Source organism: Parendozoicomonas sp. 209JJ7-1, assembly GCF_058147085.1.
The window spans coordinates 1-57,671 of the sequence record NZ_JBYVJU010000011.1; the positions used below are offsets into that span (position 1 = coordinate 1).

General features: G+C 52.1%; 49 protein-coding genes (1 of these 49 running past the window's edge). 16 read left to right on the plus strand and 33 right to left on the minus strand.

All coding sequences use genetic code 11. The features are described from left to right. The 4 genes from ACY2RQ_RS11985 to ACY2RQ_RS12000 form a co-directional block, all read right to left on the minus strand. On the minus strand, nucleotides 1-245 hold a 245-nt coding region (locus ACY2RQ_RS11985; protein ID WP_490113212.1), incomplete at its 3' end, for a hypothetical protein. A 300-nt stretch (nucleotides 246-545) separates the two neighbouring features. After that, nucleotides 546-1,493 (minus strand): type I-F CRISPR-associated endonuclease Cas1f, encoded by a 948-nt coding sequence (gene cas1f / locus ACY2RQ_RS11990; protein ID WP_490113213.1) that lies wholly within the window; start codon nucleotides 1,491-1,493, stop codon nucleotides 546-548. Between the two features lie 78 nt (nucleotides 1,494-1,571). Beyond that, nucleotides 1,572-2,819 carry a type II toxin-antitoxin system HipA family toxin gene (locus ACY2RQ_RS11995; RefSeq protein ID WP_490113214.1) on the minus strand — a complete coding sequence of 416 codons (1,248 nt, stop codon included), beginning with the start codon at nucleotides 2,817-2,819 and terminating at the stop codon, nucleotides 1,572-1,574. Continuing rightward, entirely contained in the window at nucleotides 2,816-3,091 is a 276-nt protein-coding gene (locus tag ACY2RQ_RS12000) for a helix-turn-helix domain-containing protein (protein WP_490113215.1), read from the minus strand. Before ACY2RQ_RS12000 ends, ACY2RQ_RS11995 begins: the two co-directional genes overlap by 4 nt. Nucleotides 3,092-3,166: 75 nt before the next feature. Between ACY2RQ_RS12000 and ACY2RQ_RS12005 the strand changes: the two genes are divergently transcribed. Together ACY2RQ_RS12005 and ACY2RQ_RS12010 are read left to right on the plus strand one after the other, a co-directional pair. Next, nucleotides 3,167-3,331 (plus strand): hypothetical protein, encoded by a 165-nt coding sequence (locus ACY2RQ_RS12005; RefSeq protein WP_490113216.1) that lies wholly within the window; start codon nucleotides 3,167-3,169, stop codon nucleotides 3,329-3,331. 85 nt (nucleotides 3,332-3,416) lie between these two features. After that, complete coding sequence (locus ACY2RQ_RS12010) at nucleotides 3,417-3,632, plus strand: hypothetical protein (RefSeq protein WP_490113217.1); 216 nt, start codon at nucleotides 3,417-3,419, stop codon at nucleotides 3,630-3,632. A gap of 74 nt (nucleotides 3,633-3,706) precedes the next feature. Here the strand turns inward: ACY2RQ_RS12010 and asd are convergent, their stop codons facing one another. The 4 genes from asd to leuC form a co-directional block, all read right to left on the minus strand. After that, complete coding sequence (gene asd, locus ACY2RQ_RS12015) at nucleotides 3,707-4,852, minus strand: aspartate-semialdehyde dehydrogenase (RefSeq protein WP_490113218.1); 1,146 nt, start codon at nucleotides 4,850-4,852, stop codon at nucleotides 3,707-3,709. A gap of 3 nt (nucleotides 4,853-4,855) precedes the next feature. Beyond that, a complete protein-coding gene (leuB, locus tag ACY2RQ_RS12020; RefSeq protein WP_490113219.1) occupies nucleotides 4,856-5,935 on the minus strand; it encodes a 3-isopropylmalate dehydrogenase in 1,080 nt (359 codons plus the stop codon). Between the two features lie 235 nt (nucleotides 5,936-6,170). Continuing rightward, entirely contained in the window at nucleotides 6,171-6,821 is a 651-nt protein-coding gene (leuD, locus tag ACY2RQ_RS12025) for a 3-isopropylmalate dehydratase small subunit (RefSeq protein WP_490113220.1), read from the minus strand. Continuing rightward, nucleotides 6,818-8,281 carry a 3-isopropylmalate dehydratase large subunit gene (leuC, locus tag ACY2RQ_RS12030; protein ID WP_490113221.1) on the minus strand — a complete coding sequence of 488 codons (1,464 nt, stop codon included), beginning with the start codon at nucleotides 8,279-8,281 and terminating at the stop codon, nucleotides 6,818-6,820. The genes leuD and leuC overlap by 4 nt, the downstream gene beginning before the upstream one ends. Nucleotides 8,282-8,689: 408 nt before the next feature. Between leuC and ACY2RQ_RS12035 the strand changes: the two genes are divergently transcribed. From ACY2RQ_RS12035 to ACY2RQ_RS12045, 3 genes are all read left to right on the plus strand, one after another. Continuing rightward, a complete protein-coding gene (locus ACY2RQ_RS12035; RefSeq protein WP_490113222.1) occupies nucleotides 8,690-9,565 on the plus strand; it encodes a LysR family transcriptional regulator in 876 nt (291 codons plus the stop codon). Between the two features lie 188 nt (nucleotides 9,566-9,753). Continuing rightward, nucleotides 9,754-11,196, plus strand: coding sequence for a TrkH family potassium uptake protein (locus ACY2RQ_RS12040; RefSeq protein WP_490113223.1), 1,443 nt, complete (start codon nucleotides 9,754-9,756; stop codon nucleotides 11,194-11,196). A gap of 49 nt (nucleotides 11,197-11,245) precedes the next feature. After that, on the plus strand, nucleotides 11,246-13,369 hold the full coding sequence (locus ACY2RQ_RS12045; protein ID WP_490113224.1) for a tRNA(Met) cytidine acetyltransferase TmcA: 2,124 nt from the start codon (nucleotides 11,246-11,248) through the stop codon (nucleotides 13,367-13,369). Nucleotides 13,370-13,513: 144 nt separating this feature from the next. Here the strand turns inward: ACY2RQ_RS12045 and ACY2RQ_RS12050 are convergent, their stop codons facing one another. The 4 genes from ACY2RQ_RS12050 to prmB form a co-directional block, all read right to left on the minus strand. Further along, complete coding sequence (locus ACY2RQ_RS12050; protein WP_490113225.1) at nucleotides 13,514-14,644, minus strand: hypothetical protein; 1,131 nt, start codon at nucleotides 14,642-14,644, stop codon at nucleotides 13,514-13,516. A 26-nt stretch (nucleotides 14,645-14,670) separates the two neighbouring features. Beyond that, nucleotides 14,671-16,281, minus strand: coding sequence for an OmpP1/FadL family transporter (locus tag ACY2RQ_RS12055; RefSeq protein ID WP_490113226.1), 1,611 nt, complete (start codon nucleotides 16,279-16,281; stop codon nucleotides 14,671-14,673). Nucleotides 16,282-16,546: 265 nt separating this feature from the next. After that, nucleotides 16,547-17,641: a chorismate synthase gene (gene aroC, locus ACY2RQ_RS12060; RefSeq protein ID WP_490113227.1), complete on the minus strand. Its 1,095-nt coding sequence runs from the start codon at nucleotides 17,639-17,641 to the stop codon at nucleotides 16,547-16,549. A 212-nt stretch (nucleotides 17,642-17,853) separates the two neighbouring features. Continuing rightward, complete coding sequence (gene prmB, locus ACY2RQ_RS12065) at nucleotides 17,854-18,792, minus strand: 50S ribosomal protein L3 N(5)-glutamine methyltransferase (protein WP_490113228.1); 939 nt, start codon at nucleotides 18,790-18,792, stop codon at nucleotides 17,854-17,856. 162 nt (nucleotides 18,793-18,954) lie between these two features. Here prmB and ACY2RQ_RS12070 point away from each other — a divergent pair, with 162 nt between their 5' ends. After that, nucleotides 18,955-19,857 (plus strand): AEC family transporter, encoded by a 903-nt coding sequence (locus ACY2RQ_RS12070; RefSeq protein WP_490113229.1) that lies wholly within the window; start codon nucleotides 18,955-18,957, stop codon nucleotides 19,855-19,857. 619 nt (nucleotides 19,858-20,476) lie between these two features. After that, nucleotides 20,477-21,022, plus strand: a complete 546-nt coding sequence (locus tag ACY2RQ_RS12075) for a Smr/MutS family protein (protein WP_490113230.1) — start codon at nucleotides 20,477-20,479, stop codon at nucleotides 21,020-21,022. A 9-nt stretch (nucleotides 21,023-21,031) separates the two neighbouring features. On the opposite strand, the gene ACY2RQ_RS12080 is transcribed toward ACY2RQ_RS12075, so the two are convergent. From ACY2RQ_RS12080 to ACY2RQ_RS12140, 13 genes are all read right to left on the minus strand, one after another. Then, nucleotides 21,032-22,645, minus strand: coding sequence for a peptide ABC transporter substrate-binding protein (locus ACY2RQ_RS12080; RefSeq protein WP_490113379.1), 1,614 nt, complete (start codon nucleotides 22,643-22,645; stop codon nucleotides 21,032-21,034). Nucleotides 22,646-22,647: 2 nt separating this feature from the next. After that, nucleotides 22,648-23,550 (minus strand): patatin-like phospholipase family protein, encoded by a 903-nt coding sequence (locus ACY2RQ_RS12085; RefSeq protein ID WP_490113231.1) that lies wholly within the window; start codon nucleotides 23,548-23,550, stop codon nucleotides 22,648-22,650. Nucleotides 23,551-23,627: 77 nt separating this feature from the next. Beyond that, on the minus strand, nucleotides 23,628-24,182 hold the full coding sequence (locus ACY2RQ_RS12090; RefSeq protein ID WP_490113232.1) for a DUF4892 domain-containing protein: 555 nt from the start codon (nucleotides 24,180-24,182) through the stop codon (nucleotides 23,628-23,630). A gap of 20 nt (nucleotides 24,183-24,202) precedes the next feature. Continuing rightward, nucleotides 24,203-25,069 carry an alpha/beta hydrolase gene (locus ACY2RQ_RS12095; RefSeq protein WP_490113233.1) on the minus strand — a complete coding sequence of 289 codons (867 nt, stop codon included), beginning with the start codon at nucleotides 25,067-25,069 and terminating at the stop codon, nucleotides 24,203-24,205. Then, complete coding sequence (locus ACY2RQ_RS12100) at nucleotides 25,066-25,488, minus strand: hotdog fold thioesterase (RefSeq protein ID WP_490113234.1); 423 nt, start codon at nucleotides 25,486-25,488, stop codon at nucleotides 25,066-25,068. The genes ACY2RQ_RS12095 and ACY2RQ_RS12100 overlap by 4 nt, the downstream gene beginning before the upstream one ends. 67 nt (nucleotides 25,489-25,555) lie before the next feature. Continuing rightward, nucleotides 25,556-26,809, minus strand: coding sequence for an MFS transporter (locus tag ACY2RQ_RS12105; protein ID WP_490113235.1), 1,254 nt, complete (start codon nucleotides 26,807-26,809; stop codon nucleotides 25,556-25,558). Between the two features lie 2 nt (nucleotides 26,810-26,811). Beyond that, on the minus strand, nucleotides 26,812-28,035 hold the full coding sequence (locus ACY2RQ_RS12110; protein ID WP_490113236.1) for an MFS transporter: 1,224 nt from the start codon (nucleotides 28,033-28,035) through the stop codon (nucleotides 26,812-26,814). A gap of 353 nt (nucleotides 28,036-28,388) precedes the next feature. Next, nucleotides 28,389-28,868 carry a phosphohistidine phosphatase SixA gene (sixA, locus tag ACY2RQ_RS12115; protein WP_490113237.1) on the minus strand — a complete coding sequence of 160 codons (480 nt, stop codon included), beginning with the start codon at nucleotides 28,866-28,868 and terminating at the stop codon, nucleotides 28,389-28,391. Then, nucleotides 28,868-29,182 (minus strand): DUF4389 domain-containing protein, encoded by a 315-nt coding sequence (locus ACY2RQ_RS12120; RefSeq protein WP_490113238.1) that lies wholly within the window; start codon nucleotides 29,180-29,182, stop codon nucleotides 28,868-28,870. Before ACY2RQ_RS12120 ends, sixA begins: the two co-directional genes overlap by 1 nt. Nucleotides 29,183-29,237: 55 nt before the next feature. Beyond that, a complete protein-coding gene (locus ACY2RQ_RS12125) occupies nucleotides 29,238-30,284 on the minus strand; it encodes an NAD(P)H-dependent glycerol-3-phosphate dehydrogenase (protein WP_490113239.1) in 1,047 nt (348 codons plus the stop codon). Between the two features lie 81 nt (nucleotides 30,285-30,365). Further along, the gene (locus ACY2RQ_RS12130) at nucleotides 30,366-31,028 is read right to left on the minus strand and encodes a hypothetical protein (RefSeq protein ID WP_490113240.1); all 663 of its coding nucleotides are present in this window, start codon (nucleotides 31,026-31,028) and stop codon (nucleotides 30,366-30,368) included. A 180-nt stretch (nucleotides 31,029-31,208) separates the two neighbouring features. Further along, nucleotides 31,209-31,886, minus strand: coding sequence for a hypothetical protein (locus ACY2RQ_RS12135; RefSeq protein ID WP_490113241.1), 678 nt, complete (start codon nucleotides 31,884-31,886; stop codon nucleotides 31,209-31,211). A gap of 281 nt (nucleotides 31,887-32,167) precedes the next feature. After that, nucleotides 32,168-32,989 (minus strand): hypothetical protein, encoded by an 822-nt coding sequence (locus ACY2RQ_RS12140; protein WP_490113242.1) that lies wholly within the window; start codon nucleotides 32,987-32,989, stop codon nucleotides 32,168-32,170. A gap of 385 nt (nucleotides 32,990-33,374) precedes the next feature. On the opposite strand from ACY2RQ_RS12140, the gene fabA reads away from it, so the two are divergent. Further along, nucleotides 33,375-33,890, plus strand: coding sequence for a 3-hydroxyacyl-[acyl-carrier-protein] dehydratase FabA (gene fabA / locus ACY2RQ_RS12145; RefSeq protein WP_490113243.1), 516 nt, complete (start codon nucleotides 33,375-33,377; stop codon nucleotides 33,888-33,890). A 14-nt stretch (nucleotides 33,891-33,904) separates the two neighbouring features. After that, nucleotides 33,905-35,122, plus strand: a complete 1,218-nt coding sequence (gene fabB / locus ACY2RQ_RS12150; RefSeq protein ID WP_490113244.1) for a beta-ketoacyl-ACP synthase I — start codon at nucleotides 33,905-33,907, stop codon at nucleotides 35,120-35,122. An 85-nt stretch (nucleotides 35,123-35,207) separates the two neighbouring features. Here fabB and ACY2RQ_RS12155 read toward each other — a convergent pair whose 3' ends face one another. The 7 genes from ACY2RQ_RS12155 to ACY2RQ_RS12185 form a co-directional block, all read right to left on the minus strand. Continuing rightward, nucleotides 35,208-40,031: a hypothetical protein gene (locus ACY2RQ_RS12155; RefSeq protein ID WP_490113245.1), complete on the minus strand. Its 4,824-nt coding sequence runs from the start codon at nucleotides 40,029-40,031 to the stop codon at nucleotides 35,208-35,210. 22 nt (nucleotides 40,032-40,053) lie between these two features. After that, complete coding sequence (locus tag ACY2RQ_RS12160) at nucleotides 40,054-41,733, minus strand: M4 family metallopeptidase (protein ID WP_490113246.1); 1,680 nt, start codon at nucleotides 41,731-41,733, stop codon at nucleotides 40,054-40,056. 155 nt (nucleotides 41,734-41,888) lie between these two features. Continuing rightward, nucleotides 41,889-43,829 carry a molecular chaperone HtpG gene (gene htpG / locus ACY2RQ_RS12165; RefSeq protein WP_490113247.1) on the minus strand — a complete coding sequence of 647 codons (1,941 nt, stop codon included), beginning with the start codon at nucleotides 43,827-43,829 and terminating at the stop codon, nucleotides 41,889-41,891. Between the two features lie 98 nt (nucleotides 43,830-43,927). After that, nucleotides 43,928-44,869: an AEC family transporter gene (locus tag ACY2RQ_RS12170; protein ID WP_490113248.1), complete on the minus strand. Its 942-nt coding sequence runs from the start codon at nucleotides 44,867-44,869 to the stop codon at nucleotides 43,928-43,930. 10 nt (nucleotides 44,870-44,879) lie between these two features. Continuing rightward, nucleotides 44,880-45,308, minus strand: coding sequence for a PaaI family thioesterase (locus ACY2RQ_RS12175; RefSeq protein ID WP_490113249.1), 429 nt, complete (start codon nucleotides 45,306-45,308; stop codon nucleotides 44,880-44,882). After that, entirely contained in the window at nucleotides 45,305-45,829 is a 525-nt protein-coding gene (locus tag ACY2RQ_RS12180; protein WP_490113250.1) for a PaaI family thioesterase, read from the minus strand. The genes ACY2RQ_RS12175 and ACY2RQ_RS12180 overlap by 4 nt, the downstream gene beginning before the upstream one ends. 226 nt (nucleotides 45,830-46,055) lie before the next feature. After that, a complete protein-coding gene (locus tag ACY2RQ_RS12185; protein ID WP_490113251.1) occupies nucleotides 46,056-48,107 on the minus strand; it encodes a S9 family peptidase in 2,052 nt (683 codons plus the stop codon). A 257-nt stretch (nucleotides 48,108-48,364) separates the two neighbouring features. On the opposite strand from ACY2RQ_RS12185, the gene ACY2RQ_RS12190 reads away from it, so the two are divergent. The 4 genes from ACY2RQ_RS12190 (at nucleotide 48,365) to ACY2RQ_RS12205 (ending at nucleotide 52,805) form a co-directional block, all read left to right on the plus strand. Beyond that, complete coding sequence (locus tag ACY2RQ_RS12190; protein WP_490113252.1) at nucleotides 48,365-50,872, plus strand: hypothetical protein; 2,508 nt, start codon at nucleotides 48,365-48,367, stop codon at nucleotides 50,870-50,872. A 154-nt stretch (nucleotides 50,873-51,026) separates the two neighbouring features. Further along, on the plus strand, nucleotides 51,027-51,425 hold the full coding sequence (locus tag ACY2RQ_RS12195; RefSeq protein ID WP_490113253.1) for a hypothetical protein: 399 nt from the start codon (nucleotides 51,027-51,029) through the stop codon (nucleotides 51,423-51,425). Nucleotides 51,426-51,436: 11 nt separating this feature from the next. Further along, a complete protein-coding gene (locus ACY2RQ_RS12200) occupies nucleotides 51,437-52,216 on the plus strand; it encodes a class II glutamine amidotransferase (protein WP_490113254.1) in 780 nt (259 codons plus the stop codon). A gap of 112 nt (nucleotides 52,217-52,328) precedes the next feature. After that, entirely contained in the window at nucleotides 52,329-52,805 is a 477-nt protein-coding gene (locus ACY2RQ_RS12205; RefSeq protein ID WP_490113255.1) for a pseudouridine synthase, read from the plus strand. Nucleotides 52,806-52,836: 31 nt separating this feature from the next. On the opposite strand, the gene cysK is transcribed toward ACY2RQ_RS12205, so the two are convergent. Further along, nucleotides 52,837-53,808, minus strand: a complete 972-nt coding sequence (gene cysK / locus ACY2RQ_RS12210) for a cysteine synthase A (protein WP_490113256.1) — start codon at nucleotides 53,806-53,808, stop codon at nucleotides 52,837-52,839. A gap of 288 nt (nucleotides 53,809-54,096) precedes the next feature. Here cysK and ACY2RQ_RS12215 point away from each other — a divergent pair, with 288 nt between their 5' ends. From ACY2RQ_RS12215 to ACY2RQ_RS12225, 3 genes are all read left to right on the plus strand, one after another. Beyond that, nucleotides 54,097-54,939, plus strand: a complete 843-nt coding sequence (locus ACY2RQ_RS12215; RefSeq protein WP_490113257.1) for an AAA family ATPase — start codon at nucleotides 54,097-54,099, stop codon at nucleotides 54,937-54,939. A gap of 276 nt (nucleotides 54,940-55,215) precedes the next feature. Next, entirely contained in the window at nucleotides 55,216-56,031 is an 816-nt protein-coding gene (locus ACY2RQ_RS12220; protein WP_490113258.1) for a response regulator transcription factor, read from the plus strand. Between the two features lie 231 nt (nucleotides 56,032-56,262). Next, a protein-coding gene (locus tag ACY2RQ_RS12225; RefSeq protein ID WP_490113259.1) for a class I adenylate-forming enzyme family protein crosses the window boundary here: on the plus strand, nucleotides 56,263-57,671 show its 5' portion. Its footprint extends 139 nt past the window's final position; only the first 1,409 of its 1,548 coding nucleotides appear in the window; its start codon is at nucleotides 56,263-56,265; its stop codon lies beyond the right edge, outside the window.

The following is a 57,671-nucleotide window of genomic DNA, read 5'->3' on the forward strand; positions in this document are numbered from 1 at the left end:
AAAACATCTTTTTTCCCTACAACCCATAACAGTTCACTGGAGGCACGGTTACGAAACCGGTGACAACTGACAGCGGTATGCTTGCTGGCGGTTTTACGCAGCAGTTTGCGAACGGCCTGTAATCCTTGCTGGGTTATAACGGTTTGCCAGGTGTTGTCGCCAATGCGGTCAGCGAAGCTGTCCAGCACCCGACGGGTTTTCTTGTGGGCGTTTTTCTGGCATTGACTGACAAAGGTCACCATCATGGTTGAGTGACCTTGCTAAAAAGCACGGAAATACATCCGTGTATTTGGGGTTTGAAGCCACCTATTCGGCGGTCAAAAGGATAGATATTCCATACGTCTATAAACCACCTGAACGGCAGTTCGCACATATTAGCCATAGCTGCTTCACCAATCAAACTGGATAGCTATTGAGAACACAGAATATTGAGAACACAGAATAAAGCCTGAATTCCCCTGTTACTGAATAGCGCTTGTGACTCCATGACGCAGGCGCAGTATTCTCCTCACAAGAAAAATAGTCAATCCCGTATAGAGTAACTATCAATAAATTTTTCTTAAGGACGCCTCCTGAACCTGCTCGAACATAAAATCCAGTGCCTTATGGTCAGTAAAAGCCTGTAAACACTGCTGGCGAAATTCCTGTTCCGATGCACCTTCTCCGGCGCATATAAACGCCCATGGAAGGATAAGCGTATCCTTGATCAAATCAGCCACATCAAAAACCAGTGCCCCGCGTCGGGTTTTACCATGCATTACCGCAAAGCCATGGGGAATACCCAGCACCCAGAGTGTGGTGGCGGCCAGCCCGTAGGTCAGATAATTACCGTGATTAAGAAAGGCATTGGCATTGTCTTCCCCGTCCCGGCTGCGGACAAATTCACCGTATTGGGTACGCCGGGCGGCAATTTTATAAAGCTGCTTTGTCACTCTGGCTTCATTCTGCAGCAGTTGGCCAACATTGGCGGCACTGGCAATCTGGGCAGGATAATGGGTAAGCAGAGTTTCTATTTCCACATCATCCAGATGGAATCCAGCCTGTTGAAGATCGCGGTCTTTGCCCCAGACTTTACTCATAAACTGCAGGCGTGCGGTTTGAAACTGTTTAGCCGTGTGCAGGCGTTTTTCTTCGTCAAACCAGAAACTCATCCAACCCTGCAGGTATTCTGTGGGTCGGTATTCACTTTGTGGACTGAGCCATTCCACTTCGCTGGCGGCCAGCAATGGTGTACCACCGCCACCACAGAAACCAATAAGAACCCCGGCGGAGGCCAGCATACGTACTGCGGCCTGGGTAATGGATGTACCCGTTCCCAGCAGGATGCAGGTGGTATTGGCAATGGGAATATTCCAATAATTGTTCTGGTTCCGGGCTTCTGTCAGGAACAATACCCGGCCGTCTTTCTGCATGACCCGACATTTTTCGAGATAGTAAATATTGGCGCGTTTGGAGTGGAGAATGCTTTTCAAATCTGTAAGTGCATCTGGCATACCGTTCTACCCCTTTAGGAAATAGGGGTCAGGTTCATTTTTAACCTGACCCAACTTTAAGCTGCTATACAGCAACCCTTACAGATAACGATCTGATTTTCGCTTTTTCGGCCGTTTGCTCTCAAAGCGCACACCGCTATCAGAAACCGACATGGCCCGGCTGATAGAGGCTTCCAGTGCCAGTTTCAGGGCAGGAAAAACCTCCCAGCGATCAAAGTGGTGAATAAAGTCCCGGCCGGTATCCGCCATCTGTTCCAGCCTTATTGCTGGATTTTTTACACCGATCTTTCTGCCAAAACGCACCAGTTTATCCTGGTTGGGAAACTCCCGGGTTTTATCCATTTTCAGGGCCAGATCATGGGACTGCAATGGGTAGACGGTGGTATTGACCACATCATAAAGGGGGGACAGACACAGCCCGGAAAGGGGCTGAATAGTGTTATAAAGCAGTGAGAAGTTTTTCAGATGGGCATCGCCATTGCCCAGCAGGCAACTGATAGCGATATAATCAAAAACCTGTTCAACCTGCCCGGCATCCCGGGTGTAGAGCTGCACCACTTTGGCGACATTTTCATAGGAGCCCAGATACTTTTCATCCCCGGGCCGTTTCATCAGTACCGCAAAATCTTCCATGCCCAGAGGCTGGCCGCCGGCCTGATCGAAGCGCTTCATAATAAACAGTTCGTGGTTTTCTGATAGCCAGAACTCTGGTACAGGAATCCCGCAGGCTTTGGCAATGCTCATACAGACGAATTCATTGAGCGCCAGATGCTCATGCTCCTCGCCACCGGTTTTTACAATCAGCTCCGGCTCTATCAATGTGCCTCTTTCGTTATGGCTGGCTGCTGCAGGTTGGGTGTTGACCAGAAGCTTGGGCTGAACACCGGAAATCGCCGCAGTATTGAGCAGGTATTTATCCAGCAGATATTCAAAGGCGCTTTCCCGACTGTCCCAGTGAATCAGGGATTCCAGGGAGTCATGGCCCATGGGCTTTATCTCAAGGTCACTCTCAAAGTACAGGCGACCAATGCCGTTTTTCTGCTGCAGGGCCAGAAACAGCATATCATTGACCCGGGTATAACGACGCAGCCGCTCCGACAGGCGCTCACGCACATAACCTTCCGGGATATTCATCTGGAACACCGGATGCAGGGCACCGCTGTTATAGGAGGCAGTCTGGAACGGCATGGTCAGGGAGACCTCTTCCCCCCCTTCCCGGTAAGAGAAGGCATAGGAACCTTTCTCAAAACTCAGCATGCCCGCCAGCCCCGCCGGGGTATGCACCCGCAGAGAGTTGATCTTCTCGGGCCAGTGTTCGAGCATCATCCGTCATCCTCGTTAAACAGAGAGTCCAGATCATCCCAGGTGGGCCGGGTGGCTTCCCGGACCGTCAGCTCCAGCCCCAGAATACCCAGGTAATTGTTCAGGGCCCAGAGCGCTCCCCGGTAACGATTATTCTCGATAGCAGAAATCACGCTACGGGTGGTTCTGGCCGCCTGCGCCGCTTCTTCCTGATTGAGTTTGAGAGCCTTGCGCCGCTCCCGGCAGTGTTCACCGATGGTTTTCATAAGGGTAATAATGAATTTATATATGGTCATAATAGGGTTAAAAACCAAATATGACCATATATATAGTCATTTAAAATAGAATATCTGTAAACTGGCTCTAACCTTGTGAGCTATTCAGAGCCCCCATTAGGGGATATTGTGCAGATTCGCGGCAAACTGGTGGAAGTAAAAGGTTCTGGAGGCAGGAACTGGAGCAGCAGCCTGAGCCGGACAGATACCGGCAGAGGAGCCTGTGAACTGGTTTGGGTGGAAGATTTGTGGATTCTATAACCGTCATCCCGAGGGTTAAATAAGGGTTGCTTTCTCACTGGAGGATGATTCACCGGAGAGCCGATTGGTTTCATCCCGGATTTTGGTGAATGAGCTGATAAACAGCGAATCCCAGATTATTCTGGTGGACCAGGAGGTTCCTGAAAGTATTTCTGAGTTTTCTTTCACGGCCTACACCCTGGACAGCAAAAGCCATAGTTTTTGGAGTGACCTGGCACTCTATCTGGTTGAGCCAGGAGGCATGCTTTGGCGTGTAATGGAATACCACTTTTACACCACACCAGTACAAGCCAAGTTATAACCTGGCTTGTACTGGTGTGGTGTTGGTAGTGCTCGGTACGTTTAACATAGGTTCTATCCGCCTAACATTAGGGGCTAGTCACCAAGCACAATATTCAACATCCGCCGCAGAGGCTCAGCAGCGCCCCACAACAGCTGGTCACCCACGGTAAAGGCAGACAGATACTCCGGCCCCATATTCATCTTGCGCAGACGACCAACCGGAACGTTCAGGGAACCACTGACCACGGCCGGACTCAACAGACTGGAGGAGTCCTCCTTGTTATTGGCAATCACCTGCACCCAGTCGTTGGCTTCACCAATAATGGATTCCACATCCGCCAGGGGCACATCTTTGGTCAGTTTCACGGTCAGCGCCTGGGAGTGACAGCGCATGGCGCCGACACGGACACAGAGACCATCCACCGGTACCGGTTTGTTCTGGCGGCCGAGAATCTTGTTGGTTTCCACCTGCCCTTTCCACTCTTCCCGGCTCTGGCCATTGTCCAGCTGGGAATCAATGTATGGAATAAGAGAACCCGCCAGAGGCACACCAAAGGCGGTGGTATCCAGCCCCTCACGGATAGTGGCAGCGACCTTGCGATCAATATCCAGAATGGCGGAAGCCGGATCAGCCAGCTCTTCGGCCACGGCATCACGAATCACACCCATACCGCTGACCAGCTCGCGCATATGGCGGGCACCGCCGCCACTGGCTGCCTGGTAGGTCATGGCGCTGGTCCATTCCACCATCCCTTCACGGAACAGGCCACCCAGCCCCATCAGCATAAGGCTGACGGTACAGTTTCCACCGACGTATGTTTTGATGCCGTCATTCATGGCCTGGTCAATCACCGGACGATTGACCGGATCAAGAATAATAACAGCACTGTCGTCCATCCGCAGCTTGGAAGCAGCGTCTATCCAGTAACCGTTCCAGCCGGCTTCACGAAGTTTGGGATAAACCTCTCCGGTAAAATCACCACCTTGACAGGAGATAATAATCTCCATATCAGACAGTTCACTGATATCAAAAGCGCTCTTCAGGGCAGGAATGCTTTTTAAAGAGCCGGTGCCCTCACCCACCAGATGGGCCGGACCGGGCTGACCCGCTTGAGAAGTAGTAAAGAACACCGGTTCAATACGGGAGAAGTCCCCTTCTTCGGCCATACGCTGCATCAGCACGGAGCCCACCATGCCCCGCCAGCCGATCAGACCCACTTTTTTCCTAACGTCACTCACGGCTTAAACCTCACTCAACCCATTGACCACGGCATCACCCATACCGCGGGTTCCCACCTTTTCACAGCCTTCAGACCAGATATCGCCAGTACGGATACCCTTGTCCAGCACCTTGCTGACAGCCTGTTCAATCGCTTCAGCAGCCGCCACCTCACCCAGGGAGTAACGCAGCATCATGGCTACGGAGAGAATGGTGGCCAGGGGGTTGGCCAGATCCTGGCCGGCAATATCCGGCGCGGAGCCGTGCACCGGTTCGTACATGCCTTTGTTGTTGGCATCCAGGGAGGCAGACGGCAGCATACCGATAGAACCGGTCAGCATGGCGGCACAGTCAGAAAGAATATCGCCAAACATATTGCCGGTGACCATGACATCAAACTGCTTGGGTGCACGCACCAGCTGCATGGCGGCGTTGTCTACATACATATGGGACAGTTCAACATCGGGGTATTCCGGTGCCAGTTTGTCCATAATTTCACGCCAGAGTACGGTCACTTCCAGCACGTTATGTTTGTCGATGGAGCAAAGTTTACCGCCACGCTTTTGGGCCGCTTCAAAGGCGACACGACCAATACGTTCAATCTCGGATTCGCTGTAGACGTAGGTATTAAAACCTTCACGCTCGCCGTTTTCCAGAGTACGCACGCCACGGGGCTGACCAAAATAAATACCGCCGGTCAGTTCACGGACAATCAGGATATCCAGCCCGCTGACAACTTCGGGCTTAAGAGTGGACGCTTCTGCCAGCTGGGGATAGAGAATCGCCGGACGAAGGTTAGCAAACAGTTCCAGGTTGGAGCGCAGGCCCAACAGACCTTTTTCCGGACGAACGGCCATTTCCAGGCTGTCCCACTTTGGGCCACCCACAGCACCAAGCAGCAGAGCGTCGGCGGCCTTGGCTTTTTCCAGGGTGTCTGCAGGCAGGGGCACGCCGGTAGCATCAATAGCAGCGCCGCCCACCAGAGCATTGTCAACGCTCAGTTCCAGGCCGAATTTGTCTTTAATTACGTCCAGTACCCGAACGGCCTGTTCCATAATTTCAGGGCCAATACCATCACCGGGCAATACCAGAATATTCTTCATTCTTGGAAAACTCTCTCTGTATTTTTAGTCACGAGGCAAGTCGGGAGTTACCGCCCGGAATTCGGATAACCATTTCCGCTCCATCAATACATCCATCCGACCGCTATGGATAGCGCAAGTGCCAGTTTTGCAGGGGCAGAAACTGGCGATTAAGTCGCTAGCAGGCCATTCCGTGGCCTTTGAAATAGTCATCCGAACCCCGGACTTATCAAGATTGAGGACTCGCCCTGAAAAATCAGTTCTGTAATTCTTTAAACAACCAGGGAAACTTCTGTTCGTGCTTCTGCTCAAATGCACGAATGGTGTCTTCTTCCTGAAGGGTCAGGCCAATTTCATCCAGACCTTTCAGCAGGCACTCCTTGCTGAAAGGGTCAACATCAAACGTCAACTCTTCACCTTCAGGGGTAACAACACACTGACGTTCAAGGTCGATGGTCAGGCTATAGCCTTCCGCAGCTTCACAGGCTTTAAACAGGCCATCCACCTGCTCTTCGGAAAGAACAATGGGCAGCAGACCATTCTTAAAACAGTTGTTATAAAAAATATCCGCAAAGCTGGGGGCGATAACGCAACGGAAGCCGAAATCGTCCAAAGCCCAGGGGGCATGTTCACGGCTGGAACCACAGCCAAAGTTCTGACGAGCCAGTAGCACAGACACGCCCTGGTAACGGGGCTGATTCAGCAAAAAATCCTGGTTCAGAGGGCGGTTACTGCAATCCTGGTCGGCCTCACCTACATCCAGGTAACGCAGCTCATCAAACAGATTCTTGCCAAAGCCGGTACGTTTGATGGACTTCAGGAACTGCTTGGGAATAATCATGTCGGTATCGACATTAGCCCGATCCAGCGGTGCCACTAAACCGGTATGAACGGTAAATGCCTTCATGCCTGTTCCCCCCCTTTCTCCTTAACAGCAGGCTCCTTAACAGCGAGCTTTCTCACATCAACAAAATAACCGGTGACCGCAGCGGCTGCGGCCATGGCCGGGCTGACCAGGTGGGTCCGACCACCAAAGCCTTGACGGCCTTCAAAGTTACGGTTGGAGGTGGAAGCACAGTGCTCCCCCTCATCCAGACGGTCGGCGTTCATGGCCAGACACATAGAGCAACCGGGCTCACGCCATTCCAGACCGGCTTCAATAAAAATCCTGTCCAGACCCTCTTCTTCCGCCTGCTGCTTTACCAGGCCGGAACCGGGTACCACCATAGCCAGCTTAATGGTGTCGGCGACCTTACGGCCTTTTACTACTTCAGCGGCCGCACGCATATCTTCGATTCGGGAGTTGGTGCAGGAACCGATAAACACCTTATCCAATTTGATAGACGTCAATGCCTGACCTGCTTCCAGCCCCATATATTGAAGCGCACGACGAATGCCGTCGGATCTGGTGGTATCCTGTTCCTGTTCCGGGTCTGGCACACAGGCATTGACCGGAGCCACCATTTCCGGAGAAGTTCCCCAGGTCACCTGAGGCTCAATATCTTCTGCTTTCAGGTCCACTTCAAAATCAAAGGCAGCATCCACATCGGAACGCAGAGTCAGCCAGTAGTCGACAGCGGCTTCCCATTCAGCCCCGCTGGGTGCACCAGGACGGTCTTTGACATAATCGATAGTGATGTTGTCCACAGCCACCAGCCCCACACGGGCACCGGCTTCGATCGCCATATTACAGATGGTCATACGACCTTCCATGGACAAGGATTCAATTGCGCTGCCGGCAAATTCGATAGCGCAGCCGGTGCCGCCCGCAGTACCGATCTTGCCGATAATGGCCAGCACAACGTCCTTCGCGGTCACGCCCCGGCCCAGTTCGCCATCAACGGTGACCCGCATATTCTTCATCTTCTTGGCCACCAGGCACTGGGAAGCCAGTACATGTTCCACTTCCGAAGTGCCGATACCGTGGGCCAGGGCACCAAAAGCACCGTGGGTGGCTGTGTGAGAATCACCACACACCACAGTCATGCCTGGCAGAGTTGCTCCCTGCTCCGGACCAACCACGTGAACAATCCCCTGACGCACATCCTGCATGGCGTATTGAACAATGCCGAATTCATTACAGTTGTCGTCCAGGGTTTTTACCTGGATTTTTGACACCGGATCGACAATACCTTCAATACCGGACTCGCGTTCAACAGACGTAGTGGGAACGTTATGATCGGGAGTGGCCAGGTTTGCGCTCAACCGCCAGGGGCTACGGCCAGCCAGACGCAGGCCCTCGAAAGCCTGGGGAGATGTCACTTCATGGAGAAGCTGACGGTCAATATACAGCAGCGCCGAGCCATCATCCCGGCTTTTGACCAGATGGTCATCCCATAACTTGTCGTAGAGCGTTCTATCTGCCACAGCTCTTCTCCTCAGGCCTGATATGTATTATTACGGTTCTTTTTCTCTGTTCGCTTTTATCTTTATCAGCATCCTATGGCAGAGAGAAAGATAAAACAAATTCATATTAATCATACATTTGATAACCATATGGAATCCATTAAGGTCGCTTTACTTACTACGACAAGAACCACTGTGAAAACCTCATTAACTGTATTTGTCTGATAGTCAGCAGGCAAAAACCGACGCTTTGAAACCCGATAAAAACCAGGCGGACAAAGCCGCCTGGGTGATAAGGTCAGATCAGCAGACGTTCTTACTTTTCAGGCGTTGAATTATTCCGATAAGAATGTCAGCCGCCAGTATACAGAGGACAACCCCCTTAAGGGTTGGTTATCATGACCGGCAATAACCCCGAAAACGAACTCTATGGACAGTCAGACCCTTACCGCCTTTCTTGCCGTCGCCGAAACCGGTTCCTTCTCACTGGCCGGCGAAAAACTGCACCTGACCCAGCCAGCCATCAGCAAGCGTATTGCTCTGCTGGAAAGCCAGATGAATGCCCGACTGTTTGACCGGGTTGGCCGTGCCGTCTCCCTGACCGAAGCAGGCCAGCTGCTGCTCGAAAGAGCTCGACGTATTCTCAGAGACATGGAAGACACCCGCCTGGCACTGACCAACCTGTCCGGCTGTGTAAGCGGACGGTTAAGCATCGCCACCAGCCACCATATTGGCCTGCACCGCCTGCCCACGGTTCTGCAGCAATTCAACCGGCTTTATCCCGGTGTATCCCTGGATATTCGCTTTGTGGATTCTGAATGGGCCTATGGTGGCGTACAGCGGGGCGATATTGAGCTGGGCATTATCACCCTTGCCCCGGAACAGAACAGCCGAAAATTTATCAGCCGTGAGATCTGGCCGGACCCGCTGGTATTTATGGTCTCTGCAGATCATCCCCTGGCGCACAGGGAACAACTCTCCTTTGAAGATATCAGCCAGTATCCGGCGGTATTCCCCGGGGGCAATACATTTACCAATAAAATTGTTCGCAAACACTTTGATCAGCGGGAATTGCACATTGATGTCATTATGGAATCCAACTACTTGGAAACCCTGAAAATGATGGTAAATATCGGCCTTGCCTGGAGCGTTTTGCCGCGCACCATGCTGTCCGATGGTATTCTGGATATCACCCCCGGAGATATTTTCATAACCCGTAGCCTGGGGGTTATCTACCATAAGGACAGAACACTTTCCAACGCTGGAAAGGCCCTGCTTAAGCTTCTCCATAACCTGGATAATTAACAGGGCCTTCAATCCGGTTGAGACAGTTCAATATTCAGCCACCCCCTCTCTCTGGTGCTATGCTGCGAGCGACCTGACGACCATGCACTTATATAACCTGATCCATATGTATAAACCCGTAATTACACCGACAGGCTCCTGATTGAAACTACGCAGCTTTTATCTGCAATAGAGCTAATTTACATCTTATGAATCTTAAACCGGTTCTGTACGTTATTGGCCTGTTCCTGATGGTTCTCGGATTACTGATGGTAATTCCTGCCATCACTGATCTGGTCATAGACAGCCCGGGTTCAGCCGCGTTCTTTAAGTCGGCCATATGGAGTTTCCTGTCGGGAGGGCTGTGTACGCTGGCCACCCGTACACGCCAGTTCAGGCTGGATCCACGGCAGATTTTTATTCTTACCAGCCTGTGCTGGCTGACCCTGAGCGCATTCGGTGCCCTGCCGTTTGTGCTGGTTGAGGGCATGAACTTTACCGACGCATTTTTTGAAACCATGTCCGGGGTTACCACCACCGGCTCCACGGTGATGACCCAGCTGCATCTGGCTGACAAAGGTATCCTGCTCTGGCGTTCCCTCCTGCAATGGCTGGGTGGTATCGGCTTTATTGTGATGGCGGTAGCTATCCTGCCTTTTCTCAAGGTCGGGGGCATGCGCCTGTTCCAGAGTGAATCTTCCGACTGGTCAGCCAAATGTATGCCCCGCTCCGGCTCCATCGCCAAGCGTATGGTTCTTACCTACCTGATCCTGAGCATTCTGTGTGCCCTGGGCTATCTGATGGGGGGCATGACCCTCTTTGAAGCTATCAACCACTCAATGACCACACTGTCCACCGGGGGCTATTCCACTTCAGACTCCTCTATGGGGCACTTTACCAACCCCTGGCTGCACTGGAACGGCACTATTTTCATGCTGTTGGGAAGCCTGCCGTTTGTGCTGTTTGTCAAGTTCTTTAAAGGCCATACCGAAGACCTTTTCCGGGACAGCCAGGTGCGGGCCTTTCTGGGTTTTATGCTGCTGACCTGGCTGTTCCTGAGCCTGTGGCTGACCTTTACCAAAGAGCATGACTTCTTCCATAACCTGACTTTGGTCGCCTTTAATACAACCTCCGTGGTCACCACCACCGGCTACGCCCTGACCGACTACAGCGTCTGGAGCGACATGACGACATCTGTCTTTTTTTTCCTGATGTTTGTGGGTGGCTGTTCAGGCTCAACCGCCGGGGGCATAAAAATTTTCCGGTTCCAGATAGGCAGCAAACTGCTAATGATGCAGCTGAAGCAGGTCAGCCACCCACGGGCGTTTCTGGTACATCGCTACAACGGCCAGGAGATTACCAATGAAATTCTTCGATCCCTGGTGGCCTTCTGCTTTTTCTATGGTTTGCTGATCGCCCTGATGACCATAGTGCTGTCCGCCATAGGGCTGGATATCGTCACCAGTCTCACTGGTTCAATTACCGCAGTCAGCAATGTTGGCCCTGGTTTCGGCAATGTTATTGGCCCGGCAGGTAATTTCCTGCCCCTGCCAGATGCTGCCAAATGGTTGCTCAGTTTTGGCATGTTGATGGGGCGGCTGGAAATTATTACAGTTCTGGTTTTACTGACCCCTTCTTTCTGGAGAAACTGATAAAGTAAGGGGCTTTATCCCATGCTGTTATAGTCACATTCTGGAATACATGAAGTCTGCCATGGAATATCAGCTGCCCCTCTGGCTGTCACAGGCCCGTCAGCACCACCACCGTCTGCCTATGGTCTGGTCGGGGGAAAACGCGTGGCTTCAGCAACGATTGCTGACGCTAGCTGATATTCAGGGTAGCGAAGACTGGGAACCATTGCTCTGGAGTAACCGCACTGACTGGCCATTGCCCGCCAACGCCTGGAAAAAAGCCTCCCAACTTCTGGGACAGACTATCGACTACCTGATTCTGGACCTGACCGAAGATATTCCCGCTGCTGCCCTCGGTCTTGTTACCGGAGCACTGGCCGGCGGTGGACTGCTTATCCTTCTCTGTCCATCAGAGCTGCATTGGAATAAATACTCACCATTTTTACAAAGAGCTGGTTCTGTACTTCCTCAATCGGATATAGCGTTCTGGAAGCAGGGGGGGCCATTCCCGGCCTTCCAAAGTAAACGCCCTTCTTCAGAACCGGTACAGGACTTGCCCGAATCCGGCCCCTGGCTCACCCAGGACCAGGCTCTGGCAGTGCAGGCCATCGAAAGGGTTATGCTGGGCCACCGTCGTCGTCCACTGGTGCTGACCGCTGACCGGGGTCGGGGGAAATCCGCGGCTCTGGGCATTGCCGCCGCCCGGCTGATGCGACAGCGCCCGGTACGCATCCTGGTCACAGCCCCTTCCCGGCAGGCGACAGACACCCTGTTTTTCCATGCCGGAGAACTTCTTCCTGAAAGCAAAAAAGCCGAAGGTCATATCACCCTGCCCCATAACAACGGATTGAGTGAACTGGCATTTATCGCCCCCGATGAGCTTGCTCGGACAGCACCGGAAGCTGCTTTTGTTCTGGTAGATGAAGCCGCTGCTATTCCGGCACCCCTGCTGGAAAAGCTGCTGCGCCAGCATTCCCGTATTGTCTTTGCCAGCACCATCCATGGTTATGAAGGTACCGGGCGCGGGTTTGCTATTCGTTTCCAGAAAACCCTGAAACATATCACCCCCAAATGGCGCAGGTGCCGTATGCAACAGCCCATACGCTGGGCCAACAATGATCCTCTGGAAAAGCTGCTGGCGGATCTTCTTCTCCTCAATGCCGAACCTGCCGACGATAAGCACATACAGTCCGCCAACCCGGATAATGTCAGTTTTCAAACTGTGACAGGTGCTGAACTGCTCAGAGAACCTACGCTGCTTACCGAAATCTTTGGCCTGCTGATCCTGGCTCATTACCAGACCAGTCCAGATGATTTGCGGCAGATACTCGACCGAAATGATTTACTTATTGGCTTACTGGAATATAAGAAGTCTGTCGTCTCTGTTGCCCTGATCAGCCGGGAAGGGGGTTTTGATCAAGCCGTGACTGAAGCCATCTGGCTGGGCCAGCGTCGCCCAAAGGGCCACCTGCTGCCACAAACCCTTTCTGCCCATGCCGGTTTTAAACAGGCTGCTGGTATGATGATGGGGCGAATTATGCGTATAGCCGTTCACCCTGCCGTACAGGGGCGGGGACTTGGCCAACTGTTAATCCGTTCCCTTCATTCCCCCTGTCTTGATCGGGGAATGAAATTACTGGGCAGCAATTTTGGCGTAACCGCGGATCTGCTCAGTTTTTGGCACAGCTGTAAAATGCTCCCGGTTCATATTGGCGCTACCCGCAACAACGCCAGCGGTTGTTACAGCGCAGTTGTTATTATGGGACTGACTACAGAAGGCAGGTATTTCGCGCAAAACCTCCAGGAGCGCTTCCGAAAAATGCTGCCCTTGCTAGCCACTGATGGCCTTGAGACTATGGAAGCCCATATTCTGCTTTCCCTGATAACTTGCGCCAACAGCGCCCCACAAAAAACAACCCAACCTTCCCCTAATGAGGAATGGCTGCAGCGCCTCACAGGGTTCAGCAAAGGTTTATTCAGTTACCAGAGTTGTTTGCCGGAGCTGCACTGGCTGGCGCAATACCAGCTTCCTGTTAGCAGAAAACAGCTGTCTTTAGAGCAACAACAGGTGATAACAATGAAAGTGTTGCAGGCTCACAGATGGAGCAGGGTGGCACAGGCCACAGGGCTGACAGGAAAAAAAGCCGTGGAACAGACTCTGGCCAGGGCTGTCGGTATACTGTTGAAGCAGTGATAACAGCTTCTGCATACAAGCTCCCCCTAAATATCCGTACATATTTCCCGTGCCGGGGTATCGCTGCCGGCCTGCCTGGAAATCAGTGACGGGTTACCGTTTTTACCCTGCTGCCTGTCCCGACTGAAGAACCCTCCCTGTTGTTCAGCCCCCGAGCTTTTTTCGGTTCTGCACCACCTGCCTGGCTAATGCGTCTTCAATACTATAAATCATGCTCTCCACACCTTCCGGATGACTGGCCCCGGCGGCGTAATGCCAGTAAAGCTCAGCGCGATCCTGGTATTTTTTGGCATCCAGGCGCATCAGTGACTGGGCATAACCGTTATAAAGTTCGGGATAAGGAGCGTCACCCAAGAGTTTCAGGGCATAATCAAAACGATCAGGCACTGCCTTTTCAAAACCTGCGCGGTTACCGAGATGATCGGTTATCCGACGGCCAAACAATATGCGCCCGGCCCGGCCATCCGCATAGATAGCCGCATAACTGGCGGCAATAACAGCCTGGGGGCCGGCGCAGTCCCGCATCAGGGATTCAATAACAGCGCCTTTCTCAAACAGGTTGTAGGCTATATCCTTTTTCGCTTTCAGGCCGCTGATTCCACTCCATTTGGACTTCATAATCTCACCATAACGCCCCTGGGCATAATACTGCCAGTAGCGGATATGGGGAATAAACTTCACTCCCTGTGCATCCAGCAGCTCAATCTCCGCCTGCAGGTTATCCGCCACATCCTTCAACAACATAGTGCGCTCGGCATACTCCACATCCCCTGAAGGTTCCGGGGACAGATACAGGGCATAGATAACCTGAGTACGATAGGCAGCATATTTTCCGTCAATGGTATCCAGCACCAGTCCCCTGCGACGGGCATCACGAAAATTCCCCTGGAAATGGCTGCGCCAGGCGTCCTGGAGATAGGCGACCATTTTCTCCAGAGCAGCCGGATTTAAACTGGCTTCCAGTCCTTCACCCGGATGTTCTTTCACTGCCAGTTTCAGCTTTTTCAACACATATTCTTCACCAGCCTTGGTGGACAACAGCTGGCTGCGGAAAAGTGCCATATCCGGGAAAGGATCCCGGGCCGAACGCATCATACGGGGCCACTCTTTTCGCAGGTTCTCACCACTCAGATCCTGTCGGAACAGATTATCCGGATAAGGCACCGGGTTCCATTTCAGCTCCGGATGCGTGCTCTTGTCCGCCAGCAGTTCACCCGCCCCCACGGCTAAAGCCGAGAACAGCAGAACCTTTACCAGTGCGATACATTTTTTCATGAGTTCACCTGCAATATTGCAAAACGTCAGATCCTGACTGTCAGCTGCATGGCCAGGGCATGGGCGTGCATATCCCGATAGCGGGCCGTCAGGCTGCCCGGGTCTTCAAACATACGGGTATCCGGGTCAGTGCCCTGGGGTTCACCATTCACCTTGTAGTTCACATCAAAAATCCTGAAAGACTTCATGTGCATATAGCCATAAGCGACATCAACAGCGTACTGTTCATTGAACCTGTAGCCGGCACCAAATGTCAGCCACTGGCGGTCATTATCGGGAATCCTGGCGGAACGGGTAGCATTGGTGGTGGGGGAGTTATCATGGCTGTACCCTGTCCTCAGCTCCAATTTTTCACTATAACGCCACCTGCCACCCAGGGAGAGGGTCCAGACATCGGACCAGTTCTGGGGAACCTTGGCCAGAACATGCTGGCGGGGAGCGCCATTGCTGACACTGACGATATCCGACGCTGGTCCGCCTTTACTGGTAATTTCGAGATTTTTAAATCGACTCCAACGGGTCCAGACAGCTCCCGCCAACAGGGTAAATTCCGGGTCAATATCCCAGGACAGGCTCAGCTCAACATGTTCAGGAAATTTGATTCGGCTTTTTACATTTTCCTTTACTGTACCGGGACGGCGCTGCCAGAGGTATTCTGCGGCCATCTCCGCTTCCGGAATGGGTTCCGGATAAGCACTGTCAGGACGAAACTGTTGCAGGATAGTTTCCAGGCCAGCGATACCCGTCGCCCGCATATGACCTTCAAACCTGATGCTGGTTGGAGAGTGGTAGGCAATTCCGGCGACAAGACTGTCAACAGGATGCCACTGTAAACCCAGGGTCGCGCCAAATCCGATTCCCCTGGTATCAACGGATGCGACGGCATCCGTAGGAGCCGCAGCCCAGGAGTTCAGGTAACGGACCATATCCATCATCCCAACCGATACCCACATACCGGCCCCCACAGCCAGCTCCGGATTCACTCGCCAGGACAGGGTTGGCTGCAGGTTGACTACCTTCACGCTGCTGCCTGCAGCCTGATAACGGAAAGGGGACTCCACAGGATATTTGACTTCACCACCAAAAGCACCGTAAATCCCCACCCCGGCCCACAGATCGTCCATAACCGGCTGGGCGTAGTAAAGAGCAGGCACAAGGCCGGGTTTGAGGAAATCATCAACGGACTTCGACTCGAAGTAGCAAAGAATATTCTGCTCTTCCATATAGTCACAGGGGCGATAGTCTCCGGACCAGCCGAAGTAGCTGCTGTAATCATCAGTATCCAGAGTGTCATTTCGGTAGGGACTCTTATAAGTACCTTCAGCCTTACCTCCGGGAATTACACCAAAGCCTCCCAGAACAAATTGTCTCTTCCCCAGAAAAGCCATACCTGCAGGATTGGCGCTGATAACGGTAGCATCACTGCGATTTACACCTCTCCCGGCGTTTGCCGAACCGAAAGAGGAAATAGACTGGAAATCCGTCAGAGCCAGCCCTCCACCATAAAGGGAGAAAGACAGCCCTAGTAACACTCCCCCACACAGCGTACCCTCAAATAACACGCCCCTAAATAACAGCCCCGCATCCGACAGCACCCGAAAAAAACGACTGGCCATGGTTGCGCACCTATTCCACATACACCCCTCCTTCCCGCTGTTCTTGGTTATATCAGGCTGTTCTTCGTGGGAGTGATATATAGCTCTCTATAGGAAGTGCTGCCGAAAATAAAAGGTACTATCGTTCAAGAAAAGAGCGTTCAAGAAAAGAGATTTAGAGAAAGGCCATAATTAACGGGAAACGGGAAACGGGAAACGGGAAACGGGAAATAAAGAGAGGCGCCATATATAAAGGCGGAGAAAATATAAAGGCGGAGAACGCTCCGCCTTTACGCAATCAGACAAATTAACTCTGTAGAGGAACAACAGGTGTCTGGCACTGCACATCGGCATTCTGCCCCCGGTGCCGGAGCAGATGATCCATCAGGGTAATGACCATCATCGCTTCAGCGATTGGCGTTGCCCTAATACCGACACAAGGATCATGACGGCCTTTGGTCACCACCTCAACAGGATTGCCCTGGACATCAATGGAACGTCCGGGAATCAACAGGCTGGACGTCGGTTTCAGGGCGATACTGGCACGGATGGTCTGACCGGAAGATATACCCCCAAGAATGCCGCCAGCATTATTGGATAAAAATCCTTCGGGGGTTATCTCATCCCGGTGTTCACTGCCCTTCTGGGCGACAGAGGCAAAGCCTGCACCTATCTCTACACCCTTCACTGCGTTAATGCTCATCAAGGCGTGGGCCAGATCGGCGTCCAGGCGGTCAAACACCGGCTCACCCAGGCCGGGCATTACGCCGGTGGCTTCCACGGTAATCCGCGCGCCGATGGAATCCCCCTGCTTACGCAGACCGTTGACCAGATCTTCCATAGCCTTGACTTTACCGGCATCGGGGCAGAAGAAAGGATTGTTATTCACTTCATTCCAGTCAAAGTTGTCAATGCGGATGTCACCCATCTGCTCCAGATAGCCCCGCACCTGAATACCCTGCCGGGTCAGATATTTTCTGGCAATGGCTCCCGCCGCTACCCGCATGGCCGTTTCCCGGGCAGATGAACGGCCACCGCCCCGGTAATCCCGGAAACCATATTTCTGGTTATAGGTGTAATCAGCGTGGGCAGGACGGAAGTTATCTTTAATATCAGAGTAATCTTTCGAGCGCTGGTCAGTGTTCTCTATCAGCAGACCGATGGGGGTGCCTGTGGTCTTCCCCTCAAAAACACCAGACAGGATACGTACTGCATCAGGCTCCCGGCGCTGGGTAGTGTAGCGGGATGTACCCGGCTTACGGCGGTCAAGATCCTTCTGCAGATCTTCTTCGGTCAGCCCCAGCCCGGGAGGACAGCCATCAACAATGCATCCGAGGGCCAGGCCATGGCTTTCTCCGAAAGTAGTGACCGTAAACAGTTTACCTATTGTGTTTCCTGCCATAATGCTCCGCCGACAATTATTTTCCGACCCGAAGACCAAATCTTTGCTTTATTCAAGTTCCGCTGTATCCGGCGGATTATACCCGGCCAGATTCTCAACGCCACATATCCCTTTGTACACAGAATAGCCGGACAGCTATCCGGCCAGTAAAAACGTATGACCGTAGAATTGAGCAGCAAAGCCGACAAAGCGCTTTTTTGCAAAAGGCTGCTTTAAAAATTGTCCTGATACAGATCAAGGTCACTGGCGGTCATCAGGCAGACACCATGACCGCCCTGCTCAAACTCAAGCCAGGTAAACGGCACTTCAGGGAAAGCCTCATCCAGGGCGTAACAGCTGTTGCCTACTTCCATCACCAGCAGGCCATCATCCGTCAGCCAGTCTCTTGCCTCCCGAAGAATCCGGCGGGCCAGATCAAGACCGTCATCTCCGGCTTCCAGTCCCAGGGCCGGTTCATGATGATATTCTTCCGGAAGATCAGTCATATCCTCAGCATCTACATAGGGAGGATTGGTGACCATTATCTGGTAACGGGGCCTGTCATTCCGATTCTGCAGGGCCGAAAACAGGTTTGACTCAACCGTTTCCACCCTGTCCCAGAGTTCATAGCGGTCAATATTGATTCGAGCCACCTCAAGGGCATCCGGGGAGAGGTCGATAAGATCAACCCGGGCCTCGGGGAAGCTCTGGGCGCAGGCAATGCCGATACAGCCGGAGCCAGTGCACAGATCCATGATTCTCTCGACCCTTGCATCCCCCAGCCAGGGTTGAAAACCGTTCTCAATTAACTCTGCCACCGGAGAACGGGGAACCAGCACCCGTTCGTCCACATAAAACGGCAGCCCCGCAAACCAGGAGATGTTGAGCAGATAGGCTGTCGGTACCCGCTCCTCAATACGACGGTGTACCAGGGTTTTCAGGCGTTCAGCTTCCGTCGGTGTTATACGGCTGGAATAGAACGCAGGATCAAAGTTCCAGGGCAGCTCCAACGCCTGCAAAACCAGATGACAGGCTTCATCCCAGCTGTTATCGCTGCCATGGCCATAAAACAGTTCATGCTCATTAAAACGGCTGTAAGTCCAGCGCAGCCAGTCACCGATGGTCTGCAGACCTGTGATGTCAGAAAGTGTCTCTGTGAGATGTCCGGGCATTAATCAATCCTTGCTTGCCGAACCGGCGGCTGCTCCCGGTGGGAGTGGCCAGAGTTCAGGGGTAAAAATGCGGGCGCAGATTCTAACAGGGAGCTATTGTAGCCGCTAATAACTATCATCAGAATCTGCCCATAATTTTTCCAACCCTTCTAAGGTGGTAGCTTGAGTTTCACTGAAATATTTCTGCGTGTTCTGTTTCTCCTCTGTGTGTCTGTGGCGGGGTTCTTCATAGGTCGAAAGCTTAAGGTAAACCAAAAAGACATATCGTCTCTTTTGGTTTACCTCATCTCACCCGCTGTGATTTTTGTGGCGGTGCTGGAAGCCCCGGAAGGTTACAGCTATTTTTCATTCACAGTGGGGGCATTCCTGTTGTGCTCAGCCGTTTCCTTGATCGCGTTAGTGGTGGGGAGATCTATCTGGAAAGACAGTACCGCTTATCTGTTCGCATTTTGCGGCGGTACGGGTAATACGGGATTCTTTGGGCTTCCCTTGGCTATAGCCCTGTTTGACCTGACGGGAGCGGCCCTGGCGGCCTTTATCATATTGGGTGTAAACCTGTATGAGTTCTCTTTGGGTTACTTTCTGACCGCCCGGGGAGTGGGGACTGTCAAAGACAGCTTGAGGCGTATGTCTAGGCTGCCAATCCTCTATGCATTCTTTTTGGTAATACTTCTTCAGCAGCTGGAGGTGGATGTTGGCGATATTTTCATATCGGGGCTGAGTAATTTTAAAGGCGCCTATACTGTCCTGGGTATGTTGGTTATTGGCATTACACTAAGCCATATCAAGAAGCTCGAAATAGATTGGACGTACTTAATCGCTTCGCTTTCCTGGAAATTCCTTGTTTGGCCTGCCATTGGACTTTGCGTGATTTGGTTTGCCCCCTTTGAACTGAGTGCGACGGAACAAGCCATGATTATGTTGATGACCGCTGTTCCTATGGCGGGCAATGTAGTCATCATCGCGAATCAACTCGATGTTCACCCGGAGAAAGCTGCGACAGCTGTCATGGCGAGCACAGTACTTTCCTTGATCAGTGTGCCGCTGTTCATTGGGTTGGCATGAGTGTTAACCCCCTTAATTTTGAATAACTCGGCGGGCGGAAGCGTTGGCAATTGAGAGGGCGTCAGTTCTGCGTAGCAGAATGAGCGAATAGCGAACCCGGAAATGAGCGTATAACGCCTTCAGTCTCACCAGGCTTATACGCTATGGGGCCTGATTCAGCCAAAGAAATGTGTTAACGCTTCATGTCTTCCGGCCAGTATGAAAGATATAAAGTACAAGCCATTTAAACGCCCATGAGCTGACAGTAGCCCAGTACTTACTTTTGACGTTGAAACCTTTTCTATAGAACCCGTAAATCTATTTCCTGGATCATAGCTCACACTCTATTCATCAACGGAGGGTTTTGGGTGCCCGACAAGCAGGAGAACTCGGCACCGGAAATCTATGAAACATGTTATGCAACAGTGCTATTGGTGTCTCAATAGCGCCACCATGCCTAGGTCACCGCGATCAGCGGGGTATGAGCCACTCCTAGACTGATGGTGCTAGACAAACTGAATGCTAACGAAGCCCAGACTCGCCTGATAACGGACCACCACCAAAATACAGTTTGACTCTTGCCCCGGAATCAAGAAGATACAGACTTTAACTCCGAAGACAGCAATTCTCCCGGCCCTTTATGGTAAACGACGACGATAAAGAGCTGCTGGCCAGAGAGATGGCCGGCGTTCGCCCCCTGAAACAGAACAAGGCTGATACCTGCGTGCCGGTCAAAGAGGTGCCGGAATTTACCCTGCGCCTGCGCCGCCGACAGGCCACCACAGAAAACACCCTGCAGAAAGACGGACTGTCTGATACCCATATCGTGGCTATCGCCCCCGAGGAATATATTGAGCATATCAAGCCGGGCCAGCAGCATAACCGTCTGCGTCGTCTGCGCCAGGGACAGATTACGGTGGAATACAACCTGGACCTGCATGGCTTTAACTTTGAAGATGCCCGGGACATGCTGATGCGCTTTATCAGCTTCTGTCGAAAAAACCACTACACCTGCGTACGGGTTGTCCATGGCAAATCCCACGCCTCATGGGGACGTCAGGAAACCATGAAAAGCTACGTCAATACCTGGCTGAAACAGATACCGGCAGTGCAGGGATTTGCCTCCTGCCTGCCGGTGGATGGGGGAAGCGGTGCCGTCTATGTATTACTGAGCAGGCTGCGCTAACAGCCTGAATCACTCCTTAAGCCACAGGTCTTTCAGATAATAAAAGAAATTCTGCTCCGGCCGGGGAAAGCCCTGCACCCGGTCACTGACCAGGCGGCTGTCAACCGAATAAAACATGGGAATGGCCGGCATATCCTCAGCCAGGATCCATTCTGCCTGCTGCAGGGCCTGACTGCGCCGGTTGACGTCATTATCGTAACAGGCCAGGTCAACCTGCCGGTCAAACTCAGGATTACTGTAGAATCCCTGGTTCGCGGGTGTGGAAGACTGGAACAGGGGGTAAACAAAGCAGGCAATCGGATGCCCCATCACCCAGCTCATCCGCAGCATTTCAAAGTGTCCGGCACTGGCCTCTGCTTCAAGGGCGTTCCACTCAATATTCCTCAGACTTACGCTTACCCCCAGATGGCGCTTCCACATATCAGCCATTGCCAGAGCTATCTGCCGGTGAGCATCAAGGGTGTTATAAAGAATCTCCACTTTCAAAGGATTGTCGGAACTGAACCCGGCTTCCCGGTAAAGCCTCTTTGCCAGTTCTACCCTTTGCTCCAGGGTCATGGTGACCATGGGAACATTATCTGGCATGCCTTTGCCCAGACTTGCCGGGAGAGCAAATGTTGTTGCCGGAATCTGGCCAAGACCAATCACTTTTTCGGTAATTAATTTCCGATCCACAACATAAGACAGTGCCTGTCTGACTCGTTTATCCTGAAATTTCTTTTGCTTCAGGTTAAAGATATAAAAATACAAAGAGGGTCTGCGGTTGATCTTTAATTTCGGGCCAAAACGCTGCTTCAGCCATTGACCTTTCCCCGTGGGAACTGTGGCCGTCATATCCAGCTGGCCCCTTTCAAACAGTTTCAGCTCTGTCTCCGCCGCCAGGGGGAAAAAAACCACCTTCTCAATACGTACATTATCCGCATCCCGGTATTGGGGATTACGGCTCAGTTCCAGGCGCTCATTGATATGCCAGGAAGTGGGGATATAAGGACCATTCACAACCATCTGCCCGATTCTGGCCCACTGCTTACCATATTTTTTCACCGTAGGCCGGTGCAGCGGATAAGAAGCCGTAAACGCATACGGGGCATGGCTTACGGGAATACTGATCTCTACAACCAGCGTCCGCTGATCCGGTGCATAAACCCCCAGTTTTTCCGGTGGCAGCTCACCGGTAATCACCTTGTCAATGTTAACAATTTTCAGCATTTTCAAGTCATTAGCATGGTGAAAACCATTGGCAGGATCAGCCTGATAACGAAAGGCTGCGACAAAATCCTCCGCCACCAGAGTCTCACCATTGCTCCAGTGCAACCCCTGGCGCAGGGTGAATACAAAACGTTTACCGTCGTTTTCTATACGCCAGCTCTCCGCCTGACCGGGGATAACCTCACTGTCGGCATTTGTCAGCAGAAGGGATTCATAGATATTCCGGGCAATAACCGCACTGTCCTCCGTGGCCACCTGAAAGGGATTCAGGGTATGGGGATCAGACAGGTTACCAATCCGAAGAGTGTTATCCGGTGTCCGGGCCACCGCCCTGCTGCCTGATAACAGCACAGTACTTAAAAGAGCAACACCCAGCAGCCCAGAAATGGCCCCGATATTCAGAAAGAATCGCATCTTCACTTTTTATACTCAGCTTCGTAGAGGGTCAGGGCCTTCTCAGTGACCAGTCGCCCAACCTGTATCATCTCTTCCGCCTTGTGAAACTCATAAAACCGGCACTGCTGCCGGGAGACAGAGATTAAAATATCCGGCTCATAACCGGCTATTTTGTAGCGGGCCAGGGACTCCTGCATCACTTCCAGAGACTGGTTAAACATATCCAGCATGCCAGTCTTCACCGTCTGTTCTTCACACTCGGAGGCTCCGTCCAGATAATTACGAATCCGGCCCCGGAGTTTATGAATCCATCTTTCCATCATGCGGTACTGACGACTGCTGCCAGGGGCTTCACAATGCATGGTCGTTGCCTCTACATCGGAATTCAGGTCAACGGCGATAATCAGGTCGGAATGGGCCGCCACCGTCGGAGCGATAGGCAAAGGGTTGAGTACCCCTCCGTCCACCAGCGTGCGTCCATTGTAGTGAACCGGGGTAAAAAGACTGGGAATCGCAATGGAGGCCCGAATGGCCTGCAGCAGATCACCATCCTGGAACCAGATTTCCTTGCGGGTATCCAGGTCTGTAGCAACAGCGGTGAACAGAATATCCAGGTCTTCAATCTGCACGTCCTGAACCAGCTCAGCTATCACTTCAAAAACCTTGCCGCCACGGATAATGCCCGGATGGCGGAAGGAGAGATCCAGAAGCCGAATCACATCCATATAATTCAACTCTTTCACCCAGTCCCGGTAACAGCCCAGCCTGCCTGCACAGAACAGTCCACCAATCAGGGCACCCATGGAACTGCCAGCCACACACTGGATGTTATACCCCTGTGCCAGAAGCTCTTCAATCACGCCAATATGGGCGTAGCCCCGGGCACCACCGCTGCCAAGTACCAGGGAAACTGTCTGAGCCATAGTCCTGCTCCTGTCAATATCTGACAGAAGTTATCGGCAGCCTGTACGGGAGAATAATGGAACGGAGAGCTATTAAATCAGGGCAAAGAAATTTCACGGAAACGGTCAACCATGGCATACACCCGGCGATTGCCCCGTTTGATGGTGTAGATCACATAATATTCCTGCCCGTCGGCCTGTTTGCGGGAGCCCAGGAAGTAATGCTGGTCACGGTCGTGACCATAAAGACTGGCCACCCGGAATACGGAATTCGCCCACATATTACTCGGGCCGCAGTCTCGCCCGGAACATGAAAAGTCCTCCTTAACTCCCTGTTCCTTCAACTTTTTCACCAGAAATTCATAAGCGTCATCACTGCCATGGCCTGATGGCAGTTGATACAACCGCCGCTCCAGCTGGCCACTCAGCCAGCGCTCTTTATCCGCCCGTATCTCTCCGTTTACCTTTTTGATACGGCTGCTGATCAGCGGGTAGTTTCTCGCTTTCAGCGACTCGGACAACTCCAGTCGGGCATTGGGGTAACGGACCGCTGAAAGCGCATCCCCTGTTTCTTCAGCAGAAATCCAGGGGGAAAAAAGAAACACAGACAGAAAACTGCAAACCAGTTGAAAGCGCCAATTCCTGAATGTCACACAACTCATCCTGTTTCCGGTTACAAAACGTGATCCAGATGTTCCTGAATCTCCCTGGCCACCTGCCCGGCCTGGGCTTCAAGGTGCAGATGGTGTTCGCCATCCAGCAGCTTCACGGTTATATGCTCAATTACATCCCTGTCGTTGTCCAATACCGAGGCCAGCATCCCGGAACGAGCCGCCACCAGCAGCGCCGGAGCCTGGATGGCGGCTATGATAGTTTTCGCCTGCTCAAAAGTCAGGCGGATGACACTGGGAGCCATCAACCGGGCATCGGTGCGCCAGACCCAATGTGCATTTTCCTGCTTCAATCCACGGCGGACAATAATCTCTGCCGCTTCCGGGGTGATTTTCCCAAAACCCAGCTGACGGGCCTTGACCGCCATGGCGATGGAAGGAAAACGGCTCTTCCGGCTGCTGTCGGACCGGGAGCGATAGAGCATAGCCTTACGCAACTGCTTCACTACGCTATCAGTAGCGGGCACCGGCCACAGGCCATCAATAAGACTCAGAGACGCCACCCGCTCCGGCACTGTGGCCGCGATAGCCGCGGAGATAATGGCCCCCATGGAGTGTCCCAGCAGATGAATTTTCTCCAGCCCCAGTTCATCGGCAATGCCCAGAACATCGGGAATATTCGACCAGACGGGATAATCCGCGCCAACACCCCGGTGATCAGACAAACCGTGGCCGGCCAGGTCAAGGGCGATGACCCGCACATTGTTTAACAATGGTGCCAAACGGGTAAAAGTTGCGGCATTGTCCATCCAGCCATGAAGAGCCAGAACAACAGGAGCATCTTCCTGCCCCCAGGCAAGTGCCGCGAAGTTCATATCCCGAACCGTAAAAGTTAACTCCCGGGGCGTATCTGTTGTTTGTTCACTCATCCTGCTTTCTGCACCGCCATTGTTAAACGGGAAACACAGACCAGCCTGTCGTCTTCATCAACAATATTAATTTCCCAGACCTGAGTCGTGCGGCCAATATGAACAGTCTTCGCCCTGCCTGTTACCAGACCGCTGCTGGAGGAACGGACATGATTGGCATTGATATCCAGCCCGACGCAGTAATAGCCATGATCCACCGCCATATTGGCCGCGACACTGCCCAGGCTTTCCGCCAGGGAGACACTGGCTCCACCATGAAGCAGACGCATCGGCTGTACAGTCCGGTCATCAACGGGCATGGTACCGGACAGGCCGTCATCGTGAATCTCTGTCAGAACAATACCGAGGCTATTAAGGAGGGTATTTTTGCAGCCTGCGTTCAGGGCTTCGAGGGTAAATTCACGCTTCCAGATACTCACACTGCTCTCTCTTGTGTTTTTTACGACAGTATCAGGAGAGTACCTGAGCCATGGCTGGTGTACAATTCTACCGGTTGTTTACAACCTTTACCGCAACCACGGGTTTGCGCACAAGAAAGGTCAGCCCTCCCGCCAGGGCAACCCCTAAGGGAATAATCAACAGCGCCTGACGGTAATCTTCAATGCAGACCTCTGTAGATATACCAATCATCCAGCCTATTAACGGTTGATAAATCAAAGCGCCCACCATAACGCTGATAGCATTGGTCAGGGATAAACCTATGGAGAGCTGTTCACCGGAAAACCAGTGTCTCATGAGAATAAACGGCAAAATATACGACGACGCACACAAGCCAAGAAGGAACATGGCCGGATAATAGAGAGGAACCGGCAACATCCCGAAAAGAATTACCAGCAGCAACACAATCGTCAACAGACTGGCCACGACCATTGTCAGCCGGATATCCATACGATGATCCCCGTACCACCCCAGCAGCGGCGCGCCAGCAGCCGCGCCGATAAACACAAGTCCGACAATATTGCCGGCCATCCCCTGACACAGGGGATCAAGGTCAAGAAACGGAATCGCCCAGAGGGCAGCGAAAGCATTCATTACAGCAAACATCAGCCCGCTGTAAATAGCCACCAGCCAGACATTCGGGTTAGCCATAATCGCTTTCCAGGCCTTCTCCGCACAGGAGTTATGGGCCGTTTTCCTGCCCAGCCAACCTGGCATCACCACCATCACCAGGGCAGAAAGAGTCAGGGAGATCATGGCAAATCCTTCAAGGGTGCCCTGCCAACCCCTTATAAGAATGCTGTCTGGTATCAGGAAATCACCAAACGCCGCCCCCACCATACCACTGACCTCCATTCCCGCCGCCAGAAGACCAAACAGATAGCCTGGGCAGGCTCTTTCCACAGTACTGAGAAAACAGATAATAATGGGAGCTGAACCGATACCCAGAACCAGGCGTCCAGCCATTAACTGGAAGGAAGTATCCGCTGTTGCCTGCAACAGACAGCCAATACTGATCACAATACCTGAACACACCAGCAATACACGTGGACCCACCAGCGACAACAGTCTGCCGGACGGCACCTGCAAAAAAACATAAGGGTAAAAAAACAGGGAGGAAAGAATGCCAATGCCCGCCTCCGTTAAACCAATATCAGCCTTGATTTCCGGGACCATCAGACTGATAGAACCCTGCAGCACAAACTGAAGGGCCACAAACAAACCCACCAGTACATAAACAGCGATATTTCTCACCAGAGAGCGAACGGGCTCCGGGGATGGACAGGGTGCGATCTCCTGCATTATCAGGCCTCCCGGAAAACCAAAGATGCCAGCAGTGCCATAGCCGCCAGTACCAGCAAAGGAGCAAAGGCAACCTGATAATCCACCAGGGATAGCCCGGAAGATACAGCTCTCATGTCAAGAATACTGCCCAGCAGAGGCTGAAAAATCTGACCGGCTACCAGAAGACAGGCATTAATAAAGGCCAGGGCCGTGCCCAGGCCTGCTCTGGGCAGGGCACGCTTCGGCGCGACAAACGCAAGTCCGTAACAGCCCATGGCCAGCCCCGCAAGAAACAACAGCCCCGCCATCACCACCATGGCCACCGGCAGATAGATAATGGCCAGCAACAGCACCAGGGAAAGTCCAGAGCCGATCACCATGCTGCTCTTGCAGCCACCGTGCCGGGAGACAATCCACCCAGCCAGGAGAGTTCCCAGAGCAACCCCGACAAAAAACAGTGTCATGCCATCCGAGGCGAAATCACGACACTTGGGGTAGAGGCACTCCAGAAAGGACATTCCCCACATCATCCCGAAAATACTTACCAGCCCATAAAGACCAAAACCGTAGGTAGCGCTCAACCATACCTCCACGGAACCAAGTACCTGCAACAGCCCGCTCCGGAGAGATGTTGTTTCCCGGGCCACCTGCGGGCATACACTGCCCGCAGGTCTGTTGGCCACAAAGACATACACCGCAAGGATAAGGGCCACACCCGACAGTGAGATAGACATCATCGCCCCCCGCCAGCCCATGGCATCGGTCAACTCTGGCACCATGCCACCACACACCGCGCCACCGAGCATGGAGGCCATTTCTATAATTCCGACGACAAAAGGAAATGCACGGGGAGGAAACCAGGCCGCGGCCAGACACAGGGAACCCACCACAGCCGTAGCGCTGCCGGACCCTGTCAGCATACGGGCAGCTACCGCCTCTCCCAGAGTACTGGCCTCGCCAAACAGGTAATTGCCAACCACCATGCAAATCAACCCCGCCAGGAAACAGCGACGTACGCCATAACGGTCCACCAGCCAGCCGGCCGGAACCTGCAACAGGATATAGGAATACAGCAGCGAGCTGGCCACAATCCCTGTTTCCGCACGGTTCAGGGACAGGTCATCCATCAGTTCAGTCACCATAAACCCGGGTATGGCTTGCAGGAAGAACTGGTACAGGCAGAACAGCCCGGCCACAAACATAATCAGGCAGCCACGGATACTGACTGGATTCGCATTGTCCATACCATAGCCTCCCCATGTTTACGGGCTTTTCTGAACAGCCATGCTTTTCTTAAAAGTCATGCATTGAAAAACCCTGAACAGGGCCAGATTCCCCGCCAGGGCGTATTGTTAGATAGATTCAGGAGAAAGGGACTGAAGTATAGAAAGCGATCCCTGCTCCTGCTGTCGAGTTCACGGTATTATTTTCCCGTACCGCACCGGACACCACCCGACACCACAGGTATGACTATACCGATGGGAAAAGGGTTCCAGAATTAGACGAAAGTTAGTGAAAATGACCTTTCCGGAAAGCCTTACAGGCTCTCCGGCACAGGTTTCAGATAGATAACAGATCAAAAAGTTTAAAAGAAGGGTCAGGGTGTCCAGGTTCGGCTCAAAGTAGCCATACCCGCCCCGGGAATGTCCATATCCAGTTCAATGGCCATGGCGGTACGGAAAGCCGGGCCACCAGCATTGACACCATCGGTCAGCAGTCCGGTCAACCGGCTTACCAGGGGCATATGGGAAACCATCAGCCAGCAACCATCCTCCGGCAGATGATTCACCGTACTCTCTGGTGCTTCATCCGGAGTAATACAGCATGAAGTGGTAATCTCGGGGCCGGATATTATCTCCCGTACAATCTCAGCGGTTTGCTGGGCCCGCAGGTAAGGGCTGGCAAGAATACCGGTTATGGGAGGAAGGGGTAGACCATGACCACTCCCCCGAAGAGCCGTTGCCAGCCGCTGCGCAACAGCCCGAGTCTCCCGCTGACCTTTCTCACTAAGGCTGCGATCAGCGTCAGTGGCTGCCACAGGCACAGCCTGGCCGTGGCGCATCACCAGCAGTTTCATCAGTCACGGGACTCCTGGTCAGAAATTTCCCCATGATCCGCTGCAGGCCAGTCCGAGAACGGGAATGGTTTCACTTCACTGTTAAAGGTCAGGAAACGGGCTAATTGGTACAAATAACGGGTCAGCCCCAAAGAAAACTCCTGCAGGTTCAGGTTAGGCTGCCCGGTCAGCAGGCTCAGCACAGCCTGGACCACGGCAATCAAAAGAACCAGCGAAATTACTACATAACCGGCGACCCAGAACAGCAACATATAAAGAATACGGAACCAGATTGATTCTGACAGCAGGTTACTCTTCAGTTTTTGGTTATCCATAGTGCGTTCCTTTCTCCATTAAAAGAAGCCTCTGAAGGCTGGCACTCTGCTAATTTTATGAACCCGTTGAGCCGGATTTGACTGAGAACTCAACATCCGTTTTCTGTTCACGCATCATCATGGTGCTGGTGACATCGCGAACATCCCGGCCTTCCATAATAATCCCGTGCAGACCGTCGACAATAGGCATATACACGCCCATCTCAACCGCCTTGTCCCGGACAATAGCCAGTGTATTGACCCCTTCCGCAACCTGGCCCAGGTCCTGTTCCGCCTCAGCGAGGGTGCGCCCCTGGCCAAGGGCATACCCTACCCGAAAATTACGACTGAGTCGTGACTCGCAGGTAACAATAAGATCCCCTACTCCAGCCAGGCCAAGGAAGGTCATGGGATCTGCTCCCATGGTGACGGCAAACCGACTCATTTCCGCCAGGCCACGGGTAATCAGCATGCTGCGGGTGTTGTCTCCCATACCCAGGGCCGTAGCCAGCCCCGCAACGATGGCATAGATATTTTTCAGCGCCCCGGCCAGCTCGACACCATAGCGATCAAAGTTGGAATAGACCCGAAAGTAATCACAATGCAACACATCCTGTACTGACTGACAGAGTTCTTCATCCTCACTGGCCACCACTGTTGCGGTAATGCATCTAGCCATAATTTCCTTGGCCAGGTTCGGGCCACTGAGCACGCCGATCCGGGCACCGGGCACCTCTTCGTGGAGAATCTCGCTCATCAGGCCAAAGGTGCCCGCCTCAACCCCCTTGGTTGTACTGATTACCATCCGGCCATCCAGCCTGTTCCCCAGACGGGACACCACACTGCGGAAAGACTTGCTGGGAATGGCCACAAACACCATGTCCGTTCCCTCCAGCGCTTCATCCAGGTCGCTGGTAGCATGAATACGTTCACTGACGGTAAATTCTGGAAGATAACGGGTGTTCACATGGGTGCGGTTCATCTCTTCCGCCTGCTCGGCCGAACGCATCCATTGTCGTACAACATGCCCTTTACAGGCAGAGATGTCGGCCAGGGCTGTGCCAAAACTGCCGCCACCGAGGACAGTGATGGTAGAAACGTTTGCAGTTATCGGATTAGTCATGCAGTTGCATCATTCACTAAAAATCTGAAGATATAATACAACCTATCTTACTGGCGATCACCACACACCAAATAGTGTGGCCTAGTTTTTACAGAGAGTCCCCTTGGGTAAAGTGTCAATAACAGGCACTTTTTCCGGACTTCCCAGCCGGTAATATTCCCTGCGTCCCTGCTCGACACCCAGGGGGTCTCCCTTTACGAAATAATTTGCGGCTTTGGTGCGAAACAGCTCTTTACTGCCTTTGGCCCCTTCCCTGACATAGACCTGTGATTCACTGATGACTGATGCCCCAAGATCAACACGAAACTGTTCCGTTCCTGTCACACCGCGAACAGCGTGAATCTCTACATCCCACAGACCTGCCCTTTCTATACCCTCAAAGAACCCGGGCCCAACTTTGTCACCATGACAGCAAAACAAATCGATTTGTTTCACTGCAATATTTCTGGTCTTAAGAAGCCGGCCAATACGTTCCCCCACTTCAGCACTGCTGCCGAGTTCTACCCGGCCACCGCCAAAATCAGCGGACATATTGCCTTTATAGTCGCCATGGAGATGCACAATCACACGACCATTGAAAGCCAGTGGCTCACCGGAAACATCCAGGGCCAGAAACTTCTGCGAATTCCTGATAGAGTTTTCCTCATCCCAAGGCTGGCCAAAATCAACACTGGAGCTATCAATAGCTCCATAATTAAGAAACCCTATGCCGTTTTCAGGGGTCTGCATATCCAACGTATTCATATATGAAGCTGAGCGGGCATAAGTTGCGATAAGAAGGGGCCGGTCTTTCAGTGGAAGCACCTCACCCCAGAAGTTAAACATCCAGCGAACTGACCATGCATTAACACTACAGAGAATTAATAAAAACGACAAAACACGATGCATGGGGTATTCCTCTTGGGAGGTGGGAATGCCAGTGGCTCACAAAAAGCAAAAAACCGGGAAAGAGCTACAGCAGGAGATCTCAACAACCGGCACTTTTTCCGGGTTGCCCAGGTGATAATATTCCTTCCGCCCCTGTTCTATACCGAGAGGCTCCCCTTTCACAAAATAGTTTTCTGCACTGGTGCTAAACAGCACTTTACCGTTTTTGCCTTCCTGTTTAACAAGTACTTTCGATGTACTTCTGGGTCTCGGCCCCTGTTCAAGAGGAACCTTTCGTGTGCCCAGAAATCCACGAACCGCGTGAATCTCTACATCCCACAGCCCGGCCTTTTCTATGCCCTTAAAGAAGCCAGGAGCAACAGCATCACCACAGCAGCAAAACAGGTCGATCTGTTTCACTGCAATATTTCTTTCCTTAAAAAAGCGGCCTATACGTTCCCCAACCTCCATGCTGGTTCCCAGATTGACCCGACCACGCCCAAAGTCAGCTGACATATTCCCTTCCGGGTCCCCATGGAGATGTATAATTACCCTCCCATTAAAGGCCAACGGCTCTGCGGTATTGTCCAGTGCAAGGAATTTTTCCGAGGATTCCACAGAAAGTGCTTCAGCCCTGTGATGAGCTCCTGCAAGACTACAATTGTCGCCATCAATTACGGAATAATTCAGAAAGCCTATGCCACTTTCAGGATGTTCCATGTTTTCTGTATTCATATAGTGTTTTGACCGCGCGAAGGTGGATATCAGAAGTGGTCGGTCCTCCAAAGGCAAAACATCCCCCCAGAACGTGAGCATCCAGCGCACTGACCATGCATTAACACTACAAAGAATTAATAAAAACGACAGAACACGAAGCATGGGACTACCCTCCTGTTGCGCAAAACATCGGCGCTTATTTATGCAGGGGTTTTAATCATTGAAAACAAGGTGGGGCCAAAGAACTTCTCATGAAATACGGCGAGACTCACTCATCGAAATTTCATAAATTTGTACCTTTAAAGGCCACAATACTGCTCAGGGACAGAGGTATCCACCACCGGCACTTTTTCAGGACTTCCCAACCGGTAATATTCCTGCAACTTCTGGTCAATCCCCAGAGGTTTCCCTCGGACAAAATAATTTTCCGCTGACGTTCGGAACACAACTTTGCCATTTTTTCCCTTCACCATGACCGTAGCCTGCGTCCTTCGCAGAACGCCTTCTCCCTCATAAGCCTGCTGAGTTCCCACCTTGCCCTGAACAGCATGGATCTCCACATCCCACAGCCCAGCCTTTTCAATGCCTGCGAAAAAACCCGGCCCGACCTTATCCCCATGGCAGCAGAACAGATCAATACGTTTGACAGTAATGTTTCTTTCTTTGAGAAAAAGCCCGATACGTTCTCCGACTTCCTCACTGGTGCCAACTCTCACCTGCCCCCGACTGAAGTCCGCGAACATATTCCCTTTCGAGCTACCGTGAAGATGAACAATCACCCGGCCATTAAAAGCCAGGGGTTCCCCTGGCCTGTCCAGCGCCAGAAATTTTTTTGAAGCAGCGATGGAACGACTTTCATTCCAACGTTTTATACCTACGGCACTGCAGTTGACATCATCAATAGCAGCATAATTCAGGAAGCCGATACCATTTTCAGGCTCCTCCATATCGACGGTGTTCATATAAGAGGTAGAACGCGCGAAGGTTGAGATCAGTAACGGTCGGTCAGCCAGCGGCAGGACTTCGCCCCAGAAGTTATACATCCAGCGAACGGACCAGGCCTGGGAAGACCACACACACAGGATAACAACAAGACTGCGGAGCGTAGCGGATAATCGCATACACTACTCCTTCCCACTGCGCCTGATGTATACCCGCAAGCACAAGCAAACGTTCAGACCCAGTGAGTCATGGGGTATCAAAAGAAACCACTGTCTTATATGTCACAGAGACAGATTTCGCCAAGAGAAAACCCTGTATAAAATCTGATCCCTGAAAGCTGGGCGATTGCGCAGAAACACCTGTCTGCGGTGCCATAGAGCCTGTTGCGCATTTGTGCTTCGATGTTGCTGGATTGTGGTTATTTTGTTACAAACCACCGTTTGTCATTAAACCGCCCGGCAACGGGTGATATAGTGCTGCCAGATCCGAGAACTCAGAGGATAGCCTTTCAGGGATAACCTCTTCTTTTTGAATAAAGATCGGGAAATCATCTGACCGGAACCCATGATGAAAAAACACAGTTTCAGCCGAGAAGAATTGCTGTCCTGCGGCAGGGGCGAGATGTTTGGCCCTGGCAATGCACAGCTGCCGCTCCCCAATATGCTGATGATGGACCGGGTTACCCGGATCAGCGAAGAAGGCGGCGAATACGGTAAAGGCGAGATTATCGCTGAACTGGATATCAATCCTGAGCTCTGGTTTTTCCAGTGCCATTTCCAGGGCGACCCCGTGATGCCCGGTTGTCTTGGCCTTGACGCCATGTGGCAGCTGGTCGGATTCCACCTTGGCTGGCTGGGTAATCCCGGGCGCGGACGTGCGCTGGGTTCCGGGGACGTGAAATTCACCGGACAGATTCTGCCTACCAGCAAACTTGTCACATACCATCTCCATATTAAACGGGTGATCACCCGCAAGCTTATTATGGGTATTGCCGATGGCAGCGTCTTTGTTGACGGCCGGGAAATTTATACTGCGAAGGACCTCCGTGTGGGTCTCTTTGCGCGCACAGATAACTTCTGATACAGGTCTAAGCTATGAAACGCGTTGTTGTAACTGGCCTCGGCATCACTTCCTGCCTGGGTAACGACGCAGAAACCGTGACAGCTTCCCTGCGGGAAGGGCGTCCCGGTATCCGTCATAACGCCTCTTATGAGGAAAAAGGTTTCCGCAGCCATGTCTCCGGTTCCGTAGACATTGATTTTGCAGAACACATAGACCGCAAGAGCATCCGTTTTATGGGTGATGCGGCGGCCTATACCTACATTGCCATGAAGCAGGCTATCGCCGATTCCGGCCTGACCGACGAACTGGTTTCTAATCCCCGCACCGGCCTGATCGCCGCGTCCGGTGGTGCGTCTACTGCCAATATCGTAGAGAGCACCGATATCCTGCGGGAGAAAGGCGTCAAGCGTATCGGGCCCTACCGCGTGACCCGTACCATGGGTAACACTGTGTCTGCCTGTTTGGCGACTCCCTTCAAAATCAAGGGTGTTAACTACTCCATCACCTCTGCCTGTGCGACAAGTGCCCACTGTATTGGCAACGCTGTAGAGCAGATCCAACTGGGTAAGCAGGACATTGTCTTTGCCGGTGGTGGTGAAGAAGAGCACTGGTCCCAGACAGCCATGTTTGATGCCATGGGTGCCCTGTCCAGCAAGTACAACGACACTCCGGAAAAAGCCTCCCGCGCTTACGATGCCAACCGCGACGGTTTCGTTATCGCTGGCGGTGGCGGTATCCTGGTCCTGGAAGAGCTGGAACATGCCCTGGCCCGTGGCGCAAAAATCTACGGCGAAGTGACCGGATACGGTGCCACTTCCGACGGTTACGATATGGTAGCTCCTTCCGGTGAAGGCGCAATCCGCTGCATGCAGCTGGCCATGTCCACTGCTGATGGCCCCATCGACTATATCAATACCCACGGTACCAGTACTCCAGTCGGTGACGTAGCCGAGCTGGGCGCTATCCGTGAAACCTTTGGCAACAACTGCCCGACAATCAGCTCCACCAAATCCCTGAGCGGCCACTCCCTGGGAGCGGCCGGTGTTCACGAAGCCATCTACTGCCTGCTGATGATGCAGAACGACTTTATCGTCGCCTCTGCCAATATTGAGACCCTGGATGAGAAAGCGGAAGGCCTGCCCATCCTGGTGGGTGAAGCCAAAGAAGCGAAGCTGAACCGGGTGATGTCCAACAGCTTTGGTTTTGGCGGCACTAACGCCTGTCTGGTGTTTGATCGCTACGACAGCTGATTGTCAGCCGGGATGACCAGGCCATCGTCGTTATAAAAAAGGGAAGCTTCAGCTTCCCTTTTTTTAGTCACTGTCCCGTCCTGTTTCAAAAATCCCGCTTGGACACCACATGGTAGTGCCCGATATAGGGCTTAAACCCGGTCTCCCTCAGAAAATCCCAGGCGTTTTCTATAGGGCCATTTCTACCCCTGGTACCTCTCAACTTCAGATAATCCTGTAAAGAGAGATTAAGCGTATCATCCTGCACTCTCACCTCTCCATTATCACCGATAGTGAGGTTGATATAATGCCCTGCACGGGGACTATCACCGGCATGACAGATAATCGATCTCAGCTTCCCTGTCGCTTCAAAAGGCTTACCATTCTCATCGTAAAGGGTCATGGATACCCGGTCCCCGCCCCGGGAAAATACGCTCAGTGCATCCCCTCCCCGTTTGAATTGCTCATCTCCATAGGTTTCAAACTGGGACAGCAACAGAGTGAACTTGCTGAATTCCTTCCTGTTTACCTGGAATATTTCCCTGGTCCCGGTTGGCAGCCTGATCACTTCCTTCTCAGGAAGATCCCCTCCGGCTACCCCCGCCCGCCTGAAGTCTTCATGATCCCAATCCAGATCACGGACATCCCCCGCACAGTAATCCTCAAGACATTTGTGCAGACTTCTCGGGGTCTGAAGCCCCCTGATAAGCGCATCAGGGACAGGAGCCAGTCCGAGAAAACCCGCTATAGTGCTGGCCAGTTCGACACGCTGCTGATCATCCATGGTTTCCGGATTGCCATAACAGACCCTATTCCGCAGTCCACCATCCAGAAGCCGGGTGCCTTCAGGTATGCCGGGAATATCCCGCAACGTCCGCCCGTCACTGTCCAGCATAAGAAACCCCACCCCCTGCACATCCCTTGGTGCCGGATTGAAATTATCCCCCTGCCTGGGGTCAGGCACATACGGATTAAGCAGCTTGCCATTATCATCCACCATGGCAACACCTCTGAAGTAATAATCCGTACGGTAGGTATCTGTAGTATCAAAAATCACCTGCTCCTCGGCAGACAATGGATAATTTGTCGCATAACATATATGCAGGCCTTCCCTCTCCGTACACCGTAACTGACTTTGGGTTGTTGAATTTTGATCGGCAGTGGGAAAACCCCGGGCTTCTTTGCCAACATTCGGTAACTGTGTCCCTTTCGGAATACGCGTACCATCAGAAAGGAAACAATCAAACATTAAATGTCCCTGCTGGTTAACAACCAAGGCATCTGTTCGGGCTACGCTGGAATAGGCATTTTTAATCGCCTCCCATAACCGCCCGCCTGCTTCACGGATAGTCTTTTCACCACCATCACGGGTTTGTTTCAGCAGAGCCTCCCGGTAATCCAGCAGACAATCCCGTACACGGGCCTGGCTGGCAAGGGGAAACTTCTGATGCCTTAACAAATCAGCCTGCTGCTCAGTAAGGGAACGGGCCACCATGGTAAAAGGTGAGGCTTTTTTAGGCACAGGGACAACAATTTTTGTCGTGTAATCATTGCCTCCGGATACCAGCCTCAGCGCCTCCCCTTTGTAGGTCACGGATTTAAGACGGCGCTCAATAAGGCTCAGCCGGGGGTGGTTGTTCAGCTCCAGTAAATCATAAACACCTTCCAGCAATTGTCCGGGATCATTCTGGGTTCCCGGCGAGGCAGAGTTCTGGAAGATTTCAGCGATGGCAAAGCCCCTGAGATGTTCATCAATACTCTTCGCGCACTCATGACAGGCTTCAAGAAAACGTCGCTGGTGCCCTACCAGGCAGCTGGGTTCCGCGTGCCCGAGGGCAACCTGCTGCCCGGCTTTCCAGGTCGCTACTACAGCATCAGCCAACTTCCTGCTGGCCGGGTGTTGATATGTCTTTGTTTCTATATCCTGGATATCCCTGACACTGAACATCGACATCATCATCTGCAGCGTAGAGCTTACCCAGCAGGTATTACCCAGTCTTGCCATCCAGGGGCCGGTATTATGCATCTGGAGCCGCTGCAACTCAGGATCTTTCTGCTCTAATAGCTGCTGATAGTCTCTGCCAAGGTCTTCAACCATACTGCTCCATTTCTGAGGGTCCTGACCAACACCTTTCATTCTCTCTATATAAGAGGTGAGACAACCACCGAGGTAAAGCTCCTTAAAATCATTCATGCTCAGGGGAGTATGACCAGATGATAAAAACCCCTGGCTCTGCAAAGCCTGCTGGCTGGAGCAGATATTCCAGAGGGTTTCATAGGCAGCAACAAAGTCATTTTGACATACGGTCTGTTCACCGAAGGTTTGCAGCATCCAACCAAGGTTTTCTTCTTTGTACAGCCCTCTGGCACTAAGATCCTGTCTTACGGCATCAATATTTCTTGCTGGCCTTATAGCCTGCTGAATAGCCGCAGCGGAAAGAGAGGCCATGGGGTCAATATGTGTCCGGGGCTTGGGTACAGGCCGATTGATCGCTGCAGTCTGACTGCCTGACAGTGGCTGACTGCCGGACCGGGAGGCCGGCTTTCTGGCCTGAGTGCTGGCCCCATGGCTGGCTGTCTCTGCCGGTTTCAGGCTTCGCACCGGATCAATCTGGTCTTTACTTCTGATTCCGTCAAAGTGCCCGGAGTTCGGATCATAGACAAACTCCATGGGGGAACTATCATTCAGTTCATTATACGGACAGCGCTGCCCCTCCTTATCAAAAGCGAGTGCAAATAGCCCCCCATTACCATCAGGATACAGGCAGCGAACCGGCCTGCCATACATTCCTGCCAACAAGGGCAGGTAATTGGTATCGGCCTGATTCTGGCATTCACTCACTCCCGCAAGGACTGGTGTCTGAATCCTTCTCCTGGCATAGTCTTCATACAACTTGTCCTTTTTGGGACAATAGCCCGCACGCAGAAGTCCCTCAAACTGCAAATCCCTGTCTGGAGCCTGGAATTTTCCATCAAGATAACTATGCAGGTCTCGTCGTACATCCTGGGGAGATCTCCCCATATAGCGGGCAGCGACGGTGTAAAAAGAATTACCATCCTCCGGAGCCTTCTCCAACTCTAAAGAGGGACCAGAAAAACCCGCAAACTTCTGTTGCATATAAGCCCGAAAGCCAGTCAGGGCGGCTCCCCGATAAGCAGACTTATGAGATCTAAAACTCTCAATGAGTTTCCGGTGCTGGCTTGTGTCCCGAACCTTGGCCCCGTAAGCCGCAACTGTTCCAGCCGAGATTAATCTGTAATTAATGCAGGCCGCCCAGTCGGCCATTGTCATATTCAAGGCCGGATCAACTACAGGACGTAATAACTGTACAGTGGCCAGAATATTCTGGAAGCCGGGGCCATTTACTATCTCTGGGTCAACATGATTATAAAAATATTCCTTATCCTCTGAGGAAGGAAGATCATAACCCTGAAATCCGACTCCTGGAGGCTGAGGCGTACCGGAAACTGACGGAGCCCGCTGAAATTCCGGATGATAATTGGCAGTGGACTCCATAACAATGCGGTCAACACTCTCTCCTTTTTTCAGCTGAACAGGTGGTGCAGCAGAATCTGCCGGAGGAACCATTGCAGGAACCCTTGGAAGTTGTGGAGAATCCTGATTTTTCTGAAGGGCCTGGGCATCCACCTCCGCTTGCCTGGCTTTCTGTTTCGAGAGCTGTTCAAGCTCCGAGTTAATCTCAACAAGCTTTAATGCAATATCATCACTCGTGACATTATCTGCAGGGTAATGGGCAATTTCCTCACGCACCCGTTTAAGCTCGCCCAAAGCGACTCCCGCAGACATATTGCCGAGTTCTTTGGTCAGCTCCCCGACAAATGCGTTAACAACATGACTTTCAGTTTTGCCCTCACGTAATTCAGCAAACAAACCACGTAACAACCGCTCAGATTGCTTACCCCTTCTCGCACCGTCCGTTCCGGGAACAGGACGGAGTGAATATTGAATAGAGCCTATTTTATTGACCACGTCCTCCAAATTCTGCGCCCTGTCTTTGGAGCTTGCGGGGGTGTTTTCCATAACCTGCATGGCTTTCAGGTAATACTCCTCCGCCAGTACGCGCCTGTCTTCAATAGAAATATTCTCATCCTTAAGAACACGCTCCGCCACATCCCCAAACCTGATATACGAAAATCCATTTGGATCACGTTCCTCAAGCACATCCTGCCAGTAATCTTTTAAATCCTGCTCTCCAGTTGAGCAATAAATAGCCCTCTGTTCAGCTGTAGGCGAAGGTGGACGTTTAACAGCTCTTTGTAACTGTTTAGGCGATGAAATCGGGGAGTTTTGCTGCTCATGGGCAGCCTGGCGCTCGGATTCTTCCTTCAGCCCCTGTAAACCCAGCGTCAGTTGAAAGCCAAGCATTCCCAGCTGGGTAGTCGTATCAAAGTGCCCCAGATTTTTTAAACCAGGATTATCTTTCAGGTAATCCATCATTCCCTGGCGTGTATTATGGTGAAAAACTGACTGGAGAATACTATTACTGGCCTTTTCAAGAAAATCCTGAATACTCTGATCCAGCTGCTGAATATCCTTCTCTGTCCCTGATTTTTTTACCCTTTTGTACTCGTCAGTAAGCTGATCCAGATCCCTGGCCAGGGATTGCAATACAAGTACCGGATGCTTCTTTACCACCTCAGAGAGAATCCCTGGCTCCTCCAGGGGAAAGGATTTCGTATCCGACTGATGAAACTTCAGTTGCTGGCTGGCGTCATCAATAACTTTCTGGGTATCTGCAAACCTTTGCCTGGCACCAGCCACACTGAGTTGTGGGGCAATAGCCGTAACCTTTCTTGTTCTGCCTCTCCGCACCTTCTTACCAGGGGAAGTACTGGCTGTAGATTTGCCCGTTAGCGCTTTAACGGCTTCATCAAGCAGTTGCGATGCATTGGGAGGTAAACGATTCATAAGCACATCCTTGTTAAAGCCCTTAACATCCCGGTGTTACACCCACTTTCTGGAAAGCCTGGGTCACTTTCTGGGGATCTACGCCATTCACCTGAGCGGCCTGCTTAACGCCACAGGCCGCGTCCGCAAATGTTGAACTGGCGGTCCAGTACAGCAGATTGGCCTTCACCATAAGCGCGAAGGCTCCCCTGACATCCCCGTTCATTGATGTCACCAGATTGACAAAGGCTTTGTTCATAACACCGCTGCCTTTATGAACAATAAAACTCTGCCGACTCTGAAGAGGAGCCTGCAATGACAGCTTAAGCAGCTGGGACCAGGTGAGATTACAGCCCGCAACCGGACTGTCGCATTCCGCATCGTAATAGGCGGCGGGATTGAGCATGGAACGCTTGGCAAAATTGCCTTTGGTGATTCGGTCCATCAGGTTCCAGTCTATGGTGCTGGAGCCGGTAATGGTCTGGGCGGCGGTGGCATTGTAATGTTTGAGATAAGACTCAGCGGCAATTGCGGCCATATCCGAGAAAGCTTCGTTAATAGCGCCGGACTGATTCGCGTAAAACAGCCCGGAATGCTGGCCGGTAAAGGCATGACTCAATTCATGGGCAACCACGGTCAGGGAAGTCAGGGGATAAAACTCATTAGCCCCGTCACCAAACACAAAATAGGTACCATCCCAAAAGGCATTTTCATAACCCACGCCCGCGTTCACCAGCAGCATAAGTTCTTTCGGGGAACCATTAGAGTGAGCAAGAACCGGGCGGTCGTACCAGTTCATATACATGGAGGAAACCAGATTACCAAAGACGTACACATCATTTCCCGGTGCCCATGCCCCATTCACATAACCACCCGGATTCTGGCCACAGGTGTAATTAACCGGAACAGGGTTGGTAGACACATTCCAGGCATTATTCAGTGAGACTACCTTGATAATGGAATTGCCAAGGTAACAACGGCCATTAATCTTGCTTACGGAAAGAGAGGGCAGAGAATTGCTGCCAAAAACATATTTGCCGGTTTTACCGTTTCCTCCAGAGCCCTGGTCGGAATAAAGCCTCTGAACATTGTTCCAATACTCAAGAATGGTGCGGGTTTCTGCGGCAATCAGGTAATGAGGCCAGGCTCCCCTTCCTTGATTCGGCTGCACCCGAAAGCTGACCCTGTAAGCCAGCACCGCATTCTTGTCTTTATCCATCCAGATAACCGGCTGGCTATCCATATCACTGACATCGCCCTTTGATGAGTGACGATTAACGTAATCTTCCTGGGCAAACCCGGTAATGTTTTTCCGAAATTCCTCCCCCAGTAACTCCTGGTGTACCGGCAGCTTAAGGTTTCTGGTCACCTTGCCGGAGAACAACCCCCTAGCATGCTCCCAGCGTCCGTCTGCCCGGCCATACTGGCCGACCACACCACGGCCCATCACTTCCAAACCCTGGTAATACTGTCGATAACGCACATAACGCTGGCCGGACAGCTCAAAACTGCGAATCTGAACCAGGGTATGATCGAAAGTACCCGCTTCAATATCCGGGGTGGTGTCATCAACAAGGACAAAGGCTTTCAGATCATCAACTTTTACGTCCGTCAGCAAAACATCCTCTGCCGCCCGGGCTGTATGAATCAGAAAGAGTGAAAGCAGAACTGTGATAATGCGCTGTGAAATAATTGTCCTTAAAAGAAGTGATAACCCGCCCATGGACAAACCTTCCCCGTTATAGAATCTCCTTATTTAGATATAGGTAACCGGGAGAATACCTTGAACATCACTACCCCATAAGACAAAAAACCGCCAGCCCCTTCGGGGCTGGCGGTTATCCTAAGGGCTTCTGCCTTCAGTCTGGCGAGGGCAGGTCAGGAGCCGGACAATTCCAGCAGCAGTTTATTCAGGCGCTGAACATAGGCACCTGGATCATCCAGCTGGCCACCTTCCGCCAGATTAGCCTGATCCATCAGGATACGGCTCAGCTCAGCGAAACGGTCTTCGTCCGCTTCGTTATCCAGACGTACCACCAGGGGATGATCAGGGTTGATCTCAAAGATGGGCTTGGTTTCCGGCATGGGCTGGCCCGCCGCTTCCATCATCCGACGCATCTGGGCCCCCATATCGTTGGTGCCCACCACCAGACAGGCGGGGGAATCGGTCAGACGGTGGGTCACACGTACTGACTCGACATCATCCTTCAGCACATTCTGGATACGCTTGACCAGATCTTCGCTCTTCTTTTCGACTTCTTCCTGGGCCTTCTTGTCCTCTTCAGTATCCAGTTTGCCCAGGTCCAGATCGCCACGGGCAATATCTTCAAACTGCTTGCCGTCGAACTCTGTGAGGTGGGACATCAGCCACTCATCGATGCGGTCGGACATCAGCAGCACTTCCACACCCTTCTTGCGGAACACTTCCAGGTGGGGGCTGCTCTTGGCGGCATTAAAAGTTTCTGCGGTGACGTAGTAAATCTTTTCCTGATCTTCGGTCATACGACTTACGTAGTCTTCCAGGGAAACCGTCTGCTCTGTTTTGGCTTCATGGGTGCTGGAGAAACGCAGCAGTTTGGAAATCTTCTCTTTATTAGAGAAGTCTTCGCCGGGGCCTTCCTTCAGTACCTGACCGAATTCTTTCCAGAATTTCTGATAGTTTTCGGCGTCGTTCCTGGCCATCTTGGTGAGCATATCCAGCACACGCTTGGTGAGCGCGGTACGCATGCTGTCCACCTGAGGGTCTTTCTGGAGAATCTCACGGGAGATATTCAACGACAGATCGTTGGTATCCAGCACACCCTTGATAAAGCGCAGGTACATGGGCAGGAACTCTTCCGCCTTGTCCATGATAAATACCCGCTGGACAAACAGCTTCAGGCCACGGTCCATTTCACGGTTGTACAGGTCAAACGGTGCCTTTCCTGGAATATACAGCAGACTGGTATATTCCAGCTTGCCTTCCACACTGTTGTGGCTCCACTTCAGGGGATCACCGAAATCGTGGCTGATATGGTGGTAAAACTCTTTGTACTCGTCGTCGGAGATTTCGCTGCGGCTGCGGGCCCAAAGAGCCTTGGCAGTGTTGACAGTTTCCCACTCAGGGGCTTTCTCTTCTTTCTTCTCCTCGTCATCCCCGGAAGGCATCTCTTCCTTCAGCATCAGAATGGGCAGGGAAATATGGTCAGAGTACTTGCGGATAATGGTACGCAGCTGCCAGCTGTTGGCGAACTCTGTGTGGTCGTCCTTCAGGAACAGGGTGATACGGGTACCACGGCCTTCTTTCTGTACCGGCTCAATGGTGAATTCTCCGGAACCGTCGGATTCCCAGGCCACACCTTCAGTTTCACCAGCCTTCAGAGTTTCCACACGGACCTTTTCGGCCACAATAAAGGCGGAGTAAAAGCCCACACCAAACTGACCGATCAGCTGGGAATCGTGGTTCTTGTCGCCGGTCATGTTCTTCAGGAAGTCGGCGGTGCCGGACTTGGCGATGGTGCCCAGGTTGGCAATCACATCATCACGGTTCATGCCAATGCCATTATCGGCGATGGTGATGGTTTTGCTGTCCGCGTCACAGCCAATGCGGATTTCCAGGTTCGGGTCATTGCCCAGCAGCGTGGTGTCGTGCAGGGACTCGTAACGCAGTTTGTCGGCGGCGTCGCTGGCGTTAGAAATCAGTTCCCGCAGGAAGATTTCCGGATGAGAGTACAGGGAGTGGATCATCAGGTGCAGCAGTTGCTTCACCTCGGTCTGAAAACCCAGAGTTTCCTTATTGGAGACCTCATTGGATGCTTCGTTTCTGGTTTCTGCAGTCATTGCGTTACGTCCTCGATAAATCTGGAAATCAACCGAAAATTTAAGATAACCGGGTTATGGGGACGCCCCGAAAGTTTTTCAAGGGAAGAAAATAAAAATCAGGCAATGGCCTGAATCCACAGGGGTAGACTGAGAAGGGAGAGAAGTGTGGTCAGGGTGACAACCATTGAGGTCTGCTGGTCATACACACGGTAATGGGAGGCCACCACAAAGGCCAGTGCACCAGTGGGCAGGGCATTCATCAATACAGCTGCAGTCAGCCAGGCAGTGTCAGTTACCCCCAGAAACAAAAATACCTGCCAGGTTAACAGTGGATAGGCCACCAGCTTGAGAAGGATCAGCCAGCACAATTCCCCAGCAGCAGCTTTATCAGGGAGCGACAGGTTCAGACTTGCCCCCAGACAGAACAGCGCCAGGGGAATGGCCACATCCCCAAGGGAGACCACCACCCTGTCCAGCACAGAGGGAAGAGACAATCCAGAACCGGAAATGATCAGACCACAGACAGTCGCAAGGAAGATGGGGTTGGTAAATACAGTTTGCCGTAAAGCATTCCACAGTGCTTTAACAACTGAACCTCCCTGCCCCTCCTGCATAGCAGTCAGCGCAACCTGAGTGCCCACAATAATAAAAAGATTACCAGCCAGCACCAGAGTGATCATAGGCCCTCTGCCCTGCTCCCCCAGCAACCCGCTGACCACGGGAATCCCCATATAGGCGTAGTTGGCAAAGGTAGTATTCAGGGCATGAACCGTCAGCACCTGACCTGATGTCTGTCGGAACAATACTCTGCTCCCTGCAGCAGTCAGTGCGGCTGTGACAACAGCTGTTAAAGCAAATGCCAATAACGGGCGTGGAGCTACTGCCTGTTCCAGGGGAATAGATGTCGCGCTGTGAAACAACAGGGCCGGAACCGCAAAGTAATACACAAAGCGGTTCAGGCCCGGCAGCATGGTGTCGTCCAGTAATGTACGACGGCCGACAGCGCCCAGCAAAATCAACAGGAACAGGAAAACAACGGTTTCCAGACTATCGGCCAAAGGGCAAACTCTACAGTTTGAAGTGGATACGGCCCGTGGTGATCGGGCTGTCTTTATGGGTCTGCCACACTTTCACCGACACATTCGCCACCCGGCGGCCCTGACGGTGAACCTGGCATTCCGCGAAGGTATCCCGCAGCTGGCCGGAGCGCAGGTAATCAATGGAGAAATCGATAATGGAAGGAATGCGCGGCTCGGGCATATCCAGTAACAGATGGATGGTGGCCGCAGTTTCCATAAAGCCACCCACTACCCCACCGTGAAGCGCGGGCAGCAGCGGGTTGCCAATATTATTTTTATTGGCGGGCAGTTTGAACAGCACTTCATCCCCCATCATCTGCCCCTCAACGCCAATCAGGCCCGCATAGGGAATCCGGGCAATCAATTCCTCCAGGCGACCCTGCTCACGGGAGATTTTTACCGCTTCTTCCAGGGTCATTGTCCGGCCTCCGGCTTCTTTCTGGTCCGATTCAGATAGGTCTCCTGCAGGTTTTTACCCAGACGCATAAACGTTCCCACCGCATGGACCAGTGGCTGGTCCGGGCTGGTCTGCCAGGCGGTTCCCCGGGTAAAGATAATATGCGGGGTGACACGATAGGATTCTGCTGTCGCATACAAAGGTTTATGTGGTTCCGGCCTGGCCATATGGTCAATGCGCAGGTCCAGGGTCGGACAGCCTTCCGGCTGAGGCAGCGCACAGATGGTGGAAATACCGCAGGCGGTATCCATCAGTGTGGTCACAACACCGGAATGAATCACGCCGGTTTTCAGGTCACCGACAATTTTCTCGCTCCAGGGCAGTTCAAGGATCAGGCTGGACCTGTCCGCTTTCTTTACACGCATACCCAGTACTTTGCAGTGGGGAAGAACCGATAAAAACTGCCGGGCCATAATATCAATGGCCTTATCATCGAGTGTCTGTCGGCCCGGGGTTTCATTTTCTGTTGTTTTGGTAACCATGGATGAAATTGTCGTTTTACTTATCCAGCTGCCTTATATCATAAAGCCCGACAAACTACTCGCACTTTGTCGGGCTGAACGCCATGGTACGCAGCCATCGGGAGTGGAATTCCCGGTAGAAAAAATCTGCCCTCTATCAACCAATAAGGGTCCCATTTACTCCCGATCTGCCTGCTCCTGATCTGCCTAGTCAGTCAATGTGCGCAAGCGGCTCAAGGTTATGGCTTTAGCTCAACCAGCGGGAAACAACACTGAGAATAAATGCCTGTTCAAACGCCGCTTCTTTCATAGCGTCATAACGACCGGATGCCCCGAAATGCCCCGCTCCCATATGGGTTTTCAGAAACACAGGGTTATTGTCGGTTTTCAGCGCCCGCATCCGGGCCACCCACTTGGCCGGTTCCCAATACTGCACCCGGCGGTCTTCCAGCCCTGCCAGAACCAGTTGGGGAGGATATTCGCGGGCAGCAATATTATCGCAGGGGGAATAACTACGGATGTACTCATAAATCTCAGGATCAGAAGGGTCGCCCCATTCATCATATTCCGTGACCGTTAAAGGCAGTTCCGGATTCATCATAGTGTTCAATACATCCACAAAGGGTACATCCAGCACCGCGCCGGCAAACAACTCAGGACGCATATTCAATACTGCCCCCATCAACAGGCCACCGGCGCTGCCACCGGAAATTACCAGACGATCAGAAGCGGTTAACCCTTCAGCAACAAGATGCTCCCCACAGGCAATAAAATCATGGAAGCTGTTTTTCTTCTGCATACGACGCCCCTGGCGGTACCAGGTTTCCCCCAGATCCGCCCCACCCCTCACATGGGCAAGGGCAAACAGCATGCCCCTGTCCAGAAGGTTCAAGCGCCCACGGGCAAAATAAGGGTCTTCGCTGGTACCGTAAGCACCATAACCGTACAGCAACAGAGGAGCAGGCTTGAGAAAGCTCTCTTTCCGTCCCACAACACTGACCGGCACCTGCACACCATCATGACTGGTGGCCATAAGCCGACGGGTTTCATATTTTTCCGGATTAAAACCACCCAGCACCGGCATCTGCCGACGCAGAACCTGCTCGCCGGTATCCAGGTTGACATCCAGCACAGAAGGGGGACGGTTCAGGGACTCATACTCCAGCCGCAGAAATCCCGCCCGATATTCAGCGTTGTCGCAACCATCTACGGACCAGGCCTCATCGGGAAAATCCAGGGTAATAGTCTCCCCCTGCTCCGGACGGATACGTACCTGAACCAAACCCTGTTCCCGCTCAAACAGCACCAGCCTGCCGGGAAAAATCTCATAGTCTTCCAGGGTCACGGTATCCCGGTGGGGCAATAGTTCTGTCCATTGGTCTGGTTGGGAAAAACCAGCGGTGACCAGGCGATAATTCATGCCTTTATCGTTTGTTCGGATGTACAGTTTTTCGCCGTTGGAGTCCGGATAATATTCCAGTCCATTCTGGCGGGGACGAATCATCTGCAGTGGTTGCTCTGGCTGACTGAGCAACCCCAGATAACATTCAGTGGTATCTGTGCTGGCCAGTTCCACCAGCAGAAGGCTTTCCCCCCGGTCCGGATAGGCTGAAAGAAAAAACCTTTCATCGGTTTCTTCCAGCAAGATGGGGTCATCGGCCACATCTGTACCCAGTTTGTGGTAACAGAGCTGCCAGGGACGGAAACTTTTATCCAGTTTCACATACCAGAAAGAGCGGTTATCCGCTGCCCAGATAATATTGGCAGAGCAACCCTCTATCACATCCGGCAGCATTTCTCCGTTATCAAGGCTTTTAAAGCGCAGGGTCCAGATTTCATTGCCGTCAAAATCTTCCGCCCAGCCCAACAAACTGTTATCAGGACTGACCGCCATAACCCCAAGGTCAAAGTAATCCTTCCCTGCGCTGTAGGTATTACCATCGAAAATAACCTGCTCTTCTGCACTGTCAGCTTTACGCCGGTAATGAACAGGGTAATTTTTCCCCTTCAGGGTACGGATAAAGAATTCATAGCCGTGCCATAAATAAGGAAGAGATTCATCATCCTCCTTCAGCCGGGCCTTCATCTCTTCAAACAGGGTTTTCTGCAGGTTTTCTGTGCCTGCCATGCCGGCTCTGGTATGGGCATTCTCCTGTTCCAGCCAGGCCGCCACCTCTTCATTGTCCCGCTGTTCCAGCCAGTGATATTCATCCTGGCGCTGCCGCCCCTGGCCGTCGTTATGGATAAACGGTTTATGGGAAGGAAACTTTGGCGGACGAAGAGAGCAAGGTAAATCCATAAAATCAGGGAATCCTGTTATATAACAAGTTCAGGTATGGGTGCTGCCCAGAGACAACTTACTGTACAAATTTACAGCCGGCCAATGTAATTGAGACAGTGAAAAATGTACAAGATATTTTCCCGGCTTTTTCAAAACATTTGATGCCAAAACATTCGACCCCAGGCTACACACCATGAAAAATCTTTAAAAAGGCCACACCCCCGACAGAAATCAACTACTTTGCATCACAAATTATCAGGGGAAAATCGAAAATTATGCGCAGTTTCCATTCTTTCTGCTTTCTCTTTCTAATTTTTATCAACCTCGGTACTCCTCTGCAGGCTGGCACAGGGTTGCAATATTCAGAAGCGCATTTAGTTCATCTCACCCAACAGGATTATACTGATAATCAATGCGTTATCTGCCATGACATTCCGGTAGTACCTCCCCTGACCTGTGGTACCTGCAAGAACGCTTTTATATGCCCAGGCTGCTTCCCCGCTTCTCTGAGTGACTGCCCTGTATGCAGAAGTGAAATTTTATCCTCAGAAAAAACAGCACCACAGGCGGACACAACAACCACATTCACTGTTGTCAATGACTGGCAGGACAGACTGGGGCAACTCACAGTTTACTGTGATAACGACAGATGCACCTGGCAGACAAAATTTGGCAAAAACTCCGAAGGAGCAAATGAATATGCCCAACACAAGGAGCAATGCCCCCACGAGCAGATAGACTGCCCAAACCAGTGCGGAGAAAAAATAACAAGAGATGAAGTTGAACAACATAATAAAACCTGCACCAATGCTCCTCGCCCCTGTCCGGCCTGCGGAGAGGAAATTGCTCGCTCGAAATTACGAGCCCATAAAAGCAGTAGCGCATGCATAAAAAAACAATTCCTGGCTCTGGGTGAAGCCGAAATCACCAAAGAGCAGAAACAGCTTCTGGAATCCCTGGCTGGTGCCCAGGCTACACAGGAGCGACATATTCAGAAACTTGAAACAGCCTTCCTGACTCTCAGTCATCAATTCAATACACTGACCCTTGGCAATGAGCTTCAGCAGGGTTTAACCCTTACCTTGGAAATCCCCAGGAATCTCGAAACAGTGCTGTCAGCAGAACAAACAAGATATTCTTCTTTATCCACCCCTTTCACCCTTGACGCCGATGGCAGACAAAGGCAACTCCTGCTCACTATCGAGCATGCCCACGACTCTATCCCCGCAAATCAGCGTTACAGGGTCAGTGCTTATATGAGCTATATGGCAAACAATGATATTGAAGCCAGCCATATTGACTGGCACATTGAAGAACCCGTTGAAATAACATTACTTCATCCAGAAGAGTCGCAGAAACACATCCGGCAGCAAATCCCCGCTGCTACGTTTTTCCATAATTATCACCGCCCCCAACATAATGAGGGCACAACACCTGAAAACTCATTTATAAAAACAACCTTGCTATCCTCAGCTTCAGCCAAGCGTCTGAATAGCTACAGTCCCCACAGAAAGCTAATGGTCAGGGTACGCAAAGGCGGATCCGCTGATAGCCAGAGCACGGTTCTGCATAAACACCCTAACCCACTCCTTACACCTCTCTATCACGCCACCCCCCTGTTTAAGGCCGGCCCCGGCTCCCTGGGCCTTTTGATACCTGCCAGCATGGTACATAGCCAAACCCTGACACCAGAGGCAATCAGGCAGTTTGGCACTCATGCCTTCAAGATAGGAAATGAAACCTGGGAGATTTTTATCGACAACGGAAAGGCTGGCCGTGGACCAGAATCTGTTTCAGAATCTCATCCGGCTTTGATATTCAGATTAAAATCTGAAGATTATCAGCTCCTGAAAACACTTCACATTTCCCGTCAGGCACCCCATACAACAGCCCCCCTGCCCTTCAATACTGTCGAATTTTCAGGCAATAAAGGCACTACGCGGGCGAAACAAAGAGGGCTGGGAGTATGGCTTGTAGCACAGAGTCAAACCACAGATATGCACCTTACGGATAACAGCACTTACCTCTATACAATCACCCTGAATCCGGATCAATCCATTGAGGAACCTGGTCTTTTCGTTATTGAGCACACCGGCCCAGGCTCTGTTCAACGGCTAGAAGCCACCACCAGCGCACAAGCCAGACAACTCACTGAACAGGCTAATCAAATAGCTACACAGACAAGCCAGAGCAATGCCCTGAAAGCATCACTCATATTGCTTGATTATCAGAATCAAAAAAACGTGGCAACGGGTACAGTAACCCCTTCCGGTACTAATAGCTGGATATGGCATATCAAACATAAAGGTGTCTTGCTACATTCCCCACCTCAAACCTTCATAAGCTTCAAAAGCCCTGCCTTTTCTTTCCAGAGTTCCACCTATCGACTGCTGATAAACATTAATGAAAGTTCTAATAACCCCACCCAAAAAGATACTGCAGGCCTTTATTTAAGGGCCGACATGGGGGCACTTGGCGCAAGAACACGCTGGAGGCGTGATCTGGATAAGTTTGAATTTTCCGTAACCAATGAAAGAGGTGAAGTTCTGGCAGATACCACAAGATCAGTGCACCTGAAACCTGCCAATTACGGTAGAAGTGCAGCCTGGAAGGGCATTGAAAAAAGTGGTCATGGTTTTCGAGGCTTCCTGACCAGAAACCACACAACCGGCCCTGACCATGACCTTTATATCCGTGTAACCCTGACTCCGGCAACTCATACCCGCCCAAGACTTATGCGGGCCGTAGCCGAGGAAAGGGAGCCGCTTTTAGAAAACAACTAAAGATTTATCCACAGACCTGTTTATCCCGGTTATTGGATAAATACCCACGGTATCTGACATAATCTCCGGATACCGGCGCTTTGCCCGCCAACAGTGGATCAATACAACTTCAGGCTGGAACCTGACTTGTATACCCTATACAACTGAGCCATACATGATTCTGAACCCGTACATTATCGCCTGGGCTGTTTACTTGCTTGCCGCCGCTGGCTGCCTCGCCGTGTGGTGGAAAATCACCAGTAAAATCAATCCGACCCTGGCCAGCTGGCTGCGTCTCTGGGGCACTGTCCTGATTGTTACCCCCGGCACCAGCAAGGCGGAAGTCAGCATCATTATTCCCGCCCTCCTTGGCAGTATTTATGATGGCCTGACCTTTGGCCCAGAGAGCATTACCCAGAATATTCTGATTATGGTGGGAGCCCTGGTTGTTGCCTCAATGGTCAAACTGCTGTTTTTCCGTAACTCTCACAAGAAATCCCATAAAAGCCCTGCAAAAACACAGAACAACAAAGACAACGGGCAGAGCCAGAAAACTGAAGCCAAAGTTCCCTGAGGTCATTCATTATGTGTGAACTGCTGGGCATGAGTGCCAACACCCCTACGGATATTGTTTTTAGCTTTACCGGCCTGATACAGCGCAGTGGCCCCGCTGGTCCCCACCGCGATGGCTGGGGTATCTCCTTCTATGATGGCAAGGGCATTCGGGATTTCCGTGATCCTGCCCCTGGCCATACGTCAGAAGTCGCCCAATTAGTACAGAAATACCCTATTAAAAGCGAGCTGGTGGTCAGCCATATCCGCCAGGCTAATGCCGGGCGTATCTGCCTGGAAAACACCCATCCTTTTACCCGGGAACTCTGGGGACGTTACTGGACCTTTGCCCACAATGGACAGCTGAAAAACATTAAATCAAAACCGTTGTCATTTTATCAGCCAGTGGGCACCACCGACAGCGAACATGCCTTCTGCTGGATACTGGACCAGATTCGCGCACGCTTCCCCAAACCACCGGCCCGGGCTACCACCCTCTGGCGGTTTATCCACGGTCTGTGTGAAGAACTGCGCAGCCTTGGGGTATTTAATATGCTGCTGGGGGATGGCAAAGATTTAGCCTGTTACTGTTCCACCAGACTCAGCTGGATTACCCGAAAAGCGCCCTTTACCACTGCCTCACTGGCAGACGCCGATGTGACTGTGGATTTTCACCAGGAAACCACCCCAAACGATATAGTTACAGTCGTTGCCACCATGCCCCTGACCGATAACGAACAGTGGCAAACTATGCAGACGGGCGAGATGCAGGTATTTCGCAAAGGGGAATCCCGGCTTCAGAAGGAAGCCTAACCATCTGGTTTTCCTGTCGCTCTTACAGGTACTGTGACTGTTCTTCCCGCAACAAACAGCGACATTCGTCGTAAATCAGATTTCTGAGCCAGGCATGGGACGGCCATTGTTAATGACCAACGATACTCCACAACAAAATTCAGCGGATACCAATCCACCTGCTTTTATTGTTCCCCACTGCGCAGAGCAGGTTGAAATTCTCCATGCTGACGACCACTGCCTGCTGATTAACAAGCCCTCCGGCCTGCTCTCTGTACCTGGCCGTCACCCGTCCAATCGGGACTGCGCCATCACCCGGGTACAGCAGGATTATCCCGATGCCCTGATTGTGCACCGCCTGGATATGGATACCTCGGGCATTATGGTGCTGGCCAGGGTCTATGGGCTGCTCACGCCGATCACCGGCCGTTCCCACCAGTTGCGGGTGCATACCGCAAAGCTTGGACACCTGATTCTGGGCTGCAGTTTTTACGGCAATGAGCAGACCAGAGCCGCCGCTCCACGGCTACAGCTCCATGCCAGTTACCTGAAACTCAGACACCCTAAAACAGAGAAGGAGCTGATCGGGCGATCAACTCCTCTATTCTGATAACAGAAAGTACGGCAATGAAATTCAATCGTTACTGAACCAGCTCCTGCTCACTGAACATGCCTTCATAGAGAGGGCTGGACAGGTAACGCTCACCGGAATCCGGCAGTACAACCACAATATTCTTGCCGTCAAATTCAGGTTTCTCGGCAATCCTCAGGGCCGCGACCATGGCCGCGCCGCAGGAAATACCTGACATAATTCCCTCTTCCTTGGCGAGACGTTTGCCCATTTCAATGGCATCTTCATTGGAGACCTGCTCAACCTGGTCAACCATGGCCAGATCCAGGTTAGCCGGCACAAAGCCCGCGCCAATACCCTGGATTTTATGGGGAGAAGGTTTCACCTCTTCACCGTTCAGGGTCTGGGTAATCACCGGAGAGGCGGAAGGCTCAACAGCGATGCTGGTAATAGCCTTGCCCTTCTGCTGCTTGATATAGCGGGACACGCCGGTAATGGTGCCCCCGGTGCCCACCCCGGAAACCAATACGTCGATAGCACCGTCGGAGTCATTCCAGATTTCCGGACCAGTGGTCTGTTCATGGATTTTCGGGTTAGCCGGATTCTCAAACTGTTGCAGCATCAGGTAAGTATCCGGGTTCTTCTCAACAATCTCTTTCGCCTTGGCAATGGCGCCATTCATACCCTTGGCCGGCTCCGTAAGAACCAGCTTCGCGCCGAAGGCCTTGAGCATCTTTCGGCGTTCCAGGCTCATGGAAGCGGGCATGGTAAGGGTCAGGGGGATACCCTTTGAGGCCGCCACAAAAGCCAGGGCGATACCGGTATTACCGCTGGTGGGCTCCACCAGCTCCATGCCCGGCTTGAGTCGGCCACTCTCTTCCGCGTCCCAAATCATGCTGGCACCAATACGGCACTTTACGCTACCAGCAGGATTACGGGACTCAATTTTGGCAAAAATGTTCCTGCCCGGAGCCAGCCGCTGAATTTTCACCATTGGGGTCTTGCCAATGGTTCTAGCATTGTCAGAGTAGATTTCGCTCATGGTGCTCCCGCTTTATTAGCTGTGGTTCTTTAATTCACAGTGGCTTACAGGCTGTGAGTGAACCCTTGTCATTATCGGCATATCAACTATCCCTCACCGGGACAAACCTGTAAATGATCATTGCTCTTTGCGCTCATAGAAAGGTTTATATAGACGCTTATATCGCCAGAGCAAACCCGTCCCGGTTATTGATCTGGGTCAAATGTGTGGATAGAGTAGCCGCAGTCACAACAACGATAGCAATAAAACGGTCCGGATCTTCCCGGCCGGGACTCCACGGGAACGCCCATGAAATTCAACAGCACTGAAGACTATATCGCCACAGATGACCTGCGCCTCGCTGTCAATGCCTCTATCACCCTGCAGCGCCCGCTGCTGGTAAAGGGTGAGCCCGGCACCGGTAAAACCATGCTGGCGGAAGAACTGGCCAAATCCCTGGGCATGCGTCTGATCCCCTGGCACGTGAAATCCACCACCAGGGCCCACCAGGGTCTGTATGAGTATGACGCTGTTTCCCGTCTGCGGGATTCACAGCTGGGCGTAGAGGGCGTGCACGATATCAGCAACTACATCGTCAAGGGCAAGCTCTGGGAAGCTTTTGAATCCGACGAGCAGGTGGTTCTGCTGATTGACGAAATCGACAAGGCAGACATTGAATTCCCCAATGACCTTCTGCTTGAGCTGGACCGCATGGAGTTCCATGTGTACGAAACCCAGCAGCAGATCAAGGCCAAGCACCGTCCCATTATTATTATCACCAGTAATAACGAAAAGGATCTGCCGGACGCCTTCCTGCGCCGCTGCTTCTTCCATTACATCAACTTCCCCGACCGGGAAACCATGCAGGAGATTGTCAAGGTTCATTATCCCCGCGTTCAGGAAGATCTGGTAAAAGAAGCTCTGGAAGTGTTCTTTGACGTGCGTAAGGTACCGGGTATGAAGAAAAAGCCTTCCACTTCAGAGCTGATCGACTGGGTGAAACTGCTGATGGCCGATGACGTACCTGAAGAAATTCTCCGGGAGCGTGATCCGTCCAAGGCCATTCCTCCCCTGGCCGGTGCCCTGGTGAAGAATGAGCAGGATGTCCAGCTTCTTGAGCGTCTGGCATTTATGGCCCGGAGAAATCGTTAAACCACCTGCTTGTTTTTCTTAATCATGGCCGGCTTTCCTCAATTTTCAGAAAAACCGGCCTTGATATTTCTGACAGACCCTTTCTACCAGAAATGACCCACAGATTTTGCTGACGAGGCTTTTTTATAAATATTGTTTTTTATAAAGATTGTTTTTTATAAAGATTGTCTCCAGGATCCTTGCCTCGCTGCATTATCAGTTTCAGAACTACAAATAGCGTAGATATGTCGCATATCAGGAGAACGCTCGTTTAAATACAATGATTCAGGAGGGAGTATGAACCACATACAACCTGGGGAAAAAATTGTACACAGCAGACAACTCACCACAAAGCACCAGGGACAGGACAGTGATGACATTTTTTCTCCGTCAGCAAGGCCGCTGGATATTATCCAGCAGGAAATACACAACTACATCACCGAGCTGGAATTCCTCAGCTTCCGCTACAGCTCACTTCCATCCGGACTAAGCAATAACCAGTCGAGCGCGGAGCCACTCACATTTGATACCAAACAGCGTTCTGATGGCCGGGAAGGTTTCGGCACCCTCTCGGAAAAAATGCTCCACACCTATTATCAGACCATCGCCGAACAGGATAATCTCTGGCAAACCCTTGGAGACGTCAAAGCCCCTGTTATTCACCCGCTCCCCGGTGTCACCCGGCCGAGAACCCAGGCTTTCTTCAGCCGGTACAATATCAACAGCGTGCTTTTCCTGCCCATGCGCTGGCAGACAGGCAACAACTGGTTCTGCATCTTCTCACTGCAAAGCCATCTCCAGCCTGAAGAGTTAAGCGAGCACTATCAGCGGGTGAATAAAGCCCTGAACGCCAAGGTTCTGGGCTGGCATCTTGAGCTCATGGCTTTCCGCCAGGAAAAATTCAACCCGTATATCATCCGGAAGATTCTCTCACCACGGGCCAGACATATCCTGAAGCTGGCCTCCGATGGCTATTCCTCAAGGGCCATTGCGGAAATGACCGATATCAGCGATAACGGCGTGAATTACCACTACCGGGAAGCCAAGCGGGTTCTGGGGGCCAGAAACCGCACCCATCTTGTCTCTCTCGCCAAGGACCAGAAGATTATCTGACGGTTCTGATGACAGGCAGGCTGACTGTGGCCTGCCTCCTTTCCTGCCCTCATTCATCTCACATTCGTCCTGTTCATCCCCGTTCCCTGGTCTCTGAACGCTTGCCTGCATGGAACAGGTACTGCAGTATGCAGGCCATACATATAAATATCAGCGCTCTGCAGAACACAGAACAGGTGGAAAGGACTCCGCAAAGCTGCCCGATAAAAACAAATCACGAAAGATCTGCTTATGCTTACAATTGGTCAACTGGTCACCCGTAATGGCCGTAACTGGTCTCAACACGATGCCTTCGTAGAAGTCGATCGCCGTATAACCTGGGGTGAATTTGACCGCCGTACCGATGCCCTGGCCCATGTGCTGAAAAACCTTGGTGTCCAACCGGGCGAACGTGTGGCCATGCTGGCGGAAGACCGCATTGAAGTGGCGGAACTGCTGGCCGCCTGCGCGAAAGCCGGCCTGGTGCGGGTCGGGCTGAATATTCGCCTCTCTCCCCGGGAAAATGCCCACCTGATTGATGATTCACGGCCCCAATATCTGATTGTTCCCGCCCACGCCACTGGCAAAGCCGCTGATGCCATGGTTATCAGCAAACACCAGCCGGAACTGATCGGCATGGGCAATGGCCATGGTTACAATCATGACTATGAACAGTTAATTACCGATGCCCTGCCCCTCGGCTCGTTTACCCAGACGCCCAGAGAACAGATTATGCTGTGTTACACGACTGGCTCTACAGGTCTGCCAAAAGGGGCGATTTACGAACACAACAAGCTGCTGCGCTCAATCATATACACGGCCATGTGCGAAGGGGCAACCCATGATGATATCTGGCTGCACGCCATGCCCGCCGGCGGCGTGCCTATCATGCACCTGCTGCGCAACCTGTTCCATGGATCGACGACAGTAATCGTAGGTCACTGGTCTCCGGAAAAAGCCCTGATGCTGATGGAGCGGGAACGCACAACGATGACAGTGCTAGTGCCAACAATGGTCGCCTCCCTGCTGGAAAGCCCGGAACTGAAGAACACCGACCTGAGTGCCATGAAACTGCTGGGTTACGGTGCGTCCCCCATGCCACCGGCAATGATCCGTGAAGGTATGGAGAAACTGGGCTGTCCCTTCCTGCAGATGTTCGGTACCACGGAACTGACCGGTATGGCTACCATGCTGTATCCATCCGACCATGAGAAAGCTTTGAATGGGGAACCGGATATTCTCGTCTCCGCCGGCAAGCCCCTGCCCTGGGTGGATATCCGTATTATTGATGAAAATGGGGAAGATGTTCCCGCCGGTGAGATGGGTGAGCTGCTGGTTCGCAGTGAGCTGACCATTTCCGGTTACTGGAACCAGCCGGAGAAATACGCTGAAACGGTAAAAGACGGCTGGTTGTATACCGGCGACTTTGCCCGCCAGGATGAACAGGGATATGTCTATCTTGGAGACAGGGTTGGCTTCCGTATGAAAACCGGCGGATACAATGTTTTCCCTACGGAGATTGAAGCGGTTGTTGCCGAACACCCTGCTGTTCACGAAGTCAGTGTGTTTGGCCTGCCCGATGAACTCTGGGGTGACCGTATCCATGCGGTGGTCACTCTGAAATCCGGCCAGAATTTAACAGAAGAAGAATTGCAGGGCTT

Bases quoted from the DNA above. Each gene is read 5' to 3' on its own strand.
- cas1f (WP_490113213.1), bottom strand. From the start codon at position 1,493: ATGCCAGATGCACTTACAGATTTGAAAAGCATTCTCCACTCCAAACGC.
- ACY2RQ_RS11995 (WP_490113214.1), bottom strand. From the start codon at position 2,819: ATGATGCTCGAACACTGGCCCGAGAAGATCAACTCTCTGCGGGTGCAT.
- ACY2RQ_RS12000 (WP_490113215.1), bottom strand. From the start codon at position 3,091: ATGACCATATATAAATTCATTATTACCCTTATGAAAACCATCGGTGAA.
- leuB (WP_490113219.1), bottom strand. From the start codon at position 5,935: ATGAAGAATATTCTGGTATTGCCCGGTGATGGTATTGGCCCTGAAATT.
- leuD (WP_490113220.1), bottom strand. From the start codon at position 6,821: ATGAAGGCATTTACCGTTCATACCGGTTTAGTGGCACCGCTGGATCGG.
- ACY2RQ_RS12035 (WP_490113222.1), top strand. From the start codon at position 8,690: ATGGACAGTCAGACCCTTACCGCCTTTCTTGCCGTCGCCGAAACCGGT.
- ACY2RQ_RS12040 (WP_490113223.1), top strand. From the start codon at position 9,754: ATGAATCTTAAACCGGTTCTGTACGTTATTGGCCTGTTCCTGATGGTT.
- ACY2RQ_RS12045 (WP_490113224.1), top strand. From the start codon at position 11,246: ATGAAGTCTGCCATGGAATATCAGCTGCCCCTCTGGCTGTCACAGGCC.
- ACY2RQ_RS12050 (WP_490113225.1), bottom strand. From the start codon at position 14,644: ATGAAAAAATGTATCGCACTGGTAAAGGTTCTGCTGTTCTCGGCTTTA.
- ACY2RQ_RS12055 (WP_490113226.1), bottom strand. From the start codon at position 16,281: ATGTGGAATAGGTGCGCAACCATGGCCAGTCGTTTTTTTCGGGTGCTG.
- aroC (WP_490113227.1), bottom strand. From the start codon at position 17,641: ATGGCAGGAAACACAATAGGTAAACTGTTTACGGTCACTACTTTCGGA.
- prmB (WP_490113228.1), bottom strand. From the start codon at position 18,792: ATGCCCGGACATCTCACAGAGACACTTTCTGACATCACAGGTCTGCAG.
- ACY2RQ_RS12075 (WP_490113230.1), top strand. From the start codon at position 20,477: ATGGTAAACGACGACGATAAAGAGCTGCTGGCCAGAGAGATGGCCGGC.
- ACY2RQ_RS12080 (WP_490113379.1), bottom strand. From the start codon at position 22,645: ATGCGATTCTTTCTGAATATCGGGGCCATTTCTGGGCTGCTGGGTGTT.
- ACY2RQ_RS12085 (WP_490113231.1), bottom strand. From the start codon at position 23,550: ATGGCTCAGACAGTTTCCCTGGTACTTGGCAGCGGTGGTGCCCGGGGC.
- ACY2RQ_RS12095 (WP_490113233.1), bottom strand. From the start codon at position 25,069: ATGAGTGAACAAACAACAGATACGCCCCGGGAGTTAACTTTTACGGTT.
- ACY2RQ_RS12105 (WP_490113235.1), bottom strand. From the start codon at position 26,809: ATGCAGGAGATCGCACCCTGTCCATCCCCGGAGCCCGTTCGCTCTCTG.
- ACY2RQ_RS12110 (WP_490113236.1), bottom strand. From the start codon at position 28,035: ATGGACAATGCGAATCCAGTCAGTATCCGTGGCTGCCTGATTATGTTT.
- sixA (WP_490113237.1), bottom strand. From the start codon at position 28,868: ATGAAACTGCTGGTGATGCGCCACGGCCAGGCTGTGCCTGTGGCAGCC.
- ACY2RQ_RS12120 (WP_490113238.1), bottom strand. From the start codon at position 29,182: ATGGATAACCAAAAACTGAAGAGTAACCTGCTGTCAGAATCAATCTGG.
- ACY2RQ_RS12125 (WP_490113239.1), bottom strand. From the start codon at position 30,284: ATGACTAATCCGATAACTGCAAACGTTTCTACCATCACTGTCCTCGGT.
- ACY2RQ_RS12130 (WP_490113240.1), bottom strand. From the start codon at position 31,028: ATGAATACGTTGGATATGCAGACCCCTGAAAACGGCATAGGGTTTCTT.
- ACY2RQ_RS12135 (WP_490113241.1), bottom strand. From the start codon at position 31,886: ATGAATACAGAAAACATGGAACATCCTGAAAGTGGCATAGGCTTTCTG.
- ACY2RQ_RS12140 (WP_490113242.1), bottom strand. From the start codon at position 32,989: ATGCGATTATCCGCTACGCTCCGCAGTCTTGTTGTTATCCTGTGTGTG.
- fabA (WP_490113243.1), top strand. From the start codon at position 33,375: ATGATGAAAAAACACAGTTTCAGCCGAGAAGAATTGCTGTCCTGCGGC.
- fabB (WP_490113244.1), top strand. From the start codon at position 33,905: ATGAAACGCGTTGTTGTAACTGGCCTCGGCATCACTTCCTGCCTGGGT.
- ACY2RQ_RS12155 (WP_490113245.1), bottom strand. From the start codon at position 40,031: ATGAATCGTTTACCTCCCAATGCATCGCAACTGCTTGATGAAGCCGTT.
- ACY2RQ_RS12160 (WP_490113246.1), bottom strand. From the start codon at position 41,733: ATGGGCGGGTTATCACTTCTTTTAAGGACAATTATTTCACAGCGCATT.
- htpG (WP_490113247.1), bottom strand. From the start codon at position 43,829: ATGACTGCAGAAACCAGAAACGAAGCATCCAATGAGGTCTCCAATAAG.
- ACY2RQ_RS12175 (WP_490113249.1), bottom strand. From the start codon at position 45,308: ATGACCCTGGAAGAAGCGGTAAAAATCTCCCGTGAGCAGGGTCGCCTG.
- ACY2RQ_RS12180 (WP_490113250.1), bottom strand. From the start codon at position 45,829: ATGGTTACCAAAACAACAGAAAATGAAACCCCGGGCCGACAGACACTC.
- ACY2RQ_RS12185 (WP_490113251.1), bottom strand. From the start codon at position 48,107: ATGGATTTACCTTGCTCTCTTCGTCCGCCAAAGTTTCCTTCCCATAAA.
- ACY2RQ_RS12190 (WP_490113252.1), top strand. From the start codon at position 48,365: ATGCGCAGTTTCCATTCTTTCTGCTTTCTCTTTCTAATTTTTATCAAC.
- ACY2RQ_RS12195 (WP_490113253.1), top strand. From the start codon at position 51,027: ATGATTCTGAACCCGTACATTATCGCCTGGGCTGTTTACTTGCTTGCC.
- ACY2RQ_RS12200 (WP_490113254.1), top strand. From the start codon at position 51,437: ATGTGTGAACTGCTGGGCATGAGTGCCAACACCCCTACGGATATTGTT.
- ACY2RQ_RS12205 (WP_490113255.1), top strand. From the start codon at position 52,329: ATGACCAACGATACTCCACAACAAAATTCAGCGGATACCAATCCACCT.
- cysK (WP_490113256.1), bottom strand. From the start codon at position 53,808: ATGAGCGAAATCTACTCTGACAATGCTAGAACCATTGGCAAGACCCCA.
- ACY2RQ_RS12215 (WP_490113257.1), top strand. From the start codon at position 54,097: ATGAAATTCAACAGCACTGAAGACTATATCGCCACAGATGACCTGCGC.
- ACY2RQ_RS12220 (WP_490113258.1), top strand. From the start codon at position 55,216: ATGAACCACATACAACCTGGGGAAAAAATTGTACACAGCAGACAACTC.